Consider the following 55003-nt stretch of genomic DNA (forward strand, 5'->3'; position numbering starts at 1 on the left):
CATCGCGATGACGACGGCGCTGGTTTCCGCATTGACCAATATTCCGGTGCGTGCGGACGTGGCGATGACCGGCGAGATCACGCTGCGCGGCGAAGTGCTGCCGATCGGCGGACTCAAGGAAAAGCTGTTGGCCGCTCATCGTGGCGGGATCAAGTTGGTGTTGATTCCGGAAGAGAATGTGAAGGATCTCGCCGAGATGCCCGACAACGTGAAGAATGCGATGGAAATCATGCCGGTCCGCTGGATCGACAGGGTTCTCGAACTCGCGCTCGAACGTACGCCCGAAGGGCTGCCGGATGAGGATGTGAAGGAAGAAGCCAAGGCCGCGCCGGTTGCAGATCCGGCCGCCGCGACCTCGGAAATCATTAAGCACTGACTCAGCAGAGTATTACCGTTTGAAGAAACCCGCGCTCAGGCGCGGGTTTTTTTATATTCAATCTTGAGATTGGAGTAGGCACAATCGGGTTGCGTCACTGGTCAAAAAAGGTGGTCAAGTCATGACGAAAAAAAGCGTAATAAAAATCGGCCTTAATGTGTGACTACGCGCAGACGCGATGCAAACTCGCTTGACATCAGGGGTTTGTGGCTTGTCTAATTGGTTCCGCCGGCAAACCGGTCGAGTCAGACGAGGCGCACCGGGACCAATGCGCCGTATAAGCGAACCGCCCATTTAAATAAATTGAGAGGGCTTCAAGAATGAATAAAACAGAGTTGATCGATCATATTGCATCGCAGGCCGACATTTCGAAGGCCGCAGCAGGGCGTGCGCTGGATGCCGTGATCGGTGGCGTGACGAATACGCTCACGAAGGGAGGCACGGTGACGCTCGTGGGCTTTGGTACATTCGCTGTGGGCAAGCGCACCGCGCGCGCGGGCCGCAACCCGCGCACGGGTGAAACCATCAAGATCGAGGCCGCAAAGGTGCCGAAGTTTCGCCCTGGCAAAGCGCTGAAGGATGCGCTAAACTAGCGCGCTCTACGGCAGCGATGTCTGCTGCCGGAGCGACGGAACGGGCGCTTAGCTCAGTTGGTAGAGCGGAGCCCTTACAAGGCTTAGGTCGGGAGTTCGAGCCTCTCAGCGCCCACCAGTTCTGTCTCCTCGTTTGATGATGTGGCGGCTCTTGGCCGCTCACGATGTCGACAGGTCCAGCTTTCGAGGAGTGGTAGTTCAGTTGGTTAGAATACCGGCCTGTCACGCCGGGGGTCGCGGGTTCGAGTCCCGTCCACTCCGCCAATAAAAGCAAGGAACCCTGTAAGTCATACGGCTTACGGGGTTTTTGTCTTTCTGGCTCTCGCATCCTTCAGAGTCGTCTACAAAATGTCCCTGCCCAACCTTAGCCGCCCGATCGCGATCGATTGGCCCAGGGATCGAGCGCATTCCGTGTAGTCCCCGCTCCTTGCCTCCGATCCGCGCGAAAGACGAAGTGAGTCGCTCGTCAATGCCCCGTCATCGGCGATGATTGCCTGCACACGGCACACGGCACACGGCACACGGCACACGGCACACGGCACACAGCACACAGCACACAGCACACAGCACACAGCACACAGCACACAGCACACAGCACACAGCACACAGCACACAGCACACAGCACACAGCACACAGCACACAGCACACCTGGTCATCGGCACGCACACACCTGCGTGCTGCCGCGCCGAAGCATCGACAGTGTGAACCAACGCCCGTGCTTCAGCATGCTTTCGCCAATCATCAAGTGGAAGCGTTGAACTTCACGGACAGCGCCCTAAATGCACGCTTACTTTGAATGTGGCGAGACGGCTGGATGCGTTCGACCAGTTCCATTCAACGGTTCTGTCGGGTGATTTCGAGTAAATCATGAGAGTTCATGGTTTCTCATTTATTGTATTCCTGAAATTTACTCGGATCGATGCTATTTAATTCATCTATATCGTTTGTTGCCAGGTCCGATGTTTGATTTTCTCAATGACCCTGATACTCTCATCCGTGGTGAAAGATCATCTTAGGGAGTTATATGTGAGAGGTGGAGTTCGATGCGGAGACCGGCAAAGTGGTGGGAATGGGAGTTGAGGTGACCATAAGCGCCAAAGAAAGAATCCTGCTCGATATTTTGATGGGGAGTGCGGGTCAAATTCGTAGTAAGGATGAGTTGCTCAGTCTCGTGTGGCCTGAGCGAGCGGGCTGGAATGATTCGACCAATCTCACCCAGCTGGTATCTAAACTCAGGCGCTCCTTGCGGCCGACTGGAACCGATAAATCTATTATTACCTGCGGTCGAAATGGGTATAAGTTCGTTCAACCCGGCAGCACGACGCCGGTCAAGTTTCGGGGGCACGGCGTGCTCCTTGCGATACTGCTCGTTTCGCTTTTCTCGGCCGCGCTTTCCTATTTTTGTAGCGAACTGATGTTCGACCGTCACGCTTCCAGGATGGTTGAGAAGAAAAATTCGATAAAAGGCGTGCGCGTCACTCTTCATATCGTTGATTCACTATCACTTCAGCCTGAGTGGATTTTGAGCGCACTCGAAGACAGTATCGATTCTTCAGCAACCGATATCTTTGCCGCGAGATGCGGCGAAGTTGTCTACATCGCCACCCTTGGCAAGCATGGCGGAAAAACCAAAGTTATCGATTTGGAGAGTAAATAGTGAAGATTCTCGGGTGGAAGCGTCTGGCAAGCGCGTGCGCGGCTTCCGTCTTGTGCGGATTGCTGGTCGGGGTGTTCGTCGAGGGTCGTCAATGTCAGACCGGTGCAACACTTTCGTTGTTGGCCAGTATTGAAAACAAAGGTCGGCGGAATTACTCCGATCGATATCGGATCAATATTTCGGAGAATACCTATGTGATCTGTGCGGAGGCGGCTGACGAAAGCGAGCGCATGTGTTCGAAAGGTGAGATTCGGATTGGCCGGCGCCGTGTCGATTTGCTTGAACAAAATTTCACGCGTTTCTCCGGTGGTGTGCCGGTTAGCAAAGGTTCGTCCACGGCTCACTGGAGGTTCGAAATCCTCTTTCAATCCGATAAGGAAGTGGTGATTTACAGCCCCTTGGAGGGTGTGTTTGTCCTGAAGAAGACGGTTTAGTTTGTACCGTTGTGTGACTACGTCGGCTGCAATGCCAGTCGGCAAGGCACGTGACAATTGGGTGTGCGATATTTTTCAGAAGGAACTGTGATGATCAATCATTAATCACGCGTTTTTCGGAGGGTAAGGCTCGAACATGCAGGCAGCCAGAGTCCTGGCTACTTAACTGAATGGAGTCGAAAAACATGAGCGTGGTGAAAACCGATAGCCTGGTCCAAGTCGATCAATACAGTGAGCAGGAATACGCACAAAATGGGTTCGTCCCGCGATCGACGGAAAGCGAGTTGAGCTATACATCGGGACGTGTGGCGAGACCGGTGTATAACAAGTACGAAAAGAACGAATTTCAGGTCTTTGGATACTACACGGACTGGTCGCAGTATGATTCGCGGCTGCCGCCAGAAAGCGATTTTACGTCGACCAATTGCGGACGGGGGATCGACATGATGACACTCGACGTCGAGGCTTACGACAAGATCATTTTGGGCTTTGTTGGTATTGTCGGGGATGCCGGTGAGGAGAAAGACACCATCGACAAAGCGGCGATTGATTTCGAGCGCAAGACCGATGAGCCGACATTTTGCGATTCATGGGGCGACGTTCTCTCCTATACGAATTGCGGCTTTAGCCAATGGGTCACTAACGATGTCATGCTGATGTTTCACCAGGAGAGTGCGCAAGGCGTCCTCGGTGGCCTGCGCAAACTTCACGAGCGCAATCCCGCACTACGGCTTTCAATGAGCATTGGAGGCTGGACCATGAGTCAGGCATTCCACTTCATTGCCGCGGATGCTACAAAGCGAGCCACGTTCTGCAACGGCGTCATCGATCTGTTCAAGCGCTTCCCGATGTTCAATGAGATCGACCTGGATTGGGAGTATCCGGGGGCACCCGGCAATACGGGCAATACGTATAGCGACGCGGATACCGCCAACTATGTATTGCTTGTTGGAGACCTGAAGCAGGCTTTTGTCGCGGCGGGGCGCGACGACGTGCGCATCAGCATTGCCGCCTCGGCGAATGTCGACGCACTCAGGAAGACAGATATTCCCGCGATGCTGGCCGCCGGAATGTACGGCATCAACCTGATGACTTACGATTTCTTCGGCACCCCCTGGTCGCCGGAGCTTGCGCATCACACGAATCTCCATCCGAACGGCGTCGATGTCAGCAACTGGAGCGTCGATACAGCGATTCGCTATCTGAGGGAAATCGGCACGCCGATGAACCGCGTCTTTATCGGTTACGCATCGTACAGCCGCAATGCACGCAATGCCGATATCAGCAGCCTCTCGCCGCTCGCCGGCACCTATGTGCCCGGCGTGGGTACCACGACCGGCACATTCGAATCCGGCACCACGGAGTGGTACGACACCATCGCCAACTATCTCGATCTCGAGAATCAACGCGGGCGCAATGGTTTTAGCGTCTACACCGATGAGATTGCCGATGCAGACTATCTGTACAACCCGGACAGCAAGCTGTTCATGTCGCTCGATACACCGCGAACCGTTAAGGCGAAGGGGGACTACGTCGTGAAGAACGGTTTGGGAGGTCTGTTCACGTGGACCATCGACCAGAACGGCGCGGTGCTGGTCAACGCCGCGCGCGAAGGCCTGGGATGCGCGATCAAGCAACAGACGATCGACATGGAGCCGTTCTACTTCAAGGGGATCAATGTCACGCCGATCGACCCGATCTTTCCAATTGACCCAATTGACCCAATTGACCCGATTGACCCGATTGACCCGATTGACCCAATCGCCCCTCATTTGCCCTACCCGAAGTGGGATGCGACGACCATCTACACGGGCGGCGAAACCGTGTGCTGGAAGGGCCACGTGTACTTCGCACAATGGTGGACGCAGAACGAGGAACCAGGCACGCCGGCCGGCACGGGCGAAGGCAAGCCGTGGCGCGATGACGGCCCCTATGGCCCGGTTGACCCGGTTGATCCAATCGACCCGGTTGATCCGACGGCCCCCGACTTGCCCCACCCGCTGTGGAGTCAGACGACGATCTACTCAGGGGGTGAAACCGTGTGCTGGAAGGAACACGTCTACTTCGCGCAATGGTGGACGCAGGGCGAGGAACCGGGCACGCCTGCCGGGACGGGCGAAGGCAAGCCGTGGCGTGATGACGGTCCCTATCGTCAGGGCTGAAACCGGCGGCTAGGCATGTCCGGATCTAGCCTCTGACCTGATACAGATATCGCTAACAGGATATCATCGCGACCTGCACCTGTGCCCAGGGCACAGGTGCAGTGAATAATCGCAACCAAGGCTGATTTATCCATGAGTCTCTCTCGCTTGCTGACCGGATTCATTCGGCAGCAGTGGCGACCCTATTCGTTGTCGGCGGTGATGTTGCTGGGCGTGGCGATACTGAGCGTGCTGATCCCGCGCCGCGTCGGTCACATCATCGATCAGCTCGTCGCCCATCGTCTCAGCCGTGCCGACCTCCTCACGCAGGTCGCGCTGGTGATCGCCATGGGCGTGGCCATCTACTTTCTCCGCGTGGGTTGGCGCCTGAACCTGTATGCCGCGGCATACCGCCTCGGCTCATCGCTGCGCACGCGTCTGTATCGCACGCTCGCGCAGCAGGGGCCGGGCTTCTATCATGGCCGCCGCACGGGCGACCTGATGGCGCGCGGCACTAACGATATCGACGCCATCGAAATGACGGCTGGCGAAGCGCTGCTCGCCGGCTTCGACGGCGGCTCGACGCTGATCCTCGTCGTGGGGATGATGACCGTGGGCGTCGACTGGCGCCTCGGTCTTGCCGCGCTGCTGCCTTTCCCGTTCATGGCGTTCGGCTTCTGGCGCATCTCGAATCACATCCATCATGCCTGGCAGGATTCGCTGGGCTGCTTCAGCCAGCTCAACAATCACGTTCAGGAGACCCTGAGCGGCGTTCGCACCGTGCGCGCGCTCGGCCTCCAGGCGCGCAACAGCCGCGAGTTCGCCAAGCTTGCCGAAGATGCGGCGCGCAGCAGCCTGAGTGCCCAGCGCTGGGAGGCCGCGTTCGAGCCGGTGGTCGCTCTCGCGCTGACTTCGTCCACGGTGATCACGCTCGGTTTCGGCGGCTATCTTGTCTGGCACGATCAGTTGTCGATCGGCTCGATGACGAGTTTCGGCATGTATCTCGCCCAGTTGATCTGGCCCATGTACGCGGCGGGCTGGGTGCTGTCGCTGCTCGAGCGCGGGCGCGCCGCATGGGGACGCCTCGGTCCGATCCTTGAAGAGGCGCCATCCGTGGAGGACGAGGGCGTACTCGACACGATCAAGCCCGATGCACTCGCCTACCGCCATGTGAGCTTCGTCTATCCGGGCCAGACGGCGCCGGCGATCGACGATGTCTCACTCGCGCTCGCGCCCGGCCAGACGATCGGACTGGTCGGTCCGACGGGTTCGGGCAAGTCCACCTTGCTGCGTCTGTTGTTGCGCCAGTATCCCCTGCAGCAGGGCGAGATCGTCTGGAACGACGTCAGCATCGAGGAATACCGGCTGCAGACGCTGCGCGGCATCATTGCCTGGGTGCCTCAGGAGCCGTTCCTGTTCTCGGCTTCGGTTGCGGACAATATCGCGCTTGTGAAACCCGAGTCGAGCCGCGCCGAGGTCGAACGTGTCGCACGCCTCGCGGCAGTCCATGAAGACATCCTGCGCCTGCCGCACGGCTACGACACGCCGGTCGGCGAGAAGGGGGTCGCCCTGTCGGGCGGCCAGCGCCAGCGCATCGCCATCGCCCGTGCACTGCTGGCCGATGCACCGCTGCTGCTGCTCGATGACGCACTCTCGGCCGTCGACACGCACACCGAAGCGCAGATCCTCCAGCACCTGCGCGAAGCACGACGCGGCCGCACGGTGATCATCGTGAGCCATCGCCTGTCGGCGGTTGCCGATGCCGACCATATCGCCGTACTGAAGCAAGGTCGCATCACCGAGCGCGGCACCCATCTGGATCTCGTCGAACACGATGGCTGGTACGCGAGCCAGTGGCGCTATCAGCAACTGGAGGCAAGTCTCGATGAGCTCTGAGCAAACGATGGTCGAGGACGACAAGGTGCGGCAGTCGTCCGCCGACGCGCGCACGGAACGTCGCGCCGCGGTCGCGCTGTTGCGCTCGGCTGCGGCGCCCGAGCGCCGTCATCTCGTCAAGGGGACCTGCTGGCTGTTGGTCGCCGCGCTGCTCGAAGCGATGTCGCCCCTGCTGGGCAAGACCTTCATCGACAGCTACCTGCTGCCGCGCCGGCTGGTCTGGCCGGAAATGGCGGGTCTGCTGGCGGGCGCGCTCGTGGTCGGCTACCTGGCCGCGACCCTGCGCTATCTGCAGCTCGCGCGTCTGGCAGGGGTTGCGATGCGTTCGGTCAGGCGGCTGCGCGAAGACGTCTATAGCCATGTGATCCGTTTGCCGATGACGTTTTTCGACAAGGCGATCACCGGCCAGCTCGTGAGCCGCGTGACCAACGATACCGAGTCGGTCAAGGCGCTGTACGTGCAAGTGTTGTTCGTGATGCTCGACAGTTGCATCGTCGTGACGGGTGCGATGCTCGCCATGGCCTGGCTCGACTGGCATCTGATGGTGATCGTGCTGACGCTGTTTCCGGCGATGGTGCTGATCGTTTGGGGCTACCAACGCCTGAGTGCGCCTTCGGTCGCACGGACGCGCGAGTTGCGCAGCGAGATCAACGCCCAGGTTTCCGAGTCGATCGCGGGCATGAGCGTGCTGCAGGCGAGCAATGCGCAGACGCGGTTTGCCGAGCGTTTTGACACGACCAACCAGACTCACTATCGCGCGCGCCTTGCCGAACTGTCCGCCAACGCATGGCTGCTACGCCCGGCGCTGGACCTGCTGAACGTGCTGATTCTCGGCATCGTGATCTACTCGTTCGGGGTCCAGCAATTCAACGGCATCGAGGTCGGAGTGCTCTACGCGTTCGTCAGCTACATCGCACGCGTAGTCGATCCCCTGATCCAGATCACGCTCCAGTTCAGCCAGCTCCAGCAGGCCGTTATCGCGGCGGCCCGCGTGAATACACTCCTGATGGAACCACTCGGGACCGCTCCTGACGGCGAGGCGCTGATCACGCGCGGCGCAGTGAGTTTCTCGCAGGTGCGCTTCGGCTATAGCCCCGGCCAGACGATTCTGCACGACCTCACGCTCGATATTCCGGCGGGGGCGTTCTATGGGATCGTCGGGCATACGGGCAGCGGCAAGTCGACCCTGCTGTCGCTGCTATTGCGCTTCTACACACAGCAGCAAGGGCGCATCGAGATCGACCGCTACCCGTTGTCGAAGATCGGTGACGAAGCGTTTCGCGCCGGCGTTGGCCTCGTGCCGCAAGACCCTTTCCTGCTCGCCGCGACGGCACGCGAGAACATCGATATGGGACGCGGGCTGTCCACGCTTGAAATCGAGGAAGCGGCCAGGGCGGCGAGTGCGCACGATCTGCTGATGTCGCTCGAAAACGGCTACGAAACGGATATGGGGGAGAGCGGTACGCGGCTCTCCAGCGGGCAGAAGCAATTGATTGCGATTGCGCGCGCGCTCGCCGGAAAGCCGCGCATCCTGCTGCTCGACGAAGCGACGTCGCATATCGACAGCGAAACCGAGCAAGTCGTGCAACGCGCACTCGAAGCGCTGCGAGGCAAGGTCACGCTGATCTCGATCGCCCATCGTCTCTCGACCATCCGCAGCGCCGACCGGATCATCGTGCTCAATCACGGCCGCATCGCCGAATCGGGATTGCACGAGGAATTGATGGCGATCGAGCAGGGTATCTACCAGCGTCTCTATCTGCTTCAGCAATTGCAGGAATAGGCTCTGAGTGAATACCCGAAATGACCTCGAATTTGCAGTGAAAATCCTGACTGATCAATGACTTAGTGAGGCCGTAGAGGTGATTCGCCGATTTCTCCATCCTACCGCGGTGAAAGCCGACTGACCCTTCCCGATTTTTACGCTGTCAGTGCGGTAGAATCCACGTTTTTCCGACGAGCCCTTTCGCAATCCATGCTGGATTTCATTCGTAACCACAAGCGTTTGATGCAGGTGTTCCTTGCGCTGTTCATTGTCCCTGGCTTGGGGCTGGTCGGTATTCAGGGATTCCGGGGCTTCTTCGACAACAGCGGCAACGTCGCCAGCGTCAATGGGCACAAGATCACGTTGCAGGAATTCGACGGGGCGCAGCGCCAGCAACTGGACCGGATGCGCCAGATGCTCGGTGCAAGCTATGATCCGAAAATGTTCGATACGCCAGCGATGCGTACTTCGCTGGTCGACAGCCTGATCCAGCAGCGCATCACGAATGACGAAACGCAGCGCGAAAACCTGACCGCATCCGACGGTTCGGTGCAGCGGGCGCTGCTCGCCATTCCCGCGATCGCGCAACTGAGAGGGCCCGACGGACAGATCGACACCGACGCGTATGTGAAGCTGCTCGCTTCGCAGGGCATGACACCCGATCAGCTCGATGCGCGCATCCGTTTCGAGATCGCGAACTCGCAGGTCACCGACAGCATCCAGAAGAGCGCGTTCACACCGAGCGCACTGGCCTCGCATCTGACGGCACTGTCCGAACAGACGCGTCAGGTCCAGGGGCTGGCCTTCCATCCGATCAGCTATCAGCAGAAGGCGCAACCGACTGACGATCAGCTCAAGCAGTATTACGAGGCTCACAAGGCGGATTTCCAGATTCCGGAAAGCACGCAGATCGAGTATCTGGTGCTCAACGGCGATGCGCTTGCCGCGTCGGTCCAGCCGACCGATGCGGATGCGAAGAAGTATTACGACGACAATGTCGCGCACTACAAGACCGATGAGCAGGTACGCGCGAGCCACATCCTGATCACCGTGGCGAAGGGTGCGAGCGACGCCGATCGCGCGAAAGCCAAGGCCAAGGCCGAGGCGGTGCTCGCCCAGGTTCGCGCGCATCCCGACCAGTTCGCCGAACTGGCCAAGCAGGATTCGCAGGATCCAGGTTCGGCCGACAAGGGCGGCGACCTCGGCTGGTTCGGTCGCGGCCAGATGGTCAAGCCGTTCGAGGATGCGGCGTTCAGCCAGAAGCCGAACCAGATCAGCGATCTCGTGCAGAGCGATTTCGGCTATCACATCATCAAGGTGACCGATACCAAGCCCGCGCAGACCAAGTCGTTCGACGAAGTGAAGGCGGGGATCCTGACGACGCTCAAGGCCCAGCAGGCCGCGACGCTCTATAGCGGGAACGCCGAGCCGTTCACGAACACGGTGTATGAGCAGGCTGCGAGCCTCAAGCCGGCGGCCGACAAGTTCCACCTGCAGATCAAGACCGCGACAGTGTCGCGTACGCCGAATCCGGCGCTTGCGCCGACCGATCCGCTCAACAATCCGAAGCTGCTCGCGGCGATTTTCGCGGATGACTCGATCGTCAAGAAGCACAACACACAGGCGATCGACGTCGGCGACAACACGCTGGTCTCGGCGCACGTGACGCAGTACTCCCCAGCCAGCACGCCGTCGTTCGACAAGGTCAAGAGCGAGGTTCACGACAAGGTCGTGGCCGAGCAAAGCGCGGCGCTCGCGAAGCAGGATGGCGCGGCCAAGCTGGCCGACTTCGAGAAGTCGAAATCGGCCGACGGGTTCGGTACGGCCGTCAATGTGTCGCGCAACGACGCGCAAGGGCTAACGCCGAGCGTGATCGCCACGATCTTCAAGATCGATCCGGCCAAGCTCCCGGCCTATGTCGGCATCGATCTCGGCAAGGACGGCTATTCGATCTATCGCCTGAATTCGGTGACCACGCCGCCGACGCCTGACGCCCAGCGCCTCGCGGCCGCCCAGCAGCAGCTGTCGCAGATGGTCGGGCAGGCGGATGTGCAGGCCTATACGGCGGCGTTGCGCGCGCGTTCGGATGTCAAGATCTACAAGGTGCCGAGCGGATCGGACGACCAGGAATAAGTGGCCGGCAGCCGGACCTCGAGCTCCGGTGCTTCACGTTGTGAAATGAAAAAAGCCCCCGGGGTGCGATTCAAACGCACCCCGGGGGCTTTCTCATGCAAGCCTCGACCCAGTGGATGGCTCGACGGCTGCTCGAGGGCTTACAGGCAAGCCTGAATATCGCCTGCTGCCGCACTGGTATTCGCGCCGCTGCCCTGACGCAGACCGACCCAGGTGCCGCTGCCTTGCCAGTTCGGACGGACCACGGCCGCCGCGCCGCCCGGCGGCTGACCCGGCATGAGCACATCGGCTGCCTGGTTATTGGCGATAATCGTTTGGGTGGTAACGGGTTGCTGGGACTTGTCCGCCCAGGCCTGTGCGATGCATTGCGCGACAACCGGAGCGGACTTCTGGCTCGTACCGACGTTTTGCACGCCCGCTTGCATAGGCTGGGCGACACAGGCGGAAAGCAGCACGGCAGTGGCGGTAATGGCGAGTAGTGGTAAATATTTCACATCATCTCCTTCGTCAAAGCGCGGTTGGACGCGCAGTTTCCAAGGGCCAGGCACCGGTTCTGGCAAAGCGGGAGGCGGCTTGCGCCGCCATCGTCACCAGGAATCGTGCACAGCTTCGGTTACGGTCGCTCTGCGAGCCGTAACAAAGGCAGCAATCGGGGTGCCTGGAGATGGATGAAAGGACAAGATGGGACAGCGGGGGTAGGGGTGCGGCTTCCTTGAGCGCTCAATGAGCACTCAAAGCACCTCAACGCGCGCACTCATTGCGCGTCTTTCAGCATCGGCTTCAAGGCGGGCCACACGTTATCCAGCATGTGCGGTTGGGCGGCCGCGGTCGGATGGATCTGGTCGGCCTGGAACAAGCTCGGGTCGTCGACGAGTCCATCGAGCAGGAAGGGCACATAGGCTGTGCGATATTGCTTCGCGAGCTCAGCAAAGGTCTGAAAGAAATGCTCAGCATAGTCCGGTCCGTAGTTTGGTGGAATCCGCATGCCGATGACCAGGACCTTGGCGCCCGCTGATTGAGACGACTCGATGATCGCGCCGAGGTTCGATGTCGAAAGGGTAAGCGGGATGCCGCGCAAGGCATCGTTCGCCCCGAGTTCGACGATGACGACGCCAGGTCGGACACGCGCAAGGATGGCAGGTAGGCGCGTCTTGCCGCCGGTGGTCGTCTCGCCGCTGATACTCGCGTTCACGACGTTATAATCCGGCGCCGACTGCGCAAGGCGCTTGCGCATCAATGCGACCCATCCTGTATCGCGATCGAGCCCGTACTCGGCGGACAGGCTATCGCCGAGCACGACGATCGAAGCGGGCCCTTTCGACGCGGGTTCTTTCGATGCCTGGACTTTTGAAGCCGGCACCGATGCCGTGGCCGCGATACCATCGACGGGCACGCTCGCCGCGACGGCCGCCATGCACAAGGCGGCGAACCCGGCCGCGCGCGAGGACAGACGACCCAGCAGGGCCAACCGATTTGACACCATGCAAAACACGCTTGATCCGATCATTGCAGTAGAAGGTTTACGTAAGGTTGTCCGCGATGCCACGGGCGAATTGACGATTCTCGACGACATCGGCTTTACCGTCATGGCGGGTAGCAGTGTAGCGATCGTCGGCGCGTCGGGCTCGGGCAAGTCGACTTTGCTCGGCTTGCTCGCGGGGCTGGACACGGCGAGCTCGGGCTCGGTGCGCCTGTTCGGCGAAGACCTGACGCGCCTCGACGAAGATCGCCGCGCCGCGCTGCGCAGCGGGCGGGTTGGCTTCGTGTTCCAGTCGTTCCAACTCATGCCGCATTTGACGGCGCTCGAGAATGTCATGCTGCCGCTCGAGCTGCGGGGCGAGACCCAGCATGCGGTCGAACGCGCGACCGAGCTGCTGACACGCGTTGGGCTCAAGGCGCGCACGACGCATTATCCGAAGCATCTCTCTGGCGGCGAGCAGCAGCGTGTGGCGCTGGCCCGCGCATTCGTGAGCGAGCCCGATGTGCTGTTTGCCGACGAACCGACCGGCAGCCTCGACGCGGCGAACGGTGAGGCCGTCATCAACCTGATGTTCGAGCTCAATCGTGCGAGCGGCGCGACACTCGTGCTCGTCACCCACGACGCCGAACTGGCGAGCCGCTGCGATACGACGATCACGATCGAGGCCGGCCGGGTACGCGCGCCGGCCTGATCGGGTGCTCGAACGCGGTGCCTTCGCGCGAGGCCGCTGCTCGATCGCGTACGGCCTGGTTGCATCCGGCTCGCTGCCTTCAGCTCACTTACGCCCGGCTTTGGCACGCGCCTTCGCGATGAGTGCCGTCGTCGACGAGTCATGCTTGGTCGCCGCAACCGGCTGGTCCGCGGTCAGATCGGCCTCGACCACCTTGCCGAGTATCTTGCCGAGCTCGACGCCCCATTGGTCGAACGAGTTCACATTCCAGATCGTTCCCTGCACCAGCACCTTGTGCTCATAGAGCGCGATCAGCGCGCCGAGCGACTGCGGGCTCAGTTCGTCGAGCACGATCGTCGTGCTCGGCCGGTTGCCCGGGAACACGATGTGAGGCACGAGGTCCGGACGGTCGGGGCCGGCGATCTTCCTGGCTTCCTCGACCGTGCGGCCGAGCATCAGCGCCTCGCTCTGTGCAAAGCAGTTCGCGAGCAGTTTGTCGTGATGGTTCGGCAGCGGATGTTCAGCCGTCAGTACCGCGATGAAGTCGATCGGGATCAGCGTCGGACCCTGATGGATCATCTGGAAAAACGCATGCTGGCCATTGGTGCCCGGTTCGCCCCAGATCACCGCCGCGGTCGGATAGTCGACCATCGTGCCGTCGAGTTCGGCCGACTTGCCATTGCTCTCCATCTCGAGTTGCTGGAGATAGGACGGCAGAAAATGCATGGCTTCGGAATACGGCGCGACGAGCTGGCTTTGCGCGCCGAAGAAATTGCGATACCAGATGCCGAGCAGGCCCATGACGACAGGCAGGTTGCGCTCGAGCGGCGCTTCGCGGAAATGGCGGTCCATCCGTTCGGCGCCCGCCAGCAGGTCATCGAAATGCTTGGGGCCGATCGACAGCATGATCGACAGACCCACGGCCGACCAGAGCGAATATCGGCCGCCGACCCAGTCCCACATCTGGAAGACGTTCGCTTCGGCGATACCGAACTTCACGACTTCCGCCGTATTGGCCGACACGCCGACGAAGTGCTTCGCCATATTCGCTTCTGACACGCCGTTGCTCGCGAACCATTCACGCAGCGAACGCGCATTGGTCATCGTCTCCTGCGTCGTGAAAGTCTTCGAGACGATCACCGCAAGCGTCGTCTCGGGATCGATCTGTTCGAGCACCCGTTGCAGATCCGCGCCGTCGACGTTCGAGACGAAATAGCTCTTGAGCTTGGGGTCCGCAAAATGATGGAGTGCATGCGTGACCATCTTCGGGCCGAGGTCCGAACCGCCGATGCCGATATTGACGATATGCCGGATCGGCTTGCCCGTATGCCCGGTCCATGTTCCGTTGCGGACCTTGTCGGCGAAGACGGCCATCTTGACGCGCTCGGCCTGGACTTCCTTGGCAAACGGCGCGTTCACGTCATGCGAGCGCAGCGCAACGTGCAGCACGGCACGCTGTTCGGTCGGGTTGACGATCTCGCCGGCGAACATCGCGTCGCGGCGCGCCTCGACGCCTGTCGCTCTGGCAAGGTCGATCAGCAGCGGGAGCGTCTTGTCGTCGATGCGGTGCTTGGAGAAATCGAAGCCGAGGCCGGCACCCGAGATCGTGAAGCGCTCGACGCGCTTGGGCGATTCCTTGTCTCCCGCAGCGAACAAGTCACGCAGATGCGTGTTGCGAATCTGTTGAAAGTGCGCTTCGAGCGCGTTCCAGGCAGGCAGTGATTTCAAGGTCATGGCAGCTCAGTCAGGCAAGACATAACGGGAAAGGACACTTCCGATCCGCCGCGGCGCACGGGCAGCCGAGACCTGGGTCCGTACAGGCGAACCCGGAAGGAAGCAGGCGACAAGGCATCCAGTATAGCGAGGGCTGGTGACAGCCTCTATGCAAAGAATACGAATTGACCAAGCAGTCGAGCTATCGCCAGCCGATCGGCCGGGCTGCAGCGCGGCGCGTGGCGAGGCTCATCGCGCGCGTTCGCGACACCGGCTTCAGCTTTCGAGCACCAACCGGTTCAGCAGGCGCCGGAACATCGGGGCAAGCTCACCTGCGGTCAAACCGGCGGGACCTTCACCCTCGGCCGCGAGCGCTTCGGCCGCACGCCCGTGCAGGAATACGCCCGCGCAGGCCGCCTCGAATGCGTGCATCCGCTGCGCGAGCAGAGCACCAATCAGGCCGCCGAGCACATCGCCAGAGCCGCCGGTGGCCAGTCCCGCGTTGCCGGTTGGGTTCACCGCGATATGCCGGCCATCGGCGGACGCAATTACCGTTCCCGAACCTTTCAGAACGACCGTCGCGCCATATCGGGCAGCCAGCGTGCGTGCGCTGCGCAGCCGGTCCTGTTCGATTGCGGCGACGTCCGTGCCGAGCAGCCGTGCGGCCTCGAGCGGATGGGGTGTCAGTACGGCATGGCCCTCATGCGCGCGCAGGAGGTTCGCCGCTTCGGGGTCGCGCGCGAGCCAGTTGAGCGCATCGGCATCGATGAGCTTCGCGCAGTCCACCGACAGCGCGCGGTGCAGGGTCTCGCGGGCTGCATTGCTCTGGCCCATGCCGCAGCCGATGGCGAGCGCGCTCATGCGTTCGAGTGAGAGGCCGTCGACCTGATCGAGCATGAGTTCAGGGTGAGGCGGGTCGTAGGTCGGCCGTTCGTTACCGATGAAGCCGACATGGATCTTGCCCGCGCCCGCATACAGGGCGGCGCGCGCGGCGAGGATCGGCGCGCCCATCATGCCATTGGCGCCGCCGATGACCGCCAGGGTTCCGAAGGTGCCTTTGTTCGCGCTTGCCGAGCGTTGCGGAAGATGCGGCACGAAGCGCGCCGGTGCAATGAGCGTGGGCAGGCGGGCAGTGGCCTCGCGGCGTTCAGGAATTTCGGAAATCTCAGGCTCGCGAAGGTAGGCCTCGAGTCCGAGCGGGGCGATGAAGACCTCGCCGGCGAAGTCGCGCCCCCGCCCCGTGAACAGACCCGGTTTCGCGGCGATGAACGTCAGCGTATGAGTGGCGATGACGGGAGCACCGCCGCCGACGGCCTGTCCCGTATCGCTGTTGATTCCGCTCGGCACGTCGAGCGCGAGGATTGACAGGCGTGCGGCGCGCGCGTCGGCGAAGCGCCGCGCAAATCCTGCAAACGGCGAGCCGGACTCGCCCGGGAAAGCACGTTCGAGCCCGATGCCGAAGACGCCGTCGACCAGCCACGCACAATCCTCGAGCGAAGCGGGCAGGGCGGGATCGATCCGCACGCCCGCCGCGCGCGCGTTCGCGAGCGCCCAGCGCGCATCGTCGGGCTTGACCTCGACAGGCAGCGCGACGCCGACCGCAAAACCATGCCGCTTGAGTTCGACCGCCGCCACCAGTGCGTCGCCGCCATTGTTGCCCGGGCCGGCCGCGAACCAGACGCTTCGATGGCGCGATGACAGATTGGCGAGGCGGTGCGCGAGAAACTGCGCGGTGGCTTCGCCCGCGCGCGCCATCAGCGTATGCGCGGGCAGGCTCGCCTGTGCGGTGCGCTCGACCTCACGCAGCGCGTCGATCGTATAGAGGGGGAGGGAGCGATCCAGCGGCGAAACGATCTGATCGGTCATGGCGAGATGGCGTCATCGGTGATCGAAACGGGAAGAAGGCGATCCGCCGACACCGAACCGTGCGGGCGAGATCGCCGCGAGCGAAGGGGCGTCGAGTTCGGACGGCTGGTTGCTGACGAGATCGGCGACGACCTTCGCCGTGCCGCAGGCGAGGCCCCAGCCGCTGGGCCCGTGTCCCGCGTTGATGAACAGGCGCGGATGCGCGGTCACGCCGGTGACGGGCAGGCCGTCGGGCGACATCAGCGCGATGCCGTCCCAGTCGCGCAGTGCGGACAGTTTAGCCGCACCGGGCACCCAGGTGTGGCCCGCTTGTCCGAGGGTGGCGAGCGCGCGCTCGCGCAGTTTCCGTTCGGTCGGACGGAAAGTCTTGCGTACGCCTTGCAGCAGCGGCGCACTCGCGAAGCGCATCCGGTTGTGCAGGCGACTGATGGTCACCCGGCTTTCATAGTCGACCACGGCCAGATGCGGCGCGTGTTCCTCATAGCCGATCGGCGCGGTCAGCGCATGCAGCCGCACGGGGTAGAGCGGCACGCGCATGCCCAGCTGCGAGAGCAGGTTTTGCGTGCCCGCACCGGCAGCAAGCACGAGAGCGTCGCCGGCGATGATCTCCGTGCCGGCCTCGAGCGGACGCGCGCCCTCGCGTTCCGGCGCAAGTTCGACGACCACGCGCCCCGACTCGAGACGGATCGTTTCGGCGCGCCGGCCCAGCGCAAACTGGACGGCATGCTCGTCGAGCAGGCTCTTCAATTGTTTGGCGAACAGGGGGCAGTTTGCGCTGCGTTCATTGGGAAAGAACACGCCGCCTGCGAGCGCCTCGAGCTTCGGTACTGACGGCTCGATCGTGCGGCATGCGTCGCCGTCGAGAACCTCGTGGGGATAGTCGAATTGCTGAAGCAGGCTCAGCGCGGTCGCGGCCTGCTTCAGTTCGCGCGCTGAGCGGAACAGGTGGAGCACGCCGTCTCGTTGCTCGAACTCCATCGCATGACGTGTCTCGATCTCACCCAGCTCGCGGCGCGACAGTTCTATCAGAGGACGCAGGTGGGTGCATTGCTGCGCGAACCGCTCGGGCTCGCGCTCGACGTTCAGATGCCGCGCGAAACTGCGCGCGGCGGCGCTGAGCCCCGGCTGATAGAGCATGCCGTTGCGAGAGCCGAACAGCATCTGGCGCATGCCGAAACTCAGACCCGGCCCGAACCAGACATCGAGCGGCGTAGGCAGTACGAGGCCGCCTTGGCCGAAACTCGCTTCCTGTGCCACCGTCGCGTGTTGCTCGATCACGCACACGCGGTGTCCTGCGGCGCGTAATTGATACGCGGTGGTGACGCCGGTCAAGCCGCCGCCGATAACGATTACGTCCATGACTAGTAGGAAGCCGGATACCGGTACTGCATTCGGGAGTGCGCGCCCGCGGCCTTCTGGGGGCCGCCGGAAAGCGCGCAATCATAGCGCGGAAGAGGTTTTGCCGGAAGCGGCGCCATCGTGCGACGGTTGCCGCCCACAGAGGGGTATCGCGGCGGGCGGCAAGGCCGGGCCGGCTATCAAAGGTCATCGCAGGTTATAATTGCGGTCCTCTCAGACTGCCGCTGACGGCTTAACGCCGTGCCGCGGCAGGGCGCCCAGCCTTTTAAGCCGCTTCGATCCAGCTCGCACTCATGGCCCACTTTTCGTACTTCGCCGGCGCTTCCGCCCTTTCCGACTTTCGCAGGACTCGCCTGTTGGCGACCCTGCAGGCACTCGAGGCGGACATCGCCGATGTCGAAGGCCGCTATGTGCATTTCGTGAACAGCGACGCACCGCTTGCGACGCAAGACGCTGAACGCATCGAAGCGCTGCTGACTTATGGCGACCCGTTCGAATCACGCGGCAAGGGCGGCGAATCGTTTCTCGTCGTGCCGCGCCTCGGCACGATCTCGCCCTGGGCGAGCAAGGCGAGCGATATCGCCCACAACAGCGGCCTTACGCAGGTGCGGCGCATCGAACGCGGTGTCGAGTACACGGTGACGCTGAAGGCGGGCCTCGGCAAGCTGATCGGCAAGACGCGCACGCTGTCGGACGAAGCGCGCGCCGCCATCGCCGACGCGTTGCATGACCGGATGACCGAAACCGTCGTCGCGAGTCATGCCGATGCGGCTCATTTGTTCGACGTGTTGCCGGGCCGGCCGATGGCCTCGATCGATGTGGTCGGCCAGGGCCGCGACGCGCTGGCGGCCGCCAATATCGAACTCGGGCTCGCGCTGGCCGACGACGAAATCGACTATCTCGTCGATGCGTTCACGCAGCTCAAGCGCAATCCGACCGACGTCGAACTCATGATGTTCGCGCAGGCCAACAGCGAGCACTGCCGTCACAAGATCTTCAATGCGCAATGGACCATCGACGGCGAGGCGCAGACGACATCGCTGTTTCAGATGATCAAGCACACGCATCAGCAAAATCCGCAGGGCACGATCGTCGCCTATTCGGATAACGCCGCGGTGATGGAAGGCGGTCCCGCCGAACACTGGTATCCGACGGGAGAGGCCGCACACGGCCGCGCGTATGCGCGCGAGCAGGGCGTGTTGCACACGCTGATGAAGGTCGAGACGCACAATCATCCGACCGCGATTTCACCGTTCCCCGGCGCCGCGACGGGCGCGGGCGGCGAAATTCGCGACGAAGGCGCAACGGGCCGCGGTGCGAAGCCCAAGGCCGGCCTGGTCGGTTTCTCCGTCTCGAATCTTCTGCTTTCCGAACTCAATAACCATTGGGAAACCGCGTTCGACGCGAGTGTGCCGCTTGCTCAACGCAGCCCGGACGCGATCGGCGCCGCACGGCCTTACGGCCGTCCCGAACGCATCGCCTCACCGTTGTCGATCATGATCGATGGCCCGCTCGGCGGTGCCGCGTTCAACAATGAATTTGGCCGCCCGAATCTCGGCGGCTATTTCCGCGTCTATGAACAGAATGCGGGCGGTACCGTACGCGGCTACCACAAGCCGATCATGATCGCCGGCGGCATCGGCAGTATCGCTGCCGGCCTCACGCACAAGAACGACTTGCCGCAAGGCACGCTGCTGATCCAGATCGGCGGCCCGGGCATGCGCATCGGCATGGGCGGTGGCGCGGCGAGCTCGATGGCGACCGGCGCGAACAGTGCCGAACTCGATTTCGATTCGGTCCAGCGCGGCAATCCCGAAATCCAGCGCCGTGCGCAGGAAGTGATCAATGCGTGCTGGCAGATGGGCGACGCCAACCCCATCCTGAGCATTCATGACGTCGGTGCAGGCGGACTCTCGAATGCGTTCCCGGAGCTCGTGGACGGCGCGCAGAAGGGGGCACGCTTCGAGCTCACGCGTGTGCCGCTCGAGGAATCGGGTCTTGCACCGCGCGAAATCTGGAGCAATGAGGCACAGGAGCGCTATGTCCTCGCGATAGCACCGCAGAGCCTGGCCGCATTCGAGGCGATTTGTGCGCGCGAACGCTGCCCGGTCGCGGTCGTCGGCATCGCGACCGACGAGCCACAACTGAAGCTCGTCTCGCCCGACGGCAAGGACCCGGTCGACATGCCGATGGAAGTCCTGCTCGGCAAGACTCCTCGCATGCATCGCGACGTCACGCGTGTGAAGCCGTCTTTCCCGCCCGTCGACGTGACGGGCCTCTCGCTCGAATCGCTCGCGCTCACGGTGCTCCGGCACCCGACGGTCGCGAGCAAGTCGTTCCTGATCACGATCGGCGATCGCACGGTGGGCGGCCTGTCGGTGCGTGACCAGATGGTAGGACCGTGGCAGGTGCCCGTGGCCGACTGTGCGATCACCTTGCTCGACTTCGCGGGTTATGGCGGTGAAGCCATGACGATCGCCGAACGCACGCCGCTGGCCGTGATCGATGCGCCCGCCTCCGGCCGGATGGCGGTCGGCGAGGCGATAACCAACATCGCTGCGGCACGGATCGAATCGCTCGGCAAGCTCAAGCTCTCGGCCAACTGGATGGCCGCCTGCGGCAGCCCCGGCGAAGATGCCGCACTGTTCGACACGGTCAAGGCGGTCGGCCTCGAACTGTGCCCGGCACTCGGAATCAGCATTCCGGTCGGCAAGGATTCGTTGTCGATGCGGACCAAATGGAACGAGCAGGGCATCGCGAAGGAAGTCGTCTCGCCGGTCTCGCTGATCATCTCGGCGTTCGCGCCGGTCGCCGACGTGCGTCGCCATCTGACGCCGCAGCTCCAGCGGGACCTTCAGACGGTGTTGATCGCGATCGATCTCGGGCGCGGCAAGAACCGTCTCGGTGGCAGCATTCTGGCGCACGTGACTCAGCAGATCGGCGATACGGTGCCCGACGTCGACGATGCCGAGGACCTCAAGCGCTTCTTCGCGGCGATCCAGTCGCTGAACCAGGACGGCAAGCTGCTTGCCTATCACGACCGCTCCGATGGCGGGCTGTTCGCCACCGTTGCTGAAATGGTGTTCGCAGGTCATGTCGGTGTGTCGCTCAACGTCGATATGCTGACGCTCGATACCGCGCACGAGTCCGACTACGGCGATGCGAAGGACTGGGCCAAGCAGACCGCCGGCCGCCGCGACGACCGCACGATTCGCGCGCTGTTCAGCGAAGAGCTCGGCGCCGTGATCCAGGTCAAGACAGCCGATCGCGATGCGGTGCTCGGCGTGTTGCGCGAGCACGGTCTGGGCGCCTGCAGCCATGTGATCGGCCAGCCCAACGACCGCGACGACATCGAGATCTACCGCGACGCGAAGAAAGTCTATTCGGCCACGCGTGCAGTGCTTCAGCAGGCATGGGCGGAAGTCTCATGGCGCATCGCGCGGCTGCGCGACAATCCGGCCTGCGCCGACAGCGAGTTCGAGGCCATTACCGATGCGGCGGACCCGGGTATGACGCCGTCGCTCAGCTTCGATCCGACGGCCGATATCGCGGCACCGTATATCGCGTCCGGTGCGCGTCCAAAGGTTGCGATCCTGCGCGAGCAGGGCGTGAACTCGCATATCGAGAAAGCCTATGCGTTCGATCGCGCGGGCTTCGAGGCACGCGACGTTCATATGAGCGATCTGTTGTCGGGCCGCGCGAATCTCTCGGAATTCGCGGGTTTTGTCGCGTGCGGCGGGTTCTCGTACGGCGATGTGCTCGGCGCGGGCGAGGGCTGGGCGAAGACGATTCGCTTCAATGCCGTGCTCGCCGATATGTTCGCGGCCTTCTTCTCGCGCGGCGACACCTTCGCGCTCGGCGTCTGCAACGGCTGCCAGATGATGAGCAGCCTCGCCTCGATGATTCCGGGTGCCGAGGCATGGCCGAAATTCACGCGCAATCAGTCGGAACAGTTCGAGGCGCGTTTCACGATGGTGTCGGTCGAAGCCTCGCCGTCGATCTTTTTTGACGGCATGGCGGGCTCGCAGATTCCGGTCGTGGTATCGCATGGCGAGGGCTTCGCGAATTTCGCGGCGCAGGGCGACCCCGCGCATGCACCGGTCGCGATGCGTTTTGTCGACAATCGCGGCGAGCCGACCGTGCGTTATCCGTTCAATCCGAACGGTTCGGCGAAGGGGGTTGCCGGCGTCACCACGGCTGATGGACGCTTCACCGCGATCATGCCGCACCCGGAGCGCGCGTTCCGCACCGTGCAGATGAGCTGGCATCCGGCCGACTGGGAAGGGGACAGCCCCTGGATGCGCATCTACCGGAATGCGCGCAAGTGGATCGGTTGATCGATCAAGCCCCGCGGGGGGCTGGCACAGCTGCCGGTACCCGCGGCGGTACCGGCTTGGCGTAAAGGACTACCGGATCGCCCAGAATGCCTGCTGCATCTGGGCGATTTCCTTTTGCAGCTCCGCAAATGGGCCGAACACCTTGATCGCTTTCTGGCTGTGGTCGAACACGGTGCGGCATGGCAGCGACATGGTTGGATTCTCGTCATGCGAGCCGGTTGCGGCGAGCAAGTCCTTCTCATCGGCACCATAGACAAGGCGACCGATATTGGCCCAATAGACCGTTCCCGAGCACATGCAGCACGGCTCGACATTCGTATAGAGCGTGCAGCCCCATAGGTAGTCTTCAGAAAAACTCGCGGCCGCCGTTCGTGCAAGCACCGATTCCGCATGGTTGACAGTATCGACATTGCCCTGTTCGATCAGGACCGTCTCGTGATCGGGCGCAACGAGAATCGCGCCGAATGGATGATGACCGAACTTCACGGCACGTTCGGCGACCTCGCCAGCGCGCCTCAGATGTCGGATCATCTGCTCGCGCGTTGGATCCGCACCCGGCGGTGTGGGACGTCCAGACGTGACCGGCGGCTTGTGGGAGGCGGGCGAAGCGTGGGGAGTCGCGGGGGCGTGGGAGTCGGTCATCGTTTGAGCCTCGGCAGGCGACAAAAAAACATATTGTCTCTCGCCGGAGGCGGTTCGAGTTGATGCTGGGCTTATGCGCAGGATACAAAAAGGGCGGCGAAGCCCGATGGCCTCGCCGCCCTTTTTGCTACGCTCATTGCTACCGCTCACCCGGGGCCCGTAAACCCCGCGCATGCGACTTACTGGATCTTCGCCTTGGCGCGCAGGCTTTGCTCATAGGCCTGCAGCTTTTCCTGCTGCAACTGCTGAGCGATTTGCGGCTTGACTTCGTCAAACGACGGCACCTTTACGTCACGCACATCGTCCAGACGGATCACGTGCCAGCCGTACTGCGAGTGCACGGGCTCATCGGTGATCTGGCCTTTCTGGAGCTTCTTCGCAGCCGCGCCGAATTCAGGCACATAGCTCTGCAGGTTCGCCCAGTCGAGGTCGCCGCCATGCGCGGCCGAGCCGGTGTCCTTCGAGTATTGCTTGGCGAGCTCGTCGAAATTGCCGCCGGCCTTGAGCTTCGCGATGATGTCCTTTGCCTGCTTCTCGTCGTCGACGAGGATGTGGTGCAGATGATATTCCTTGCCTTGCACCTGCTTGATCGCCTCGTCGTACTTCGCGTGCATCTCGGCGTCGGTCGGCGCGTTGGCCTTCATGTAGTTGGCGATCAGCGCGCGGATCGCGACGCTTTGCGAGGCAAGGTTCATTTGCACCTTGACTGAGGGCTGATTCGGAATGCCCTGTTTCTCGGCTTCCTGCATCAGGATTTCGCGATTGATCAGTTCTTCACGCACGGCAGCCTGCAACTGCGGCGAATCGGTCTGGCCCTGGCGGACGAGCTCAGCGACGAGTGCATCGACGCGCTCCTTCGGAATCGCTTTGCCGTTGACGACCGCGATGTTTTGCGCGAAAGCGGAAGTGGCAGCACCGGCGGCAACGACAACGGCGGCCGTGGCAATCCACAGACGGACGTTCTTAACACTCATGGCTTGATTCCTAACGAGGCAGGTTATTGAATTCTTCTGGGGTGTAGGCCGCAATTGCGAGTGCATGAATACCGTTTCGCATCGCATCGGCCAGCGCATCATACACTAGCCGGTGCCGCGCCACGCGGCTCTTGCCGGCGAATACGGGTGTCACGATGGTGACATTGAAGTGCCCTCCCGAAGCCGCGCCCGGATGCCCTGCGTGACGTGCGCCGTCGTCTTCGACGACCAGGCGCACCGGTGCGAGGGTGGCGTTCAGACGGGCTTCGATGAGTTCGGTGGAGATCGTGGTCATGATCATTCTTCCTTCATATAACGGGCCAGCCAGAAGCTCTGCGCGATGATGAACACGACCATGCATCCGATCCCGCCATAGAGTTTGAAGTTGACCCAGACATCAGTCGAAAAGTGATAGAGGATCACAAGGTTCGCGATGCCGAGCAGTGTGAAGAACACCACCCACGCGAACGTCAACTGCTTCCAGACCGGATCGGGCAGCTTGAGCTCTTTGCCCATCGTTGTCTTGAGCAGGTCCTTGCCGAACCCGAAACGCGATGCCGCGAGTGCGAGGGCGAAGAACCAGTAGGCGACGGTCGGCTTCCATTTGATGAAGAGGTCATTGTGAAGCACGAGCGTCGCACCGCCGAGCACGACGATGACCGCCAGACTGACCCACTGGAGCGGATCGACTTTCCGGTGGCGGAATGCGACCCACGCGATTAGGACAAGTGAGGCAGCAATCGAGATCGCCGTCGCGGTGTAGATGTTCGTCAGCTTGTAGGCGACGAAAAACAGAATGATCGGGAAGAAGTCGAATAGAAGTTTCATGCAGAGTCCGGTAGCGGCCGCCAGCTACCCAGGCCATGTCTGGGCACGTCTGGCGCGCGGCGCATGAGGGCGTCGCGCGGCCGTCGGGTTTATTTCTGGCTGCCGGGCTCGAATTGTAGCGCAGCCGAGTTGATGCAATACCGGTCGCCGGTATCGCTCGGGCCGTCGGGGAAGACGTGGCCCAGATGCGCGTCGCAGACTTTGCAGCGCACTTCGACACGTACCATCCCGTGCGATACGTCGCGAAGCTCGTTGATCAACTCGCCGTTGAGCGGGCGATCGAAGCTGGGCCAGCCGCAGCCCGCATCGAACTTGTTCGACGATTCGAACAGTTCGGCGCCGCAGCAGACGCATTTGTAGACCCCCTTGTCCCAGTGATCCCAGTAGCGGCCTGTAAAGGGTCGCTCGGTCGCGGCGTGACGGGTTACCTGGTATTCGATCTCCGACAGTTCCTTCTTGTAGTCGGCATCGGTCTTGGTCGGCGCGGTGCTCATTTCAGGCCTCTCGTTGAATTCACTCTGCTTTGGTCGGGCGGAGCGCTGATTCCTTACAGTTTTTTCCGAATCTCGCCGATGCACGCAAGTGAGCGGCGCAGGCAAGCGTGATGGGGGCTGGCCGTCGTCAACGTGCAACCCATGCTTCGGTTCAGCGCTGCGTTCAGGACGAGCAGCTCACTTCGAGCTCGCTCGCCCATGAAGGCGGCAGCGCGGCATAGGCCTCGCTGCCCGGTTGTTCGTCGAACGGATGGCGCAGCACCGCGAGAAGGCGGTCGACTTCGCTGAAATCCTTCTCGTTGGCCAGGCGGATCGCCGTTTCGGCCAGGTGGTTGCGCAATACGTATTTGGGGTTGACGCGGTTCATTGCAATCGCTCGCGCGGCATCGTCACGCGTCTCGCCCGCAAGGCGCGCGCGGTATTCGGCAAGCCACCCGTCGATCGCGGCACGATCGATGAACAGGTCGCGCACCGGAGCATCGCCTTGTGTCCCGTCGCGCGTGACGCCCGCCAGATGCCGGAACGTCAGCGTGAAGTCGGCGCGATTGGCCTGCATGACTTCGAACAGGCGGTTCGCGAGCGCGTCGTCGCCGTCCCGCGTTTGGGCGAGACCGAGCTTCGCGCGCATCATCCGGTCGAGCGCGCCGGCGAAATGGCCCCGATAGGTTTCGAGCGTGCCCTGGGCCGCTTCGACCGCGGCTTCGCCTTCGCCGAGCAGGGGCAACAGCGCCTGTGCGAGGCAGAAGAGGTTCCAGTAGGCAACCTGTGGCTGGTTCTTGTACGCGTAGCGGCCGCGGCTATCGGTGTGGTTGCAGATGTGATTCGCATCAAAACCATCCAGGAAGCCGTAGGGCCCATAGTCGATCGTCAGGCCGAGGATCGACATATTGTCCGTGTTCATCACACCATGGCAGAACCCGACCGCCTGCCAGTGCGCGATCATGATCGCCGTGCGCTCGACGACTTCGGCGAGCAGGGCGAGATAGGGGTTGGCGGCCTGGCGGCAGGCCGGGTAGAGCCGGTCGATCACATGATCGGCCAGTTGCCGCACGCGGTCGGGCTGGTCATGGGAAAACCAGTGCTCGAAGTGGCCGAAACGCACGAAGCTAGGCGCCACGCGGGTGACGACCGCGGCAGTCTCGATCTCCTCGCGGCGCACGGGGGCATCCGAACCCACGATGCATAGTGCACGCGTGGTCGGGATGCCGAGGTGATGCATCGCCTCGGAACACAGGAATTCGCGAATCGACGAGCGGAGCACGGCGCGACCGTCGCCCATTCTCGAATACGGGGTAAGTCCAGAGCCCTTGAGCTGGATTTCCTGGGGGCCGGCCGGCCCGTTCACCTCGCCGAGCAGCAGCGCGCGGCCGTCGCCGAGCTGGCCCGCCCAGACGCCGAACTGATGGCCCGAGTAGACCGAGGCGAGCGGCAGGGCGTCGTCGCTGAGTTCGCGGGTCAGGTTGCCGGCAAACCATTCAGCAAAGCCGGGCTGCATCGCCGCATCTTCCGGCAGGCCGATGAGTTCGGCAGTTTCCGACGAAAAGTCCACCAGATAAGGGGCTGGCAGAGGCGCCGCGGGCAGGCGCGTATAAAACGCACTACCCAATGCCTTGAACGGGTGGGGTGTGCTTTCGGCAAGCGAAAAGGAGAACGCCGGGCTGATCAATGACGACATGGACGACATGGCTTCGGGAAAACGACATATTGAGTGGCGATAGCGCTTGTGGCTATTGTAAGTCCGCTCGCAAGCGTGTGCTGGTGTCTGCACTTGCCACAATTTGAAGGTCTTGCAGGTAGCCCCGCGGATGCGACGCTGCTCGCGGTCTTCTCTGTGCACTGGGTTGGACCTACTTTTCAGGACAGGAGAATCATCGATGTCACTGCCCCTTGCACCCCCGTCGATGGCTGGCCAGATCATGGACATGCCCTTGCTCGTGTCGTCCATTCTTCAGCACGCGGCACGTCATTTCGGTACAACCGAAATCGTCTCCCGGCGTGTCGAGGACAACCTTCTGCATCGCTATACCTGGCGCGACTGCGAGGTCCGCTCCAAGCAGCTCGCCCAGGCGCTTGCACGTCTAGGCGTCGAACGAGGCCAGCGCGTCGGGACGCTTGCGTGGAATACCCACCGGCATGTCGAGGCTTATTACGGCGTGTCGGGCGGCGGCGCGGTCGTGCACATGATCAACCCGCGCCTGTTCTGCGAGCAGTTGACCTTCATCGTCAACGATGCCGACGATCGTGTCGTGATGTTCGATGTGAGCTTCGCCGCGCTCGTTGACGAGCTTGCGCCGCAATGTCCGCAAGTCCGGCACTGGATCGCGATGACCGATCGCGCGACCCTGCCCGCGATGCAAACGCGAGTGCTCTGCTATGAAGACCTGCTCGCCTCGGAAGATGGCGTCTATGAATGGCCCGAGTTCGACGAGCGCAGTGCCTGCGGCCTTTGCTACACCTCGGGGACGACTGGACATCCGAAGGGTGCGCTCTACACGCACCGCTCGAATGTGCTGCATGCGATGGCCTCCGCGATGCCTGATGGTCTCGGTCTGTCCTCGCGCAATGTGGTCATGCCGGTGGTGCCGATGTTCCACGTCAATGCATGGGGCATCCCTTATTCGAGCGCGGTGGTCGGTGCGAAGCTCGTGCTGCCCGGACGGGCCCTCGACGGCGCGTCGGTCTACGAGCTCATCGAACGGGAGAAGGTCACCTTCGCCGCGGGCGTGCCGACGGTCTGGCTTGCGTTGCTCAATCATGTCGAACAGGCCGGCGTGCGATTTTCGACACTCGAGCGCACGCTGGTCGGTGGCTCTGCGCTGCCGCCTTCGATGCAAGACGCATTTCAGGACAAGTACGGCGTTCAGGCCATTCACGCATGGGGGATGACCGAGATGTCGCCGCTCGGCACGGTCTGCAAACTGAGTGCGAGCCTCGCGGAGCGCTCGCCCGAAGCGCAGCAGCATTCGCTGCGCAAGCAGGGCCATGCTTTGTTCGGCGTCGATATGAAAATCGTCGACGACCACGGTACGGAATTGCCATGGGACGGCACCACGTTCGGCGACCTTCATGTGCGCGGCCTGTGGGTGATCGAGCGCTATTTCAACCATGACGAATCGCCCTTGAAGGACGGCTGGTTTCCGACCGGCGATGTCGCGACGATCGATGCCGACGGATATATGCAGATTACCGACCGCAGCAAGGATGTCGTGAAGTCCGGCGGGGAATGGATCAGTTCGATCGACGTCGAGAACATTGCGATCGCCCATCCCGGTGTCGCCGAAGCCGCCTGCATCGCGGCTCGCCATCCCAAATGGGCTGAACGGCCCTTGCTCGTGGTCGTGCGCAAGCCGGGTGCGCACGTCACGCGCGACGAATTGCTCGAGTTCTATGTGGACAAGGTCGCGAAATGGTGGATTCCCGACGAGGTCGTGTTCGTCAACGAGCTGCCGCATACCGCGACGGGCAAGATTCAGAAACTCAAACTGCGCGCTCATTTCGCCGACTACCTGGTCGAGCATGCCGGGGCCGCACAGTAGGCGCGGGCAAGGGCGAAACTCGGGCAGGAAGGCTTCAACCAAGCCCCACCTCAGCATCGACTGGAATTGAACGATCGTTCTTTTCTGGGTATGCTTGTTTCCATTCAATCTGGCGGCACGCGGGATGGGGTGATGCAGGGCAGATCTGGCGCCGCGCCTTGTCGAGCGCCTTGCATCCGCCGTCTGGCGGGTCCGCAAGCCAATGAGGCATGGAGGAAGACAGATGGCATGACGTATTCGACGCAGGACGGCGTAGCCGTCATCACCTTTGACAACCCGCCGGTCAACGGCCTGAACCATGTGACACGCGCGGGGATTGTCGAGAACCTCAAGCGCGCGCAGGACGATGCGCAGATCGTGGCGATCGTGCTCACCGGTGGAGGCAAGGTTTTCTCCGGCGGGGCCGACATCACGGAGTTCAATACGCCCAAGGCGCTTGCGGAACCCCATCTGCACACGCTGATCGCCGCGGTCGAGGCGAGCCCCAAACCGGTGGTCGCCGCGATTCACCAGCTCGCGATGGGCGGCGGGCTCGAACTCGCGCTCGGAGCTCACTATCGCGTCGCGACGCCGGGCGCGCAGATTGCCTTGCCTGAAGTCAAGATCGGCCTCCTGCCGGGGGCCGGCGGCACCCAGCGCCTGCCGCGCGCGATCGGCTTGCAGCGGGCACTGACGATGATCGTCTCCGGTGAACCCGCGCGCTCCGAAGCGCTCGCGGACGGCACCTTGTTCGACGAGATCGTCACGGGCGACCTCCTAGAAGGTGCGGTCGCGTTCGCACGGAGAATTGCGGCGAAAGCCGGACCGCTGCCGCGCGTGCGCGACCGGGAGATCGAGGCGACCGATCCCGATGCGATTCTCCAGCGTGCTCGCGATGGGATCGCGACTGCGAGCGCGCGCTTTCCGGCTCCCGGCAAATGTATCGAATCGGTCGAATACGGCCTGCGCCACGGCTTCGATGCGGGCCTCATCCGCGAGCGCGAAGGCTTCACCGCACTGCTCCAGACACCTGAAAGCCGCGCCTTGCGGCATGCGTTCTTCGGCGAGCGGGCGGCCTCCAAGATTCCCGATGTGCCTGCGCACACTCCTGTGCGCCCGATTCGCGAGATTGGCGTGATCGGCGCGGGCACCATGGGAGGCGGCATTGCGATGAACTTCATCAATGCGGGCCTGCCCGTCGTGCTGGTCGAAACCACCCAGCCGGCGCTTGACCGCGGGCTCGCCACGATTCGCAAGAACTACGAGAGCAACGTCCGCAAGGGCAAGCTCACGGTCGAGCAACTCGAGGCGCGCATGAAGCTGATCCGGCCCACCCTGTCCTACGACGATTTGAAGACGGCCGACCTAATCGTCGAAGCGGTGTTCGAGGAGCTGTCGGTCAAGGAGCAAGTGTTCCGGAAACTCAACGCGATCGCCAAGCCTGGCGCGATCCTTGCATCGAACACGTCGACGCTCGACTTGAACACGATCGCCGCTTTCACGAACCGGCCGCGGGACGTCGTCGGCATGCATTTTTTCAGCCCGGCGAATGTGATGAAGCTCCTCGAGGTCGTGCGCGGCGCGCAGACCGAGAAAGACGTGCTGGCGACCGTCATGGCGTTGGCCAAAAAAATTTGCAAGACGGCTGTCGTGTCGGGCGTCTGTGACGGCTTCATCGGCAACCGCATGGTCGAACAGTACCTGCGGCAGGCCTTGTCGCTGCTCGAGGAGGGCGGCTTGCCCGCACAGATCGACCGCGCGATCGAGCAGTTCGGTTTTGCCATGGGCCCGTTCAGGATGAGCGACCTCGCGGGCAACGATATCGGCTCGGCGATCCGTAAGCGCCGCGGCCTCGAACACCCGGAGAGGGTCTATTCGAAGATCGCCGACCGCTTGTGCGAGGCCGGCCGCTTCGGCCAGAAGACCGGTGCGGGTTGGTACGATTACAAGCCCGGCGAGCGCACCGCCTTGCCCTCCACACAGGTCGACGACATGATCGTGGCCTATTCTGGTGAGAGAGGGGCCAAGCGCCGTGCGATCGGCGATGAGGAAATTGTCGAGCGGCTCGTCTTCGCACTGGTCAACGAAGGTGCGAAAATTCTCGACGAGGGCATTGCGTCGAAAGCCTCTGACATCGACATGGTTTATCTGACCGGCTATGGCTTCCCACTTTTCCGCGGCGGGCCGATGCTCTATGCCGACACCGTCGGTCTTGCGCGTGTGCAGGCGGCGATAGAGCGGTATGCTGCTGCCTCGGGTGATGCGTTCTGGGCACACCCGGCCGCGCTGCTGACGCGGCTTGCAAAGGAAGGGCGCGGGTTCAATCGCTGAGCTTGGGTGGATGCGGATCCGCCCACTGAGGGGTGGGGTCCCGCCAGGACGGAAGGTGCGGGTCGGGCGTCGGAGGACGCGTATTCGACTGCCGAGTGGCAGGACTGGGCGTTTCGCGCTCGTTTTTCATCCGATCAAAGGAGTTTCGATGCGACCGTCGAGCGATGTGTTGCTGGTCGTCGACGTGCAATACGACTTCATGCCAGGCGGTGCGCTGGCGGTGCCCTTTGGCGACGAGGTCGTCGCACCGATCAACCGGCTCGCGAAGGGGTTTTCCCACGTCGTGCTCACGCAGGATTGGCATCCGGCCGATCATGCATCGTTTGCCGTCAACCACCCGGGCTCGAAGCCGTTTGCGCGCACACACATGCCTTATGGCGAACAGGTGCTGTGGCCTTCGCACTGTGTGCAAGGTACGCGCGGCGCGCAGCTTCATGAAGGGTTGTCGATTCCGCAGGCGCGGATGCTGATTCGCAAGGGGCATCATCGAGAGGTGGACAGTTATTCCGCGTTTGTCGAAGCTGACCGGGAGACGCCGACGGGGCTGACCGGCTACTTGCGCGAGACCGGCGTGAAGCGCGTGTTTTGCTGCGGCCTTGCGACGGACTTCTGCGTGGCGTGGTCCGCGCTGGATGCGCGCGCGTGCGGCTTCCAGTCATTCGTCATTGAAGAGGCAAGCCGCCCGATCGATCTCGATGGATCGCTTGAAGCAGCGTGGCTCCAGTTCAATGACATGGGAATCGAAAATCTCGAGGTAGACGAAGTGCTCAGCATGGCGGTGGGCTAGGGGGTAGTTTTGGACCCGCTGGCCGAATCTGACGTGGTGGCAGATCGGCGACTGGCAAGGAGCCCAATCCAGGTATAAATTTCAGCCAGCTATATTTTCAATATAACTTCTGAGGACCGAGGTCGCCTCCGGTTCAAGCAGCATAGCCTTCGCTTGGCGCGACGGCGGAGCCACATGCATTCGCCGGGCGTTTATCCTCCACGGGGATCCCTCCATTCGTCAGCTACCCGATCGATCTCCCCACCTTGCGCGACACAGTTCGATCGCGGGGGATGAACATCAATATCGAACCCACTGGAGTCGGAAATTTTTGATAGGCTCTGTCGCTGCCTTAGCCCGTCGGATCTTGACGTCGGCGAGTGGCATGGAAGAAAACCGGGTGTCGGAAGACTGAGTCTTAAGCATCCCGAACACGATAAAGCCGCGACGTTTATCGGCAAGGTCGGTGAAGCGCGTGAATGCTTTGATTACAACATTTGAAGTGGTGTGCTGATGTCTGAATTTATCGAGTTCCCCGTGCGCAGTCCGTTTATCGATGCGCTCGGAATGCGGCTGGTGCGTGCCGAAGATGGTGTGAGCGAAGTCGTCCTGACCCTCGAGCCTCAACACCTGAATGCCTGGGGTGTCGCCCACGGCGGCCTGACGATGTCGATGCTCGATGTTGCGCTCTCGATGGCGGCTCGCAGCGCGGCGAACCAATCGGGTGTGGTCACGGTCGAGATGAACACCAGTTTCATGCAGCCGGGTCGCGGAGAACTTCGCGCCCATGCGCGCGTGATGCATCAATCGAGCACGATGGCTTTCTGCGAAGGCGAAATTCGTGACGCAAGCGGAGCGTTTGTCGCGAAGGCCATCGGCACGTTCAAACACGTGCGCAAGCTGGCGGTCGGACGGGCGATCGTTGAACAGCAAGAGCAGTAGAGCAGTAGAGCAGTAAAGCAGTAAAGCGGTAGCGGAGGCGAAGGCAGCAAACAAAGCGGGCGGCATCAGGTTTGGGTTTCGCCTCAAGCCGATAGCCTTCAAACAAACCGAAAATCCAAGCCGGCACGGACGGAGACGAACCCACATGACCGAGATCAATCACCAGATCCTGCTCGTCTCACGTCCGGAAGGCGAGGTCGAGGCCGCGAACTTCAAGCTCGTCGAGACACCGCTTGCGCCGTTGCAGGATGGCGAGGTCCGGGTACGCAATCATTTTCTCTCACTCGATCCGTATATGCGCGGGCGCATGAACGAAAGCAAGTCATACGCCTCGCCGCAACCCTTGAACGAAGTCATGATCGGCGCGACGGTGGGTCGGGTGGTCGAGTCGAAGAACACCCGATACCAGGTGGGCGACAAGGTCGCCGGCTTCTTCGGGTGGCAAGAGTTCGGCACGTCGGACGGCAGCGCGCTACGCAAGCTCGACGATACGCATATCCCTTTGTCGGCCTACCTCGGCGTGGTCGGGATGCCGGGTGTCACGGCGTGGTACGGACTTAATCGGATCATCGTGCCGAAGGCCGGCGAGACCCTCGCGGTCAGCGCAGCATCGGGCGCGGTCGGTGGTGTGGTTGGTCAGCTTGCGAAGGCAAAGGGCTGTCGTGTGATCGGCATTGCGGGTGGTGCCGACAAGTGCCGCTATGTCGTTGAAGAACTCGGCTTCGACGCGTGCATCGACTACAAGCAAGACAATCTTCACGACGATTTGAAGGCGGCGGCACCCAAGGGCGTCGACGGGTACTTCGAGAATGTCGGCGGTCCAGTGCTCGACGCGATGCTGGCACGGATGAATGCGTTCGGTCGCATTGCGTTGTGCGGGATGATCGCTGGCTATAACGGCCAGCCGATGCCGCTCAAGTCACCGCAGCTCCTGCTGGTGTCGCGCCTCAAGCTCGAAGGCTTTATCGTCAGCGAGCATATGGAAGTCTGGCCTGAAGCGTTGGCAGAACTCGGCGGCCTCGTGGCCCAGAAGAGGCTCAAGTATCGCGAGTCGGTTGCCGAGGGACTCGCCAGTGCGCCTGAAGCGTTCATGGGGCTGCTCAAGGGACGAAACTTCGGCAAGCAGATCGTCAAGCTGGTTTGATGCAAAGCCGGCCAGTCGCCCGGTTCGCGGCGCGCAAAGGGGAGTGTGCTAGCCTATACTAGTGGGTTGGCGGGCATTGTCGTCGTGACTGCATCCTGATCCTCAGGCAGCGGTTGAGGAGAATGACCGACCTGCGGTGAGCCCTAACCCGATTTCGCAACACCATGAAAGCAAGCCCCCGGCGCGTGTCCGTTGCCCCGATGATGGACTGGACGGATCGCCATTGCCGCTATTTTCATCGACTTCTGTCGAAGCACACCTGGCTGTACACCGAGATGGTGACGACAGGTGCGCTGCTGCATGGAGACGTTCCACGGCATCTTGCGTTCAACGACGAGGAGCATCCCATTGCTCTGCAGCTGGGTGGCAGCGAGCCCGGCGATCTGGCCCGGTGCGCGACACTGGCGCAACAATGGGGTTATGACGAGGTCAACCTGAATTGCGGGTGCCCGTCCGAACGCGTTCAACGCGGTGCGTTCGGCGCATGCCTGATGGCCGAGCCGGCGCTGGTTGCCGATTGTGTCAAGGCCATGCGCGATGTGGTGTCGATCCCGGTCACGGTCAAGCATCGCATCGGCATCGACGATGTCAGCGAATACGCCTTTGTGCGCGATTTCGTCGGCACGGTTGCGGATGCTGGCTGTGAAGTATTCATCGTGCATGCCCGGAACGCGATACTCAAAGGTTTGAGCCCAAAGGAGAATCGCGAGATTCCGCCCCTGCGCTATGACTTCGCGTATCAACTCAAGCGGGATTTTCCTTCACTGGAGATCCTGATTAATGGTGGCATCGAGACGTACGAACAGGCGCGGACCCATCTCGAGCATGTCGATGGCGTGATGTTCGGCAGGCAGGCGTATCACGACCCATGGATCCTGGCGGAGGTCGACGCGCTCTTCTATGGAGAGCCGCCCTCGACTTTTACGCGTGCTGACATCGAAGCGCGGATGGCCGAATATGCGGCACGGCTTCTTGCCTCGGGCGGGCATCTGGGGAACATTACGCGCCATATGCTCGGTCTCTACAAAGGCGCGGCGGGTGCGCGAGGCTGGCGCCGGACCTTGTCGGACAACAAGCGTCTGGCGCGTGGGGACCTTTCCGTGTTCGATGAAGCCCGTGGATTTCTCCAGGCCGAAGCGACTGCCTGAAAAAAATCGGACCGAGCCGGAAGAAGCACTAGCAAAAGGCACAATGAGTTTGTATAATCGCTTTCTCTTTGGCGAGCCTTACCGGCAAGCAGAAGACCGTTTCACAGTGGTGGCCGTAGCTCAGTTGGTAGAGTCCTGGATTGTGATTCCAGTCGTCGTGGGTTCGAGTCCCATCGGTCACCCCACTCGAAGCTTTTCGGCGTTGCGTAAAGGATATTCCTCGAATTTGCGTAGCCGATTTGCTCTAAAAAAGCCCTGCATTCGCGGGGCTTTTTTGTTGTTGCATCCAGCCAAGCCGTTCAAAATAATCCGACGAAATTTATCGGACCTCTTTCAGCTTCGCCTCACACCTGGGTCACCCACACATAGAATGCGCAAGTGGCGCCTACAGCCAGTGGAAGCCCTTCGCCATCATGCCGGCCAGTCCGAGCGCGACGGCGATCAGGCCTGCCCAGGTCAGGCGAAAGTCCGTCGCCATGAGCGACCGGATTTCGCGGACGTCCTGCCTGAGGTCCGACACATCCTGTTGAACATGTTCGACGCTCGCTCCGAGCTTGCCTATGCGTGTTTCCGTTCCCCCACCATTTCCGCCCCCATCACCGCCAGTTGGCGAGCGCCGCAGGCGCGATAGCACAAGCGACCGGGGCCGGTCGGTTCGACGTTCCGCAAAAACGGAAGGCGGGGCGGACGCTGTGGCGAGCGTCTCGCCTGCAACCGCGTGATTGTACGAGTCCATAGTATTCGAGCGTGGTGCCAATGGAAGAATCGTATCTCGCGAATCGCAAATTTGTTTGCGCACCCCGACACTTTCCGCATTTTCCCGCGCGTTGTGCGCACAAGCCTACAACACCAGGCGGTCCAGCTCTCTGTACGCACGCTTCAGCCACACTTTGATCCGCTGCTGTTTGAGCAGATCAAGGCCGATGCGTTGAAGGCGGCACGACAGCTGTCGCGCTCATTGTTCCGCCAGCATCGCCTCGCGCGCCTCGCGCAGCATCTGGACGGTGACCTTCTGAACCTCGGATTTGCTTTCTAGAATATGCGAACGGATAAGCAGCGACGCTTCGGTCGCCGAGCGTCGCATGATCAGCTCGAGAATGGCGGCGTGCTCGTCAAAGGTCGTTTCGATGCGCAAAGGCTTCAGGAAATCGAAGCCGGCGCACGACGCGGATCTTCTCTGTCAGTTCCCGATGCACTCGCGCCATCTGTCGATTGCCGGCGAGCTCGACGAGGCCGATGTGAAACGCTTCGTCGAGGCCCGACACTTCGCGCGGGTCGCGGCATCGCTCGGCGGAACCGGCAAGCCAGACACGTGCGAGGGGCTCGAGTGCGGATACGTCCTCGCAATGGCAGAGGCGTTCGATGGCCGCGGTTTCGAGCACGATCCGCATATCGTAGAGTTCGTCGAACAACTCGAAATCGAGCGGCTGCACGGACCATCCGCTACGAAAGGCAACGTCGAGGAATCCTTCGCGTTTGAGCCGGTATAGCGCATCGCGCACGGGTGTGCGCGACACGCCGTAGCGCTGCGCCATTTCAGTTTCGGTGAAGCGTTGGCCCGGCAAGAGCCGGAAATCGAAGATATCGTCCTTGACTCGCGCATAGATGTCTTCGGCCAGCGGGTTCGTCGGACTTCGGGCCATATCTCTAGTACACGGTGAGCTTGTCCGGATTGACGTTGCTGACATGGGCGGAAACGATCTTCCAACCCTCGGGAAAGCGGATCCACATCTGCGACTGGCGTCCGATCAAGGTGGTATCGGGCGCAAGAAATTGCGTGCATGCACTCGCACTGTCGGCGCTGAAGGCGACCACGACAGTTTCACGCAGGCTCCGCTGTGGATGCACGGGTGCCGTGTCGGCCCGAAACGCGTGAATCGCGCCGATGCCATGCGAATGCTCGTGTATGCCGTAGCGGATCGTATGCGGACTGTCCCAGAAGAAGTTGCTCAATACCGCGTTGTCGTGACGCACCAGCGCCGCTTCATATTGATCGAAGACCGCGCGAACTTCGGCTGCGACTTGGGCGAGGTCAACATCGCCTGCGTTCACCGCGCGGTCGGACCGTTCTGCATTGGCCATCTCTTGACTCATGTACGGGCCTCCAGTTCTGCCGTGATCGGCAACAGGTTTTTCAGGGGAGCAGTCCAGCACACGATGCCGCCTTGCGAGCGCAGCATCTCGACGGTCTGGGCGTGGTAATCCGGGAAGTAGCTCGCGGCGGCGTCCTCGACCAGCAGGCATTCGTAGCCGCGATCGTTTGCCTCGCGCAGGGTGGTCTGGACGCAGACTTCGGTGGTCACGCCACAAACGATCAGGCGGTGGATCCCGTGTGCTTCGAGCATCGAGCCCAGTGTCGTCCCATAGAACGCACCTTTGCCGGGCTTGTCGACGACGAGTTCGCCGGGCAGTGGCGCGACCTGCGGGATGATCTGACTGCCGGGCTCGCCGCGCACGAGGAGGCGCCCCATCGGTCCCGGGTCGCCGATGCGGATCTTTGGGTTGCCACGCATCCGCTTCGCAGTCGGGCAATCGGACAGATCGGGCAAGTGAGCCTCGCGCGTGTGCACGATGGTGAGGCCCAGCGCCCGGCCCCAGGAAAGCAGGGCGGCGACAGTCGGCACGATTGCAGCGACTTGGCGGATGTCGTTGCCGAGGGTCGCACCAAAACCGCCGGGCTCGATGAAATCGCGCTGCATGTCGATCGAGACGATCGCGGTCGACTCAGGGTCGAAATGAAACGGGTACGGCAGGGCATCGACTGTGATCATCACGCGGCTCCTGTAACGCCGGCGAGGCAACGAGGCGTGCCCGCCTGGACGGAATGGCGCGACCGGCCGGGATACACCGGTCCCGAAAAGCTGGGCTGTGTGCGTCCTCTCAGCCCAGGGACTTCAGCAATGCTTTTGACTCGGAGACGGTACCGAACACGCCCCCCTGCATCTTCACCATATGCAGTGCCGCGAGGTGGTTGGAGTGGTCGGTGGCCGCGCAGCAGTCAGCCAGCAGCATGCATTCGAAACCACGGTCGTTGGCTTCGCGCATGGTCGTGTGCACACAGACATCGGTCGTGATGCCCGTGAGAATCAGGTTGCGGATGCCCTTCGTGCGAAGAATCAGTTCGAGGTCGGTCGCGCAGAACGAGCCCTTGCCGGGTTTGTCCAGCACGATTTCGCCATCGAGCGGCGCGAGCTCGGGAATGATGTTCCAGCCCGGCTCACCGCGCACGAGGATCTTGCCGCAGGGTCCGGGATCTCCGATGCCCGCGCCGATCCGGCGCGAACGCCAGCGCTTGTTCTCAGGCAGATCCGACAGATCGGGGCGATGACCCTCGCGCGTGTGGATGATCGTGAAGCCGAGCATGCGCATGCGCGAGAGGACGGCGCGAATCGGTTCGATCGGCGCACGCGTGAGCGCAATGTCGTAGCCCATCGAATCGACATAGCCGCCGACACCGCAGAAGTCGGTCTGCATATCGATCACGATCAGCGCGGTGTCGTTCGGTGCGAATTCACCGTCGTAGGGCCACGCGTAGGGGTCGGCATCGACCGGGGGCAGAGACATCGACAAGCTCCTTTTCAGTGTTCAAGGATGGTCAAGAAAAATTCAGGGAGGCGGCTCCGTGTCGAGCCGGGTGTGCGGCGCGCGCTCATCCGGAACGAACGCACAACAATTGTTGTGTACAAGATTGAGCGCCTCTTTACGCAAAGGCTGTGCCAATGAATGCGCACTTATGAACCGTCGATGCCATGACGATCGGGGCGCGATGTGACCCAGCGATCGGACGTGTCATTTCACACGGCCAAGCCACGCATGCAAGGCAGGGAGGGCAGACACCGCCCCGCACGCTAGGGCTGAGAGGCAAGGAAGTCCAATCGACAAATGCCGATCAGTGGATTGGGTCGCAAAAAACAGGAGGGGTGGAACGGGCCCAGGGGCCGCGTCCGACGATCGGCGGCAGAGGCGGGTGCCGCGAGTTGGTGCCGCAAAGCGTCCGAGTTGGTGCCGCACGCACTCCGACGGGGAGACGTGCCAATCCGGTGGGGGGCAGCTAACTCGCCCTTGCCTGGATATTCCCCCTCTGAACGCGCATGGCAAGCCGTGCGCGTTCACGCTCGATCGAGTCGTCGAGGAATCGTGCAACTTCGCTCAGATTGCCCACCATGACGGTTCGGGACGGCGTCGAATAGATCCGCACGGGGTTCAGCGTCGCAGGCTGTGCGCCACGCCGCGACGAAACACGGGCAAACGCGGGTTCCGAAGCGGGTGCCACCGCAATGGCCCTTGCCATAATGGCCATTGGGCGCAGCGTTGCCGCGGCGACCGGCGCTTGTCTCTCCGAGCGCTGAACAGCGGACTCTACGCAAGCCGGGTTCCGGGAAGCCGAAGCGTCGGGCGCCGGGGCTTGCGGATTCCAATCCTCAAGAGACAGCCCTTGGTGAGACAAGTCTTGCGAGACGACACCGGACAAAGCGAGGCCGGCGCCGAACACCGGCGATGCAGCGTGTGCGGACGGTCTGACCGGAGTTCTCGCCGCAGCCGTGGTTCTGGCGGCGACCGCATGCGCGGCAGCCCGCGCTGCTGCGACACGCTGCGACTGACCAGCGGTCCGGATACAGGTCCGAACGAACGAGCGGACCAGCGAGTTCACGAGATTGCCTCGTGGCATACGCCACACGGCACCCAACGCTGCATCGACTTCCATTGCGGTCTTGAACATTTCAAAGTCCCTTCGTTCGGTTTCTGCGCCGCGTACGAGGCCCGGCGCTTCACCGTCGCCCGTCACCCCAATGCGATCACGCTGGATTCAATCAAAAATCGCCAGACCGGATCAATCCGACCGCGATGCCTTCGAGTTCGAAATCCTCACGTCCGGCTGCGACCATGATTGAGGGAAAATCGGGGTTCTCGGCGATCAGCTCGATTCCGCTCGCATGCCGGCGAAAGCGCTTGACCGTCACATCGTCGCCGAGGCGTGCCACGACCACCTGACCGTCGCGCGCCTCGTTGCGCCGCTGGACGGCGAGCAGATCGCCGTCGAAAATGCCCGCGTCGCGCATCGACATCCCGCGTACCTTGAGGAGGTAGTCAGGCGTCGCCGTAAACAATGCGGGATCGACCGAGTAATGTTGCTGAACATGCTCTTGCGCGAGAATCGGACTCCCCGCGGCCACCCGCCCAACCAGCGGCAGCGACAATTGCTGCAAAGCCGGATGTGGAAGCGTGAACTGATGCGGGCCGTCGAATTCCTCGAGTGCTTCGGGCTTGAGCCGGATGCCGCGCGAGGCGCCCGCCGCAAGCTCGAGGACACCCTTGCGCGCAAGCGCGCGCAGGTGCTCTTCAGCGGAATTCGCCGAACTGAATCCCAACTCGGCCGCGATTTCCGCACGCGTCGGCGGGAAGCCCGAGCGCTCGATTGCGCGCCGGATCAGATCGAATACCTGCTGCTGCCGTGCGGTTAATTTGACCATGATCGCAATGAAAGCACTCTGTTAGCTATGGAGAGTAGGTAGCACTGTATGGATGAACAGCTTGCTGTAGTTTTATACAGTACCAAAAATCTTTCAAGCGATCTCTTCGAAAACAGGCATCTTTTTTCACTTAGATTGAAAACGATATAAAAGAATAAGTAACAATTCTTTTTATGTCTGAAAGCATATCGATACACTCGGCCCTCATCCAATAACCAGAAAAGGGCAGCGATGACGTACGGACTCACGCAGGCGAACCGGGGGTGGCGGGCCATCCGCGCAGGGGTCAATGCGCAGGTTGAAGCTTTGGCATCTTCATTGACGTCGGCACTGGGCCGCATGCCCGCAGCGGCGGCAGCGGCGGTGGTCGCCTCGTGCAGCCTGTTCGTCGCCATGCCCGCGCATGCCGATACGACCCTCCTCAACGTCTCGTACGACCCGACCCGCGAGCTCTATCAGGAGTTCGACCAGGCCTTCGCCAAGCACTGGAAACAGACGACCGGCGAGACGGTCGGCTTCAAGCAGTCGCACGGCGGCTCGGGCGCGCAGGCACGTTCAGTGATCGACGGACTCCAGGCCGATGTCGTGACGCTCGCGCTCGCCTACGATATTGATGCGATCGTGGCTAAGGGTTTTATCGAACCCGGCTGGCAGAAGAAGCTGCCGGAGAATGCCGCACCCTATACCTCGACGATCGTATTCCTGGTCCGCAAGGGCAATCCGAAGCACATCAAGGACTGGGACGATCTCGTGAAGCCGGGCGTGTCGATTGTCACGCCGAATCCGAAGACCTCGGGCGGCGCGCGCTGGAACTACCTGGCAGCATGGGCCTATGCCGTGCACAAGCCAGGCGGCAACGCCGATACGGCAAAGCAGTTCGTCGCCGCGCTCTACAAGAATGCGGGTGTGCTCGACTCCGGCGCGCGTGGCGCGACCACGAGCTTCGTCCAGCGCGATATCGGCGACGTGCTGATCGCATGGGAAAACGAAGCCTTCCTGTCGCTCAAGGAGTTCGGGCCGGACAAGTTCGAGATCGTGGTGCCGTCGGTCAGCATTCTCGCGGAGCCGCCGGTCGCCGTGGTCGACAAGGTCGTCGACAGGCACGGCACGCGCAAGGTCGCTGAAGCCTTTCTGCAGTACCTGTATAGCGAAGAGGGGCAGGAAATCGCCGCGCGCAACTTCTATCGCCCGCGCTCGGACAAGGTGCCTGCTGCGCTCACCAAGCAGTTTCCGACGCTTAAGCTCTACACGATCGACGATACGTTCGGTGGCTGGGCCAGCGCGCAGAAGACGCATTTTGCCGACGGCGGCGTATTCGATTCGATCTACCAGACCAAATAAGATTTCCCCATGGCGAGTTTGACGTTCCGCAAACCCAGCGCGCTGCCCGGCTTCGGGCTCACGCTGGGCATCACGATCGCGTATCTGAGCCTGATCGTGCTGATTCCGCTGGTCGCGCTGTTCGCGAAGGCCGCCACGCTCGATCTGCATCAGTTCTTGAGCGCAGTCTGGGCACCGCGTGTCATCGCCTCGTATCGGCTCACCTTCGGCGCCGCGCTGGCCGGCGCACTTATCAACGCGGTGTTCGGCTTTCTCGTCGCCTGGGTGCTGGTGCGCTATGAGTTTCCGTTCAAGCGCGTGGTCGACGCGATCGTCGATCTGCCGTTTGCGCTGCCGACGGCGGTAGCCGGCATTTCGCTCGCGGCCGTCTACGCGCAGAACGGCTGGATCGGCCAGCTTTTCGTGCCCTTGGGCATCAAGATCGCTTTCACGCCGATCGGGGTGTTGATTGCGCTGACCTTTATCGGCCTGCCGTTCGTCGTGCGGACCGTACAGCCGATCCTCGAGGATTTCGAACGCGAGCAGGAGGAAGCGGCCGCCTGCCTCGGTGCGACCCGTTGGCAGACGTTCCGGCGCGTGGTCCTGCCGGCGCTGACACCCGCGTTGCTGACCGGCTTCGCGCTGGCTTTCGCCCGTGCGCTCGGCGAGTACGGTTCGGTGATCTTCATCGCGGGCAACGTGCCGATGAAGTCCGAAATCACGTCGCTGCTGATCATCACCAAGCTCGAGCAATATGACTACGCGGGCGCAACCGCGCTGGCCGTCGTGATGCTGCTTGTTTCGTTCGTCCTGCTGCTGGGGATCAACACACTACAGTGGTGGCTCCAGCATCGCGTGAGCCGCGCCGCCGGCGCGAACCGCCCTCCGATCGAGGCCTTGCACGCATGAGCGCGGATATCGCAAAGAACAAGGTCGAGGCGAGAGCACGCCATGCCGCGGAAGCGGCCGAGGTGCGTGCACGCGCGGAACGGCTTCGGGCGACGACCGAACGGGCCTGGGTCCGCGTCACGCTGATCGCAGTTGCCTTGCTGTTTCTCGCCTGCTTCCTGGTCGTGCCGCTGGTGTCGGTGTTCGTGCAGGCATTTTCGAAGGGCGTCGAATACTATCTGGCCTCGCTGGCCGATCCGGACGCATGGTCGGCGATCAAGCTGACGCTGTTGACGGCGGTGATCGCCGTGCCGTTGAACGTCGTGTTCGGGCTGACGGCGTCCTGGGCGATCGCGAAATTCGAGTTTCGCGGCAAGAGCTTCCTGACCACCTTGATCGACTTGCCGTTCTCGGTGTCGCCCGTGATCGCGGGCCTCGTCTACGTGCTGATGTTCGGTGCGCAGGGCTGGCTCGGTCCCTGGCTCCAGGACCGCGATGTACAGATCATCTTCGCGGTGCCGGGTATCGTGCTCGCGACCATCTTCGTGACCTTTCCGTTCGTCGCGCGCGAACTGATCCCGCTGATGCAGGCACAGGGCACCGACGAGGAGGAGGCCGCGCGCGTGCTCGGCGCCTCGGGCTGGCAGATCTTCCGCCGCATCACGCTGCCCAATGTCAAATGGGGCCTGCTGTACGGCGTGATTCTCTGCAATGCGCGTGCAATGGGTGAGTTCGGCGCGGTGTCAGTGGTGTCGGGCCATATCCGCGGCTCGACCAACACGATGCCGTTGCATGTCGAGATTCTCTATAACGAATACAACTTCGCGGCGGCGTTTGCCGTGGCCTCGCTGCTCGCCCTGCTGGCGCTCGTGACGCTGGGCCTGAAGCTGCTGGCCGAGCGCAAGATGGCGCAGCAACTGGACGGGCGGGGCGAAGGCGTTCGCGAGGCCGGTGCTGAGGCAGGCAAAACGGTGGTATCGGAGTCACTATGAGCATCAAGGTTCGCAATCTTCACAAGCAATTTGGCGACTTCGTCGCACTCGATGATGTCTCGCTCGATTTTCCGTCCGGTGAGCTCGTCGCCTTGCTTGGCCCCTCAGGTTGCGGCAAGACCACGCTGCTGCGCGTGATTGCCGGGCTCGAGCATGCCGACCGGGGGCAGGTGGTGCTGCACGGTAGCGATGTCGTCGATGTCGGCGCGCGTGAGCGCCAGGTGGGTTTCGTGTTCCAGCACTATGCGCTGTTCAGGCATATGACCGTGTTCGAGAACGTTGCATTCGGGCTGCGAGTCAAGCCGCGTGCCGAACGGCCGAGCGAACGGACGATTCGCACCAAGGTGCATGAGCTGTTGCAGCTCGTCCAGCTCGACTGGCTTGCAGACCGCTATCCGTCCGAGCTGTCGGGTGGCCAGCGCCAGCGTATCGCGCTGGCGCGCGCCCTGGCAGTCGAGCCTAAAGTGTTACTGCTCGACGAACCGTTCGGCGCGCTCGATGCCAAAGTTCGCAAGGAATTGCGCAGCTGGCTGCGCCGGCTTCACGACGAACTGCACATTTCGACGCTGTTCGTCACGCACGACCAGGAAGAGGCGCTCGAAGTGGCCGACCGGATCGTCGTGCTCAATCGTGGCGGGGTCGAACAGGTCGGCAGTCCGCAAGAGGTCTACGACCATCCGCAAACACCCTTCGTCTACGAGTTCCTTGGTGCGGCCAATCAGTTGAAGGGGCATGTCGACAGCAAAGGCTTCCTGGTCGATGGCGCGCACCGCGCGATCACGGCCGAGGCACCGTTCGAGGGGCGCGCCTATGCGTATGTGCGGCCGCACGACCTGTTGCTGTTCCCGCGCCTCGAGGCTGAGTCGACCCACGCCGACGGTATCGTCGTCGATGTCCAGCGCGTGGTGCCGCTCGGCGGCCAGGTGCGCGTCGAACTCAGTGTGCCGACCGGCGGCGTGCTCGAGGCGGAACTCGACCGCGAGACATGGCGCGGGCTCAAGCTCAGTGTCGGCGACGGCGTGACCGCCGTGCCGCGTGAGCTGCGTGTGTTCCCCGCTGCGGCGCGTCGTTAAAAAGAAAAGCGGAGATCCATTTTGAACTTCCAGCAATTGCGCTTCGTCCGCGAGGCGGTGCGGCAGAACATGAACCTGACCGAGGTCGCCAATGTGCTCTACACGTCGCAGTCCGGCGTGTCCAAGCAGATCAAGGACCTCGAGGACGAGCTCGGCGTCGATATCTTCGTGCGGCGCGGCAAGCGCCTGACCGGGCTCACCGAGCCGGGCAGGGCGGTGCACAAGACGATCGATCGGATGCTGCTCGACGCGGAGAACCTGCGCCGCGTTGCGCGGCAGTTTTCCGAGCACGACGCGGGGCATCTGGTGGTCGCGACCACGCATACCCAGGCGCGTTATGCCTTGCCCAAAGTGATCCAGCAATTCAAGGCGGTGTTCCCGAAGGTGCATCTGGCGTTGCGTCAGGGAAACCCGCAGCAGATCGCGCAGATGATCATCGACGGCGAAGCCGATATCGGCATCTCGACCGAGGCGCTCGATCGCTACCCCGATATCGTGACTTTTCCGTGCTACTCGTGGCGCCACGAAGTCGTGGTACCGAAGGGACACAAACTCGCGTCGGTCGAGAAGCTGACGATCGAGGACCTTGCCGAATTCCCGATCATCACCTATGACCAGGACTTCACGGGCCGCTCGCATATCGACGCGGCGTTCGCCGCGGCCGGTCTCATGCCCGATGTGGTGCTGACGGCGATCGACGCGGACGTGATCAAGACCTATGTCGAGATCGGCATGGGCATCGGCATCGTCGCGGCGATGGCCGTCGATCCCAGGAAGGACACCGAGCTCGTACGCATCGATACGGGCGAGATGTTCGAGGCGAACACGACGCGCATCGGCCTGCGCAAGGGCGCGTTTCTGCGGGCGTACGCCTACAAGCTTATCGAGATGTTCGCCCCGCAGCTCACGGAAGCCGCGATCTCATCGCAACTGCGCGAGGCCGCCTGAGGCGGCATATAGATAGAGGGGAAAAGGGGCGAATGTGAGGCGGGAAATGTGAAGCGAAGACTGTGATTGTGTCAGGTCTGTGACCGCGTCAGGTCCACATGCACATTCTTATGGAAAGTAGACGTCGGTGGTGGCTACAATCGACGCATGACTTCTCCGAACTCTTCCCCTTTGCCACGCATTGCGCTGATCGGCACCGGTGGCACGATTGCCGGTGCGGCGGCAAGTGCCACACAGACCACCGGCTATCAGGCCGGTGCCCTGACGGTATCGCAACTGCTTGAGGCCGTGCCGGCGCTTGGCGCCATAGCACGGATCGACGGCGAACAGCTCGCGTCGATCGACAGCAAGGACATGAGCGTCGAGCTTTGGGTTGAACTGTCGCAACGTCTCGACACCCTGCTCGCGAGCGATGCCGTCGACGGTGCCGTCGTTACGCACGGGACCGATACACTTGAGGAAACCGCCTACTTCCTGCATCTGACGCTGAAGTCCACCAAGCCGGTCGTGCTCACGGCCGCGATGCGGCCGGCGAGCGCGCTATCCGCAGACGGTCCGATGAACCTGCTCAATGCCGTGACCGTCGCGGCGGCGCCGGCTTCGCATGGACGCGGCGTGCTCGTCGCGTTCGCCAACCGGATCCATTCGGCACGCGACATCTCCAAGACCAGCACGTTCTCGGTCGATGCCTTCGAGTCGCCGGAGACGGGCCCGCTTGGCTGGGTTCAGGACGGCCGGGTCGAGTACGTCCGCCGAGCCGAGCGCAGGCATACCATTGCGACACCGTTCAGGCTTGCAGGCGGCAGAGCCGATGCGCAACTCGATGCCGGCGCGCCGGCCGAAGACGTCGGCGTCCTGCACGATGCCGTTTCTCCCTTGCCGACCGTCGGCGTGGTCCACAGCTATGGCGGGGCCTCGCGCATCGCGGTCGATGCATTCGTCGCGGCGGGCGCGACGGGGATTGTCGCGGGCGGCACGGGCGGCGGTTCGCTTCATCATGATCTTCAGCAAGGGCTGGCGGATGCGGCGGCGCGCGGCATCGCGGTGGTGCGCGCGTCGCGGGTGGGCGCGGGCCATATCCTGCGCAATGCATCCGCGCCTGATGACAAACTGGGTTTTGTAAGCGCGGGATCCCTGTCCCCCTTCAAGGCCCGCGTGCTGCTGATGCTCGCGCTCGCGGCGGGACTGCGCGAAGCTGATGTGCTGCAGGGTGTGTTCGATACGTTCTAGCGCGCGCGGCCAGGGTTGGGCAAGTGTACGAACGCGCAGTACCGGGCCGAGATGCAGGGCGTGGACGTGCCGCTCGATCTTGCCCATATCGCACGTCTGTCGCGCGCGTCTGATCTGCGGGCGGCTTGGGGATGCTGGTCGGAAGCGCGTCGATCCAAGCCCGATCGATCTTGTCAAGTGCTCGCCTTCGGGCTACAATCCCCGGTTTCCCCCTTGCCACACCGAACCCGACGCTCGGGTGGCTACGATCCACAAGGAGAGTTCATGCGTCACTACGAAATCGTATTCATCGTGCACCCCGACCAAAGCGAACAGGTCGGCGCGATGATCGAGCGCTACAAGGCGACCATCACTTCGCACGGCGGCCAGATCCACCGTGTCGAAGACTGGGGCCGCCGCCAGTTGGCCTACATGATCGACAAGCTCGCGAAGGCGCACTACGTGTGCCTGAACATCGAGTGCGACCAGACGACTCTGGACGAACTCGAACACGCGTTCAAGTTCAACGATGCCGTGCTGCGTCACCTGATCGTCAAGACGAAGAAGGCTGAAACGGCTCCGTCGCCGATGATGAAGGAAGTGGCGCGCGAAGAGGCCAAGAAGGCCGCCGCAGCACAGCCGAGCGAAGCTTCGGCGTAAGCCGCGGCCCGAGCGAGGCGTTGAACAGGCTGCAGCTCGACGCGCAAATCGTCGAACGTGAGCCCCTGCGTTATACCCCGGCCGGTGTGCCGATCGTCAACTGTGTATTGACGCACCGTGGGACGACGCAGGAAGCGGGCACCGCCCGCCAGACGGACCTGACGCTTGTGGCCATGGCCGCCGGCGAGATCAGCGGCAGTATCGTGAATCTCGACCTCGGCCAGGCAGCGCGCTTCGCAGGTTTCCTGGCACCGCGCAACCGCAACGCCAAGAGCTTGGTATTTCACATCACAGAATTGTTAGAGATTGAAAAGGACTGATCATGCCGCGTCCCACTGGTAAAGGTAAGAAGTTTGACCGCCGCCGCCAGCAGCAGAACCCGCTGTTCAAGCGTAAGAAGTTCTGCCGCTTCACCGCCGCCAATGTCGACCAGATCGACTACAAAGACCTCGAAACGCTGAAGGATTTCATCGGCGAAAACGGCAAGATCACGCCGGCCCGCCTGACGGGTACGAAGGCGCACTATCAGCGTCAACTGGACGCTGCAATCAAGCGCGCCCGGTTCCTGGCCCTGCTGCCTTACACGGACCTGCACAAGGCCTAAGCGTCGACCTTTCGGAGAATTCGAATGCAAGTCATTTTGTTGGAAAAGGTCGCGAACGTTGGCGATCTCGGCGAAGTCGCCAAAGTCAAGGACGGTTTTGCACGTAACTATCTGATTCCCCAACGTCTCGCCAAGCGCGCGACGAAGGAAAACCTCGCGACGTTCGAAGCCGAACGCGTGGAGCGGATGAAGGCTGCAGCGGAGAAGCTGGCCGTGTCGCAAGCACAAGGTGAAAAGCTCGCAGGCTCGACCGTTTCGATCAGCCAGAAGGCGGGTGTCGATGGCCGTCTGTTCGGTTCGGTCACGAACTTCGACATCGCCGAATCGCTGAAGGCCGGCGGTTTCGCGGTTGAGAAGATGCAAGTGCGTCTGCCCAACGGCCCGCTGAAGACGGTTGGCGAGCACGCTGTTCAGATCGCGCTGCACACCGACGTCGTCGTGGACGTGACGGTTGCGGTGATCGGCGAACACGCCTGAAGCAGCTGTCTTGATCTGAGCCGCTTGCGATGCTTCGCGCACTCGCCAGCGGCAAGGTTCGAAAAACGGAAACCCTCAAACGGTTTCCGTTTTTTTTCGCCGATGGGAATTGACGGCAACGCCGGGAATATAATCCCACTCCATGAATGCCAAAGATCCCCAAGTCGATTCGCTCAAAGTCCCACCGCATTCGGTCGAGGCCGAACAGTCGGTACTCGGCGGTTTGCTGCTCGACAATGGCGCCTGGGACCGCGTCGCGGATTTCATCCACGAGAGCGATTTCTACCGCTTCGACCACCGCCTGATCTTTCAGCACATCGGCCGCCTGATCGCCGCGACACGGCCAGCCGATGTGATCACCGTATTCGAGTCGCTGACCTCAGCCGGCAAGGCCGACGACGTCGGGGGCCTCGCGTATCTCAATGCGCTCGCGCAGAACACGCCGAGCGCGGCGAACATCCGACGCTACGCGGAAATCGTCCACGACCGGGCGGTGCTGCGCAAGCTGGTCACCGTCGCCGACGAAATCTCGGGCGACGCGTTCAACCCGCAAGGCAAGGAAGTCCGTCAGTTGCTCGACGAGGCGGAGGCAAAGGTTTTCGCGATCGCCGAAGCGGGTTCGCGCGGCACGCAGGGCTTTCTTGAAATCAAGCCGCTGCTGTCGCAGGTCGTCGAACGGATCGATACGCTTTACCACCAGGACAATCCAAGCGATGTGACCGGCACGCCGACCGGTTTTATCGACCTCGACCGGATGACCTCGGGCATGCATGGCGGCGAGCTGATCATCGTCGCGGGCCGTCCCTCGATGGGCAAGACGTCGTTCGCGATGAATGTCGCGGAATATGTCGCGGTCGAATATGGGCTGCCGGTCGCGGTGTTCTCGATGGAAATGCCGGGTACCCAGCTCGCGATGCGGATGATGGGGTCGGTCGGGCGGCTCGATGCGCACCGGCTGCGTACCGGCAAGCTGGTCGACGAAGACTGGCCGAAGCTTACGCACGCGATGCAGAAGATGAGCGAGGCGCAGATCTTCATCGACGAGCAGGGCGGTCTGAATCCGATGGAACTTCGTTCGCGCGCACGGCGATTGTCACGCCAGTGCGGGCAGCTTGGCCTGATCGTGATCGACTACCTGCAGCTGATGAGCGGTTCGTCGTCGGGCGAGAATCGTGCAACGGAAATTTCCGAGATCTCGCGATCACTCAAGAGTCTGGCGAAGGAACTCAATGTGCCGGTCATTGCGCTGTCGCAGTTGAACCGGAGTCTCGAGCAACGTCCGAACAAGCGTCCGGTGATGTCGGACCTGCGTGAGTCGGGTGCTATCGAACAGGATGCGGACGTGATCCTGTTCATCTACCGCGATGAGGTCTACAACCCCGACAGCCAGGACAAGGGCAGTGCGGAGATCATCATCGGCAAGCAGCGTAATGGCCCGATCGGTGTGGTCCGGATGACCTTCCTCGGTCAGTACACGAAGTTCGACAACTTCGCAGGCGGCAACGCTTTCTTTAACGCCGAGTAAGCTCACATCACGAGTACTGTACCGATCACGCATACGATTGCCGGTGCACTCGTTGGCGTCGGCACGACGCGCAAGCTCGGTGCGACGCGCTGGGGTGTCGCTCAACCACCTGTCGCAAAACGGGCGATCGGGTCATCCGCCGATGCGGGGGTACCGGGTAAATGAGGGGCATCACCGTCTGGCCGGCTTGCACGTGGCTCATCACGAGGCGATGCGCCGCTATTTCCAGGAGAGTGGTTGTTGCCCTCAACCCTTGAGTTCGCGAACGCCGCGATAGGGTCCACGGTGCTCGCGTGCTCGGCGGCAGCCTGAGTCTCGGCTGCCGCGCGAGAAGGGGGCGGTGGCTCGAAGGCATCGCTGGATCGGCTCGTCGCCTGAGCCTGTGGTTCAAACTTCGATTCTGTCGATGCCTGAGATTCGGCCGCGGCACGTGAAGGAGGTGGCGGCTCGAATGCATCGGCATTCGTCGGCGTTGACGTCCGCGCCTGCGACTCAGGCCGCGTTTGGACCACAAGCGGTTCCTGTGTCGATGCCTGCGTCTGTACCTGGGTCACCGCTCGCGACGTAGCCGGCTCGGGACTTGTCGACGTCATGAGTCTTGGCGCATCGAAGGGCGTCGCCGGTTTGTTGGTCGATGCGACGCGGCGAATGCCGTCGAAACGCTTGGCCCAATACGGATTCGAAATGTAATCGATGCGGACGGTGCCGCCTGTCGATGGTGCATTGACGAAACGATACCCACCGACATAGATGCCGACGTGAGAATGCGGGCGGCCCGTGGTGTTGAAGAAAATCAGATCCCCAGGCGCTACCTCATCAGGCTCGATCGAATGGCCGACAAGGCTCATTTCGGCCGTCGTCCGCGGCAGATCGACGCGTGCCGCCCGCGCCACCACATAACGGACCAGCCCGCTGCAATCGAATCCCGCATCGGGCGTATTGCCGCCCCAGCGGTAGGGCACGCCGACGAGACTCATTGCCTGAATCGACACTTCCTCTGCGCCGACACTATGGTCGACAAAAGCCGGAAGACCCGCGGGCGGCTTGAACGCACGCGGCGCGGTGCCCGTCGGCATACCGGCCGAACGCTCGTTGCGTGTCGGCGCGCTGGAACAAGCAGCCAGCGCGAGCACGATAATTAGTAGGCAGACTCGCAGCATGAGGAGGCGGGGAAGTCGCAGGGTGCACACTCAACCAGGACGAACGACCCTCCTTATAAGACCAGGGCACATCATAGGCTTGAATCGCATAGTTAAGAAAGCACTTTAACTTTTTTTGGCGCGCCATGTCGTGCCCGTCCCGCCACATGATGCGCAATGTAGGCGCTAGGTATGAGTGGAATATGAAAGAAATGATGGCTATTTTTCGAGGAAAATATAGGGGAGATTTTTTAAACTGCGGCTATTTCAAGAGTGCTCGAGTGAGGGCTCGATCCGCATTAATTGCCCGTGCGCCGTCATGAACGCCATGCCCTCGAATCGCGCTTCCCCGCCGCAGAATCATCTATCGCTTTTGGATCATTACTGGAGTGTGCTGATGCCTTGCGTGGGGTATTGAAAGAACGCAACAAAATCTCAGAAATACCGGATCGCTAAGCTAAAAGAATCGTCCGCATTCTATAGTTTAAAATCCATTTTATCGATATCCGCCAGACCGAAAGGTTGCCCTGCGTGACTCCGCGTGAAGTTATCCGATTACTTATCGAATCGGAAATATCATGCAGGTGCTGGTTTATATATAAATAAATTCGTATTTATGAATATAAGTCCATCAGGAAGCCGCCGCAGTTCACCTAGTTCACCTGTTTCGCAGTCCAATCTTGACGCCGTCCAGGAGTTGCTCGCTTCAAACCGAGCACCCTGTGACGTCGACACGACGGGGCTTCCTGAATGGCATGCCTGGGCAAGTTGTAATGGAACATCTCATGAAAAAAATGAAGCGCTTTCGAGAATAATTCAGTGTTTCCAAGAGAAAAATACTTCCCTGGATTTATCGCGATTAGGTCTTAGAGATTTGCCGAATAATCTACCGGAACATATCGAAGAACTCAAATTGAATGCGAATTCATTGAGTACTCTTCCTCGGTTGCCACCGTTCCTCAAAACGTTGGATGTCAGTTACAACTCCTTCACCTGCCTGCCTGAAAATTTGCCGGACGGCCTCGAGGAGCTTGATAGATCCCATAATGGTCTTAAATTTCTGCCGGGAAGGTTACCCGCAGCGTTGGAGAACCTTAACCTAAGGTGTAACGTGATCGAGAAGCTTCCCGAAAATTTACCTGCGGAGTTGCGATACCTGGACGCCGGACTGAATGAATTATCTTGGCTTCCCGATAATCTGCCCGCCAGCCTACTGACGCTCAATGCGGTGTATTGCGGTTTGCGCGGGTTGCCTAGCACACTGCCATCGAGCCTGTACGTACTGGAGATGAATCACAATTCGCTCCAACGTCTTCCAGAAACATTGCCTGAGAGCCTGGAATATTTGCGCGTAACCAATAATCAATTGACTCGACTTCCTGCCAGCCTTCCATCCAAATTACTAGAACTCAAGGTTGAAGGAAATCGAATAGAGGAACTGCCAAATGGACTTCCTAATTCGATTAGGCAAATTTGGGCTGGAAACAATCGTCTTAGAGGTGTTCCGACCAATTGGCCATCGTCGTTGACGTGGGCGTGTTTGAAGGAAAATCAGATTACCTCTTTGCCAGAAAACATATTTTCTGCTTTGGGAGGTGCTTTTTTGATGCTCGGCGGAAATCCACTTTCCGAGAGAACGCGTGCCGGCATTGCCCAAGGCAATCCCGATGTAGACACCACGGATGGACCAAGAATCTCGTTTACTACGGGTTCGGGCGACGCTTGGAAGCCGGCCTCTCAGCCGATCGAACAGGCAGTCGCCGACTGGTATCCGGAGAGTCGGCGAGACGAGATCGTTGCGAGTTGGGCAGACATCGATATCGAGCCCGGATCAAGCGCATTTAGTATCTTCCTTGGCCGGTTGCGCGATAGCGTGAATATCCACGACGAGGCGTTCGGAAGTGAGGTGCGTAAATGGCTAACTACCTTGTCGAATTCGCGTTCGCAGCGAGAGACAACGTTTGATGTCGCACTGGATGCGAGCGAGACGTGTGAAGATCGCGCCGCCTTGGCATTCGTCAAGATGCAAATTGCCACAATTTCAGAAGAGGTTCAGAGCGGAGCATATGACCACAGAATGGATGAACTCGTATCGCGTGCGAGGCAAGTGTTTAGACATACCTGCCTCGAATCCATTGCCGCCAAAAAGGTGCCGACCTTGCGCTTCGCCGACGAAATCGAGGTTCACCTCGCGTTCCAGGTCAAGCTCAATGAAGTCCTTCAATTGGGGTGGGCGGTGCGGGATATGCGATTTTTTGATGTGTCCGGGGTGACCGAAAGTGATCTTGCTAAAGCGATGACTGAAGTACAAACGCAGGAAAACGAACAGTTCGGCGCGTGGCTGGCGTGCTGGTCTCCATGGGGCTCAATGTTGAAACGCCATGACTGCGAGAAATACAACGCCGTACAAAATGCACTTTATCGGGAGGAGGAGCTATATTTGGAAGGTGAGGTCAATGACATGCATCGCGAAGTGGGTTTGGAAAATGATATGGATGTGAGGGTAGGTGCAGGAAAAGCAGCCATGGAGGCGATCGAACGGCGACTAAAAATACCGCTGACAATGGATTTCCTCGCAAATCAGGGGAAAACTCATCTATTGGATCCAGTATGGAACACGTCCGTGGACACGTAGGCGCAGGCATCGATGCTGTTTGCAGAAAAGCAGCCGCAGTCCATGGCACGTTTCCATATCGTATCGACTGATACGAGGTAATGGAGCTTAGGGCTAAAAAACCGGCCCCAGGGCAAGGGCCGGCTTCCTCAGATTGTATCTATCGGGTTTCCTACAGTATCTCTGACGCGTAGTCCGCGAGCCGCGAGCGTTCGCCGCGCGCGAGCGTCACATGCCCGCTGTGGCGCCAGCCCTTGGCGAAACCCGCGGCCAGTGCCATCAGCGTCTTGCCGGTACCGGCCTGGCAGAGTCATAGGCTTGAATCGCATAGTTAAGAAAGCACTTTAACTTTTTGGGGCGCCATGTCGTGCCTGTCCCGCCACATGAAGCGCAATGCGGGTGCTAGGTATGAGTGGAATATGAAAGAAATGATGGCTATTTCTTGAGGAAAATATAGGGGAAATTTTTGAACTGCGGCTATTTCAAGAGTGCTCAAGTGAGGGCTCGATCCGCATTAATTGCCTGTGCGCCGTTATGAACGTCATGCCGTCGAATCGCGCTTCCCCGCCGAGGAATCCCCCGTCCAGCGGTCCTGTTACTGTTGCTTCTTCATCATCCACGGACGGTAGATGGGAAATTCTTGAAGAATGGGATAGATGGGCCGGCAGGTCAACCTCGTTCGAGCGACGGCTCGCTGCGGTCAGCGCGGTGAGAACGTGTATCGAATATCAGGACCGCTACCTCGATCTTAGTTTTCTGGGGTTAAGGGCATCTCGTTATACACATCTTGACTGGCGAGTCTCGGTCGCGAAAAAGCGTGTTTACTTTCAATGACATAGAGCGGCGCTTGTAAACTGGCGGCGGATCGCGTTTACTCT

Annotated in this window: 48 protein-coding genes and 3 tRNA genes; 31 read left to right on the plus strand and 20 right to left on the minus strand. The window is 61.4% G+C overall.

The features are described from left to right. The 10 genes from HV670_RS23050 to HV670_RS23095 form a co-directional block, all read left to right on the plus strand. Positions 1 to 376: S16 family serine protease (locus tag HV670_RS23050; RefSeq protein ID WP_343054488.1), on the plus strand; the 376-nt coding region annotated here is incomplete at its 5' end. Positions 377 to 696: 320 nt separating this feature from the next. Next, the gene (locus tag HV670_RS23055; RefSeq protein ID WP_175107328.1) at positions 697 to 969 is read left to right on the plus strand and encodes an HU family DNA-binding protein; all 273 of its coding nucleotides are present in this window, start codon (positions 697 to 699) and stop codon (positions 967 to 969) included. 42 nt (positions 970 to 1011) lie between these two features. Next, positions 1012 to 1087, plus strand: a tRNA-Val gene (locus tag HV670_RS23060). Between the two features lie 69 nt (positions 1088 to 1156). After that, positions 1157 to 1233 (plus strand) — tRNA-Asp (locus tag HV670_RS23065). A gap of 770 nt (positions 1234 to 2003) precedes the next feature. After that, the gene (locus HV670_RS23070; RefSeq protein ID WP_175107329.1) at positions 2004 to 2627 is read left to right on the plus strand and encodes a winged helix-turn-helix domain-containing protein; all 624 of its coding nucleotides are present in this window, start codon (positions 2004 to 2006) and stop codon (positions 2625 to 2627) included. After that, positions 2627 to 3061, plus strand: coding sequence for a hypothetical protein (locus HV670_RS23075; RefSeq protein ID WP_175107330.1), 435 nt, complete (start codon positions 2627 to 2629; stop codon positions 3059 to 3061). Before HV670_RS23070 ends, HV670_RS23075 begins: the two co-directional genes overlap by 1 nt. A gap of 185 nt (positions 3062 to 3246) precedes the next feature. Next, positions 3247 to 5223 carry a glycoside hydrolase family 18 protein gene (locus tag HV670_RS23080; RefSeq protein WP_246257852.1) on the plus strand — a complete coding sequence of 659 codons (1977 nt, stop codon included), beginning with the start codon at positions 3247 to 3249 and terminating at the stop codon, positions 5221 to 5223. A gap of 132 nt (positions 5224 to 5355) precedes the next feature. Next, entirely contained in the window at positions 5356 to 7098 is a 1743-nt protein-coding gene (locus HV670_RS23085; protein ID WP_175107331.1) for an ABC transporter transmembrane domain-containing protein, read from the plus strand. Positions 7099 to 7105: 7 nt separating this feature from the next. Further along, positions 7106 to 8881, plus strand: a complete 1776-nt coding sequence (locus HV670_RS23090; RefSeq protein ID WP_175107367.1) for an ABC transporter ATP-binding protein — start codon at positions 7106 to 7108, stop codon at positions 8879 to 8881. Positions 8882 to 9073: 192 nt separating this feature from the next. Next, entirely contained in the window at positions 9074 to 10996 is a 1923-nt protein-coding gene (locus HV670_RS23095) for a SurA N-terminal domain-containing protein (RefSeq protein WP_175107332.1), read from the plus strand. A gap of 140 nt (positions 10997 to 11136) precedes the next feature. Here the strand turns inward: HV670_RS23095 and HV670_RS23100 are convergent, their stop codons facing one another. Both HV670_RS23100 and HV670_RS23105 read right to left on the minus strand, forming a co-directional pair. Continuing rightward, positions 11137 to 11490, minus strand: coding sequence for a hypothetical protein (locus HV670_RS23100; RefSeq protein WP_175107333.1), 354 nt, complete (start codon positions 11488 to 11490; stop codon positions 11137 to 11139). A 260-nt stretch (positions 11491 to 11750) separates the two neighbouring features. Then, positions 11751 to 12479 carry an arylesterase gene (locus tag HV670_RS23105; RefSeq protein ID WP_175107334.1) on the minus strand — a complete coding sequence of 243 codons (729 nt, stop codon included), beginning with the start codon at positions 12477 to 12479 and terminating at the stop codon, positions 11751 to 11753. Here HV670_RS23105 and HV670_RS23110 point away from each other — a divergent pair. Beyond that, positions 12478 to 13167, plus strand: a complete 690-nt coding sequence (locus HV670_RS23110) for an ABC transporter ATP-binding protein (protein WP_175107335.1) — start codon at positions 12478 to 12480, stop codon at positions 13165 to 13167. The genes HV670_RS23105 and HV670_RS23110 overlap by 2 nt on opposite strands. A gap of 84 nt (positions 13168 to 13251) precedes the next feature. Here HV670_RS23110 and pgi read toward each other — a convergent pair whose 3' ends face one another. The 3 genes from pgi to HV670_RS23125 form a co-directional block, all read right to left on the minus strand. Then, the gene (gene pgi / locus HV670_RS23115) at positions 13252 to 14880 is read right to left on the minus strand and encodes a glucose-6-phosphate isomerase (protein WP_175107336.1); all 1629 of its coding nucleotides are present in this window, start codon (positions 14878 to 14880) and stop codon (positions 13252 to 13254) included. A gap of 255 nt (positions 14881 to 15135) precedes the next feature. Next, a complete protein-coding gene (locus HV670_RS23120) occupies positions 15136 to 16725 on the minus strand; it encodes an NAD(P)H-hydrate dehydratase (protein ID WP_175107337.1) in 1590 nt (529 codons plus the stop codon). Between the two features lie 12 nt (positions 16726 to 16737). Then, positions 16738 to 18084, minus strand: a complete 1347-nt coding sequence (locus HV670_RS23125) for an FAD-dependent oxidoreductase (RefSeq protein ID WP_175107338.1) — start codon at positions 18082 to 18084, stop codon at positions 16738 to 16740. Positions 18085 to 18377: 293 nt separating this feature from the next. On the opposite strand from HV670_RS23125, the gene purL reads away from it, so the two are divergent. Next, positions 18378 to 22421, plus strand: coding sequence for a phosphoribosylformylglycinamidine synthase (gene purL / locus HV670_RS23130; protein ID WP_175107339.1), 4044 nt, complete (start codon positions 18378 to 18380; stop codon positions 22419 to 22421). Between the two features lie 69 nt (positions 22422 to 22490). Here the strand turns inward: purL and HV670_RS23135 are convergent, their stop codons facing one another. The 6 genes from HV670_RS23135 to HV670_RS23160 form a co-directional block, all read right to left on the minus strand. Continuing rightward, complete coding sequence (locus HV670_RS23135) at positions 22491 to 22952, minus strand: nucleoside deaminase (RefSeq protein WP_246257861.1); 462 nt, start codon at positions 22950 to 22952, stop codon at positions 22491 to 22493. A gap of 290 nt (positions 22953 to 23242) precedes the next feature. After that, a complete protein-coding gene (locus tag HV670_RS23140; RefSeq protein ID WP_175107341.1) occupies positions 23243 to 24037 on the minus strand; it encodes a peptidylprolyl isomerase in 795 nt (264 codons plus the stop codon). Positions 24038 to 24047: 10 nt separating this feature from the next. Next, the gene (locus HV670_RS23145) at positions 24048 to 24338 is read right to left on the minus strand and encodes a BolA family protein (RefSeq protein ID WP_175107342.1); all 291 of its coding nucleotides are present in this window, start codon (positions 24336 to 24338) and stop codon (positions 24048 to 24050) included. Continuing rightward, a complete protein-coding gene (locus tag HV670_RS23150) occupies positions 24335 to 24865 on the minus strand; it encodes a septation protein A (RefSeq protein WP_175107343.1) in 531 nt (176 codons plus the stop codon). The genes HV670_RS23145 and HV670_RS23150 overlap by 4 nt, the downstream gene beginning before the upstream one ends. A gap of 89 nt (positions 24866 to 24954) precedes the next feature. Next, positions 24955 to 25359: a peptide-methionine (R)-S-oxide reductase MsrB gene (gene msrB / locus HV670_RS23155; protein WP_175107344.1), complete on the minus strand. Its 405-nt coding sequence runs from the start codon at positions 25357 to 25359 to the stop codon at positions 24955 to 24957. Between the two features lie 163 nt (positions 25360 to 25522). Further along, the gene (locus tag HV670_RS23160; RefSeq protein WP_425511458.1) at positions 25523 to 27043 is read right to left on the minus strand and encodes a protein adenylyltransferase SelO; all 1521 of its coding nucleotides are present in this window, start codon (positions 27041 to 27043) and stop codon (positions 25523 to 25525) included. 217 nt (positions 27044 to 27260) lie between these two features. Between HV670_RS23160 and HV670_RS23165 the strand changes: the two genes are divergently transcribed. The 7 genes from HV670_RS23165 to HV670_RS23195 all read left to right on the plus strand — a co-directional run bounded on the left by HV670_RS23165 (position 27261) and on the right by HV670_RS23195 (position 35390). Further along, positions 27261 to 28895 (plus strand): 3-(methylthio)propionyl-CoA ligase, encoded by a 1635-nt coding sequence (locus HV670_RS23165; RefSeq protein ID WP_175107368.1) that lies wholly within the window; start codon positions 27261 to 27263, stop codon positions 28893 to 28895. A gap of 228 nt (positions 28896 to 29123) precedes the next feature. Then, positions 29124 to 31205, plus strand: coding sequence for a 3-hydroxyacyl-CoA dehydrogenase NAD-binding domain-containing protein (locus HV670_RS23170; protein ID WP_175107345.1), 2082 nt, complete (start codon positions 29124 to 29126; stop codon positions 31203 to 31205). A 148-nt stretch (positions 31206 to 31353) separates the two neighbouring features. Next, a complete protein-coding gene (gene pncA / locus HV670_RS23175) occupies positions 31354 to 31992 on the plus strand; it encodes a bifunctional nicotinamidase/pyrazinamidase (RefSeq protein WP_175107346.1) in 639 nt (212 codons plus the stop codon). Positions 31993 to 32484: 492 nt separating this feature from the next. After that, a complete protein-coding gene (locus HV670_RS23180; RefSeq protein WP_175107347.1) occupies positions 32485 to 32913 on the plus strand; it encodes a PaaI family thioesterase in 429 nt (142 codons plus the stop codon). Positions 32914 to 33058: 145 nt separating this feature from the next. Beyond that, positions 33059 to 34057, plus strand: a complete 999-nt coding sequence (locus HV670_RS23185; RefSeq protein ID WP_175107348.1) for an NADP-dependent oxidoreductase — start codon at positions 33059 to 33061, stop codon at positions 34055 to 34057. Between the two features lie 164 nt (positions 34058 to 34221). Next, entirely contained in the window at positions 34222 to 35205 is a 984-nt protein-coding gene (gene dusA / locus HV670_RS23190) for a tRNA dihydrouridine(20/20a) synthase DusA (RefSeq protein ID WP_175107349.1), read from the plus strand. A gap of 109 nt (positions 35206 to 35314) precedes the next feature. Further along, a tRNA-His gene (locus HV670_RS23195) sits at positions 35315 to 35390 on the plus strand. A 200-nt stretch (positions 35391 to 35590) separates the two neighbouring features. Here the strand turns inward: HV670_RS23195 and HV670_RS23200 are convergent. The 8 genes from HV670_RS23200 to lexA all read right to left on the minus strand — a co-directional run bounded on the left by HV670_RS23200 (position 35591) and on the right by lexA (position 40676). Continuing rightward, complete coding sequence (locus HV670_RS23200) at positions 35591 to 35941, minus strand: hypothetical protein (RefSeq protein WP_246257860.1); 351 nt, start codon at positions 35939 to 35941, stop codon at positions 35591 to 35593. 219 nt (positions 35942 to 36160) lie between these two features. Then, on the minus strand, positions 36161 to 36340 hold the full coding sequence (locus tag HV670_RS32060; RefSeq protein WP_343054489.1) for a hypothetical protein: 180 nt from the start codon (positions 36338 to 36340) through the stop codon (positions 36161 to 36163). Then, complete coding sequence (locus tag HV670_RS23205; RefSeq protein WP_343054490.1) at positions 36318 to 36848, minus strand: GntR family transcriptional regulator; 531 nt, start codon at positions 36846 to 36848, stop codon at positions 36318 to 36320. Before HV670_RS23205 ends, HV670_RS32060 begins: the two co-directional genes overlap by 23 nt. 4 nt (positions 36849 to 36852) lie before the next feature. Then, a complete protein-coding gene (gene hpxZ / locus HV670_RS23210; RefSeq protein ID WP_217478499.1) occupies positions 36853 to 37299 on the minus strand; it encodes an oxalurate catabolism protein HpxZ in 447 nt (148 codons plus the stop codon). Then, the gene (locus tag HV670_RS23215; protein WP_175107350.1) at positions 37296 to 37976 is read right to left on the minus strand and encodes a cysteine hydrolase family protein; all 681 of its coding nucleotides are present in this window, start codon (positions 37974 to 37976) and stop codon (positions 37296 to 37298) included. Before HV670_RS23215 ends, hpxZ begins: the two co-directional genes overlap by 4 nt. Before the next feature lie 109 nt (positions 37977 to 38085). Further along, positions 38086 to 38769: a biuret amidohydrolase gene (gene biuH, locus HV670_RS23220; protein ID WP_175107351.1), complete on the minus strand. Its 684-nt coding sequence runs from the start codon at positions 38767 to 38769 to the stop codon at positions 38086 to 38088. 487 nt (positions 38770 to 39256) lie between these two features. Continuing rightward, on the minus strand, positions 39257 to 39925 hold the full coding sequence (locus HV670_RS23225; RefSeq protein ID WP_175107352.1) for a hypothetical protein: 669 nt from the start codon (positions 39923 to 39925) through the stop codon (positions 39257 to 39259). 91 nt (positions 39926 to 40016) lie between these two features. After that, positions 40017 to 40676: a transcriptional repressor LexA gene (gene lexA, locus HV670_RS23230; RefSeq protein WP_175107353.1), complete on the minus strand. Its 660-nt coding sequence runs from the start codon at positions 40674 to 40676 to the stop codon at positions 40017 to 40019. Positions 40677 to 41015: 339 nt separating this feature from the next. Between lexA and HV670_RS23235 the strand changes: the two genes are divergently transcribed. The 11 genes from HV670_RS23235 to HV670_RS23285 all read left to right on the plus strand — a co-directional run bounded on the left by HV670_RS23235 (position 41016) and on the right by HV670_RS23285 (position 50372). After that, positions 41016 to 42017, plus strand: a complete 1002-nt coding sequence (locus HV670_RS23235) for a sulfate ABC transporter substrate-binding protein (RefSeq protein ID WP_175107372.1) — start codon at positions 41016 to 41018, stop codon at positions 42015 to 42017. 9 nt (positions 42018 to 42026) lie between these two features. Then, on the plus strand, positions 42027 to 42905 hold the full coding sequence (gene cysT / locus HV670_RS23240) for a sulfate ABC transporter permease subunit CysT (RefSeq protein ID WP_175107354.1): 879 nt from the start codon (positions 42027 to 42029) through the stop codon (positions 42903 to 42905). Next, on the plus strand, positions 42902 to 43876 hold the full coding sequence (gene cysW, locus HV670_RS23245; protein ID WP_175107355.1) for a sulfate ABC transporter permease subunit CysW: 975 nt from the start codon (positions 42902 to 42904) through the stop codon (positions 43874 to 43876). Before cysT ends, cysW begins: the two co-directional genes overlap by 4 nt. Beyond that, on the plus strand, positions 43873 to 44949 hold the full coding sequence (locus HV670_RS23250; protein WP_175107356.1) for a sulfate/molybdate ABC transporter ATP-binding protein: 1077 nt from the start codon (positions 43873 to 43875) through the stop codon (positions 44947 to 44949). Before cysW ends, HV670_RS23250 begins: the two co-directional genes overlap by 4 nt. Positions 44950 to 44970: 21 nt before the next feature. After that, positions 44971 to 45897: a CysB family HTH-type transcriptional regulator gene (locus HV670_RS23255; protein ID WP_175107357.1), complete on the plus strand. Its 927-nt coding sequence runs from the start codon at positions 44971 to 44973 to the stop codon at positions 45895 to 45897. A 147-nt stretch (positions 45898 to 46044) separates the two neighbouring features. Next, positions 46045 to 47127 (plus strand): asparaginase domain-containing protein, encoded by a 1083-nt coding sequence (locus HV670_RS23260; protein WP_175107358.1) that lies wholly within the window; start codon positions 46045 to 46047, stop codon positions 47125 to 47127. A 264-nt stretch (positions 47128 to 47391) separates the two neighbouring features. Further along, the gene (gene rpsF, locus HV670_RS23265; protein ID WP_175107359.1) at positions 47392 to 47766 is read left to right on the plus strand and encodes a 30S ribosomal protein S6; all 375 of its coding nucleotides are present in this window, start codon (positions 47392 to 47394) and stop codon (positions 47764 to 47766) included. Positions 47767 to 47786: 20 nt separating this feature from the next. Beyond that, positions 47787 to 48086: a primosomal replication protein N gene (priB, locus tag HV670_RS23270; RefSeq protein WP_175107360.1), complete on the plus strand. Its 300-nt coding sequence runs from the start codon at positions 47787 to 47789 to the stop codon at positions 48084 to 48086. A 2-nt stretch (positions 48087 to 48088) separates the two neighbouring features. Continuing rightward, a complete protein-coding gene (rpsR, locus tag HV670_RS23275; RefSeq protein ID WP_175107361.1) occupies positions 48089 to 48370 on the plus strand; it encodes a 30S ribosomal protein S18 in 282 nt (93 codons plus the stop codon). A 24-nt stretch (positions 48371 to 48394) separates the two neighbouring features. Next, entirely contained in the window at positions 48395 to 48847 is a 453-nt protein-coding gene (gene rplI / locus HV670_RS23280; protein ID WP_175107362.1) for a 50S ribosomal protein L9, read from the plus strand. 142 nt (positions 48848 to 48989) lie between these two features. Further along, entirely contained in the window at positions 48990 to 50372 is a 1383-nt protein-coding gene (locus HV670_RS23285) for a replicative DNA helicase (RefSeq protein WP_175107363.1), read from the plus strand. A gap of 101 nt (positions 50373 to 50473) precedes the next feature. On the opposite strand, the gene HV670_RS23290 is transcribed toward HV670_RS23285, so the two are convergent. Continuing rightward, positions 50474 to 51532 (minus strand): C40 family peptidase, encoded by a 1059-nt coding sequence (locus HV670_RS23290; RefSeq protein ID WP_175107364.1) that lies wholly within the window; start codon positions 51530 to 51532, stop codon positions 50474 to 50476. 520 nt (positions 51533 to 52052) lie between these two features. On the opposite strand from HV670_RS23290, the gene HV670_RS23295 reads away from it, so the two are divergent. Continuing rightward, positions 52053 to 54146 (plus strand): NEL-type E3 ubiquitin ligase domain-containing protein, encoded by a 2094-nt coding sequence (locus HV670_RS23295; RefSeq protein WP_175107365.1) that lies wholly within the window; start codon positions 52053 to 52055, stop codon positions 54144 to 54146. Positions 54147 to 55003 lie beyond the last annotated feature (857 nt).

It is taken from the genome of Pararobbsia alpina, from assembly GCF_902859895.1.
Classification (GTDB): domain Bacteria; phylum Pseudomonadota; class Gammaproteobacteria; order Burkholderiales; family Burkholderiaceae; genus Pararobbsia; species Pararobbsia alpina.

Coding starts and splice junctions, on each gene's coding strand:
- hpxZ (WP_217478499.1), bottom strand. CDS start 37,299: ATGAGTCAAGAGATGGCCAATGCAGAACGGTCCGACCGCGCGGTGAAC.
- HV670_RS23085 (WP_175107331.1), top strand. CDS start 5,356: ATGAGTCTCTCTCGCTTGCTGACCGGATTCATTCGGCAGCAGTGGCGA.
- HV670_RS23285 (WP_175107363.1), top strand. CDS start 48,990: ATGAATGCCAAAGATCCCCAAGTCGATTCGCTCAAAGTCCCACCGCAT.
- pgi (WP_175107336.1), bottom strand. CDS start 14,880: ATGACCTTGAAATCACTGCCTGCCTGGAACGCGCTCGAAGCGCACTTT.
- HV670_RS23150 (WP_175107343.1), bottom strand. CDS start 24,865: ATGAAACTTCTATTCGACTTCTTCCCGATCATTCTGTTTTTCGTCGCC.
- HV670_RS23290 (WP_175107364.1), bottom strand. CDS start 51,532: ATGCTGCGAGTCTGCCTACTAATTATCGTGCTCGCGCTGGCTGCTTGT.
- HV670_RS23180 (WP_175107347.1), top strand. CDS start 32,485: ATGTCTGAATTTATCGAGTTCCCCGTGCGCAGTCCGTTTATCGATGCG.
- rplI (WP_175107362.1), top strand. CDS start 48,395: ATGCAAGTCATTTTGTTGGAAAAGGTCGCGAACGTTGGCGATCTCGGC.
- rpsR (WP_175107361.1), top strand. CDS start 48,089: ATGCCGCGTCCCACTGGTAAAGGTAAGAAGTTTGACCGCCGCCGCCAG.
- HV670_RS23120 (WP_175107337.1), bottom strand. CDS start 16,725: ATGACCGATCAGATCGTTTCGCCGCTGGATCGCTCCCTCCCCCTCTAT.
- HV670_RS23140 (WP_175107341.1), bottom strand. CDS start 24,037: ATGAGTGTTAAGAACGTCCGTCTGTGGATTGCCACGGCCGCCGTTGTC.
- biuH (WP_175107351.1), bottom strand. CDS start 38,769: ATGTCTCTGCCCCCGGTCGATGCCGACCCCTACGCGTGGCCCTACGAC.
- HV670_RS23185 (WP_175107348.1), top strand. CDS start 33,059: ATGACCGAGATCAATCACCAGATCCTGCTCGTCTCACGTCCGGAAGGC.
- cysW (WP_175107355.1), top strand. CDS start 42,902: ATGAGCGCGGATATCGCAAAGAACAAGGTCGAGGCGAGAGCACGCCAT.
- HV670_RS23090 (WP_175107367.1), top strand. CDS start 7,106: ATGGTCGAGGACGACAAGGTGCGGCAGTCGTCCGCCGACGCGCGCACG.
- HV670_RS23095 (WP_175107332.1), top strand. CDS start 9,074: ATGCTGGATTTCATTCGTAACCACAAGCGTTTGATGCAGGTGTTCCTT.
- HV670_RS23225 (WP_175107352.1), bottom strand. CDS start 39,925: ATGTTCAAGACCGCAATGGAAGTCGATGCAGCGTTGGGTGCCGTGTGG.
- HV670_RS23160 (WP_425511458.1), bottom strand. CDS start 27,043: ATGTCGTCCATGTCGTCATTGATCAGCCCGGCGTTCTCCTTTTCGCTT.
- rpsF (WP_175107359.1), top strand. CDS start 47,392: ATGCGTCACTACGAAATCGTATTCATCGTGCACCCCGACCAAAGCGAA.
- HV670_RS23145 (WP_175107342.1), bottom strand. CDS start 24,338: ATGATCATGACCACGATCTCCACCGAACTCATCGAAGCCCGTCTGAAC.
- HV670_RS23125 (WP_175107338.1), bottom strand. CDS start 18,084: ATGGACGTAATCGTTATCGGCGGCGGCTTGACCGGCGTCACCACCGCG.
- HV670_RS23170 (WP_175107345.1), top strand. CDS start 29,124: ATGACGTATTCGACGCAGGACGGCGTAGCCGTCATCACCTTTGACAAC.
- dusA (WP_175107349.1), top strand. CDS start 34,222: ATGAAAGCAAGCCCCCGGCGCGTGTCCGTTGCCCCGATGATGGACTGG.
- HV670_RS23205 (WP_343054490.1), bottom strand. CDS start 36,848: ATGGCCCGAAGTCCGACGAACCCGCTGGCCGAAGACATCTATGCGCGA.
- HV670_RS23135 (WP_246257861.1), bottom strand. CDS start 22,952: ATGATCCGACATCTGAGGCGCGCTGGCGAGGTCGCCGAACGTGCCGTG.
- cysT (WP_175107354.1), top strand. CDS start 42,027: ATGGCGAGTTTGACGTTCCGCAAACCCAGCGCGCTGCCCGGCTTCGGG.
- HV670_RS23080 (WP_246257852.1), top strand. CDS start 3,247: ATGAGCGTGGTGAAAACCGATAGCCTGGTCCAAGTCGATCAATACAGT.
- HV670_RS23055 (WP_175107328.1), top strand. CDS start 697: ATGAATAAAACAGAGTTGATCGATCATATTGCATCGCAGGCCGACATT.
- HV670_RS23110 (WP_175107335.1), top strand. CDS start 12,478: ATGCAAAACACGCTTGATCCGATCATTGCAGTAGAAGGTTTACGTAAG.
- msrB (WP_175107344.1), bottom strand. CDS start 25,359: ATGAGCACCGCGCCGACCAAGACCGATGCCGACTACAAGAAGGAACTG.
- HV670_RS23165 (WP_175107368.1), top strand. CDS start 27,261: ATGGCTGGCCAGATCATGGACATGCCCTTGCTCGTGTCGTCCATTCTT.
- HV670_RS23235 (WP_175107372.1), top strand. CDS start 41,016: ATGCCCGCAGCGGCGGCAGCGGCGGTGGTCGCCTCGTGCAGCCTGTTC.
- HV670_RS23250 (WP_175107356.1), top strand. CDS start 43,873: ATGAGCATCAAGGTTCGCAATCTTCACAAGCAATTTGGCGACTTCGTC.
- HV670_RS23200 (WP_246257860.1), bottom strand. CDS start 35,941: ATGGACTCGTACAATCACGCGGTTGCAGGCGAGACGCTCGCCACAGCG.
- HV670_RS23260 (WP_175107358.1), top strand. CDS start 46,045: ATGACTTCTCCGAACTCTTCCCCTTTGCCACGCATTGCGCTGATCGGC.
- lexA (WP_175107353.1), bottom strand. CDS start 40,676: ATGGTCAAATTAACCGCACGGCAGCAGCAGGTATTCGATCTGATCCGG.
- purL (WP_175107339.1), top strand. CDS start 18,378: ATGGCCCACTTTTCGTACTTCGCCGGCGCTTCCGCCCTTTCCGACTTT.
- HV670_RS23105 (WP_175107334.1), bottom strand. CDS start 12,479: ATGGTGTCAAATCGGTTGGCCCTGCTGGGTCGTCTGTCCTCGCGCGCG.
- HV670_RS23215 (WP_175107350.1), bottom strand. CDS start 37,976: ATGATCACAGTCGATGCCCTGCCGTACCCGTTTCATTTCGACCCTGAG.
- pncA (WP_175107346.1), top strand. CDS start 31,354: ATGCGACCGTCGAGCGATGTGTTGCTGGTCGTCGACGTGCAATACGAC.